Raw genomic sequence first — 56,375 nt, 5'->3', positions numbered from 1 at the left:
GGAGCGCCGATCTCCTCGTCGCCGGTCAGCAGCACCGAGACCCCGTCCAGGTCGTCCAGGACCGACAGTGCGTGGAACAGCTGCGCCACACCGGCCTTCATGTCGAAGCAGCCGGGGCCGGTGAGCCGTCCCCCGGCGACCTCGAAGGGATGGCCGGCCAGGGAACCCACCGGCCACACCGTGTCGAAGTGGCCGAGCAGCAGCACCCGGTCGCCGGAGCCGAAGCGCCAGCGCAGGGCGGGCCGTCCCGAGCCGTCGATCCACTCGGGCGCCGCTCCGGTCAGCCGGGTGCCGATCCCGGCGGCGACACGGGCGCAGTCGGTGACCGCGGCCGGGTCCTCGCTGGGCGACTCGGTGCGGACCAGCTCCTCGATGTCGGCCAGCAGGCCCGGCAGTCCGGCCTCCAGTGCGGAAACGATCGCGGGCACGTCAGCCCACCTTGGGAGTGGCGCGGCCGCCGTGGTGGATGTACGGAGTGCCGTCGTCGAGTGTGTAGAAGACGACCGGGATCCAGAGCGCGAGCCCCGGCCGCTGCACGACGAACAGGCCGGGCTCGACGGGGTGCAGCTCGTACTCCTTCTCCGTGTCGGGGGTCAGTTCGGCCAGGGGGCCGGTGATCCGGTCCAGCATCACCAGGCCGCCGTCCCGCTCCACGATCTCCATCCGGCTGGAGAGCCGCTGGTACACGCCGACGTAGTCGGCGGGGTCCACCGCCACGGGCCCGGTCGCGGGCTCGATGGTGGTGCGCATCGTCACCCCGGCCAGCTCCCGGACGATCTCCGCGTACACCTCCCGGTAGAGGCTCGCTGTGTCGCCGCCATTGGTGAGCAGGCAGATCGCCAGCTCGGCCTCGGGCAGGATGCGCAGGAAGGCGCTCTGGCCGATCGTGCCGCCGTCGTGTCCGTAGACCCGCTGCCCGTCCCAATTGTCCAGGAACCAGCCGAGCCCCCAGGCGTCGCCGAGGATGTGCGGGTCGGGGATCTCGACCTGCGGGGTCTGCATGGCGGCGACGGACTCCTCGGAGAGGAGCTTGGTGCCGTCGCCGGTGACACCCCTGTTGAGGTGCAGCCGGGCGAACTCCAGTACCTCGCGCGGTGTGGAGCAGATCAGTCCGGCCGGCCCGGCCGAGCGCATCAGCCCCCAGATCGGTGCCTGTGCCGGCGGGGTCCCCAGGTGCCCGATGGCGGCGCGGAAGCGCAGCACCTCCTCCGGCAGGGTCGCGGTGTGCGTCAGGCCGAGCGGCCGGTACAGGCGCTCGCGCATCAGCTCGTCCCACTGGACGCCGGTGACGACCTCCAGCACCCGGCCGAGCAGGGTGAAGCCCGCGTTGCAGTACGACATGGTGGCGCCGAGCGGGTGGTTGGGGGTGACGTCGCCGAGCAGGGCGGCGTACTTCTCCAGGCAGTCGTCGCCCCGGCCGGTGTCGGTGAAGAGGTCTCCGTCGATGCCGCTGGTGTGCGTCAGGAGGTGACGGAGCGTCACACCCTGGGTCAGCTCCTCGCTCGCGAACCGCAGTTCGGGGAGTACGGAGACGATGGGGGCGTCCAGTTCGAGCACACCCTCGTCGACCAGGGCCATGGCCACCGTGGTGGTCCAGACCTTGGAGATCGAGCCGATCTGGAAGAGGGTGTCGGTGGTCGCCTCGATCCCGGCCTCGGTGTTGGCCAGGCCGACGGCGGCCTCGGCGACGATCTCGCCGCGGTGCAGGATCGCGAGAGAGGCGCCGGGGACGGAGTGGCGGGCGGCGAGTTCGGTGAGCCGGGTGGTCCAGCGGGCCGACAGCTCGGTGGTATCGGTCATGTCGTTCTCCGTTTCGTTTCGTTTCGTTTCAGCGGTTGGTGTGCGTGGTGACCCATTCGACCAGCCTGCGGGAGTAGTCCTCCCGGTGCGAGGGCCGGCCGTCCAGAAGGAACAGGTGGGAACTGCCGGGGTACACGACCAGCCGGGCCGGGACGTCCCGGGTACGCAGCGCGTGGAACCACTGCTCGGCCTGGCCCACCGGGCAGGTGTCGTCCGCGCCGCCGTGCAGGATCAGGGTGGGGGCGCGTACCGCGTCGGCATGGCTGAGCGGCGAGAGCTGCGCCAGCCGTGCCGGGTCGCCGATCTCGTGGCCGGCGATCAGATGGCCCTCCTCGGAGGTGCCGGCCATGCTCTTCAGGTCGACCAGGACACCGCCCGGTACGACGGCGGCGAACAGGCCGGTGCGGGCGGAGAGCCAGCAGGTCAGGTAGCCGCCGTAGCTGTAGCCGGTGAGGGCGATCCGTTCCGGGTCGACGAGTCCTTCGCCGACGAGGGCGGCGACCGGTTGCAGGACGTCCTGTTCGTCCGTCTCGCCCCAGGCGCCCACGGCGGCCGTGTAGAACGCCTCGCCGTAGCCGTCGCTGGCGCGGACGTTCAGGGTGAGGACCGTCCAGCCGCGCGAGGCCAGTTCCTGGTGGTAGAGGTGGACCGGGTCGGAGTGCGGGGCCCAGGCGTTGTGCGGGCCGCCGTGCACGTCGACCAGGAGCGGGCCGCCCGGGGGTGTGTCCGCGGCACGGGTGATCATGCCGTGCACGACCGTGCCGTCCGCGATGGTGAACTCGCGTTCGGTGACCGGGTGGAGGGCGATATCGGGCAGCGACCCGGCCATGTGGTCGGTGAGCCGCGCGGGCTGCCGCCCGGACGTCCAGTCGTCCAGGTCGAGCAGCACGATCTCGGCGAAACGCGTCGCGTCACAGACAACGACCGCCGCCCGCCCGGCCTTGGTGACGACCGAGCATCCGCTGACGCCGGTGCCGGCGGGCAGTGGGGAGGCGCTGATCCCGTCCGCGCCCACCCGGTACAGCCGGGTGGCGCCCCGGTCCCGGGCGCAGAACACGATGTCGTCGCCGTGGAACTGCGGGAGCGCGCCCGGGTATCCGGGGCCGCCGCCCATGACGTTGCGGTCCAGGGCGGCGCTGAGGGAAGTAGGCGCGGAGCCGTCCAGCGGCTGGCGCAGCAGCTCCGAGTGGCCGACGCCGAACGAGGCCCGGCCGACGACGAGCAGCGCGGACCCGTCGGGGAACCAGCTCACCGGACCGGCGAGACCGTCGGCGGGCCCGACCCGGCGGGGCCCGGGCGCGTTCTCCCCGACCCCTACCACATGGGCGGCCGAGGTACCGAAGACGGCGGCGTCCGGGGTGGTCTGCGCAGGGTAGGCGAGCCGTGTGCCGTCGGGCGACCAACTGGGCGGGCCGACGCGCCGGTCGCCCTTTGTGAGCTGTACGACCTCGCCCGAGTCCGCCTCCACCACGAACAGCTGTGTCCGGAGCGAGCCGATCAGGCCCGCCCCGTCCGCCTTCCAGCCGAGGGCGTCGATGACCACCGGTGCGCTGTCCGCGCGGTACGCCTCGGGAGCGGCGAAGGCGATGCGTGAGCCGTCCGGGCTCCAGACCGGTGTGCCGGCCCCGGCCGGGCAGCCGGCGGGCGTGGTGAGCGGCACGGCCTCTCCCCCGTCGGCGGGCAGCAGATGGAGCTGCCCCGCGCGCAGGAAGGCCAGCCGTGTCCCGTCCGGGGACCAGCGCGGCGCGGTGTCCGCCGGGCCGTGGGTGAGGCGCCGGGCCGGACCGCCCGCGCCCCGTACCTCCCAGATCGAGCGGATCACACGGTCGTTCGCGGCGTCCTGGGTGGTCAGGGTGTACGCGACGCGTTCGCCGTCGGGCGACAGTGCGGGGTCGCCCGGGATCTCGAACCGGTACAAGTCGTCGATCCTCAGCGGTCGGGTCATGACGCCTCCTCGGCGTGGGCAAGGTCGGGCACGCAGGAGATGAGTTCGCGGGTCGTCGGGTGCTCCGGGTGCTCCAGCACCCGTTCGGCCGGGCCGCATTCGACGAGATGTCCGCCGTCCATCACGGCGACCTGGTCGCAGAGATAGCGGACGACCGCAAGGTTGTGGGAGATGAAGAGCATCGCGAAGCCCAGTTCGCGCTGGAGGCGGCGCAGCAGGTTGAGGACCGCGCCCTGTACGGAGACGTCCAGGGCCGAGGTGATCTCGTCCGCGATCAGCACGGCGGGCCGGGCGGCCAGGGCCCTGGCCAGGGCCACCCGTTGACGCTGGCCGCCGGAGAGGGCGTCCGGGGTGAGCGCGGCACGGGCGGGGTCGATGCCGACCAGTTCGAGGAGGCGTGCCACCTCCGCGTCGCGTGCGACGCGGCGTTCGCGGGCCGGTGCCCGGCGCCCGGCCGCCTCCCCGGACAGCGCCTCGGCCACGGACGCGCCGACGGTCATGCGTGGGTCGAGCGAGGCGTACGGGTTCTGGAACACCAGCTGTACGGGGCTGCGCCCGCGCCGGCGCGTGACTTCGGTCCCGTCGACCAGTACCCGGCCCGACTGCGTCGGCGCCAGTCCCACGACGGCCTTGCCGAGGGTGGATTTTCCCGACCCGGACCCGCCCACCAGACCGGTCACCGTTCCCTCCGGCACCAGCAGGCCGACGTTCTCCACGGCGGTGAACCGGCCGTAGCGGACCGTGATCCCGCACAGTTCGAGTGAGCTCATGACGTTGCCTCCGCTGCGTACGACGTGGCCGCGGCGGCCCCACCGGCCGCCGCCGTCCCGACCGGGTACCAGCAGGCGACCTGTCGGCCCGGTCCGAAGCCGGTCAGTCCGGGGGCGGCTTCGTGACAGTGCTCCCGGGCGCGTTCGCAGCGCGGCGCGAACGGGCATCCCCCGCCGGTCTCCCCCGGCTCCGGCGGCCGGCCGGGGATGGTGGCCAGTTCCTTTCCGGGGTCGGTGGCCATGGTCGGGACCGCCCCGACCAGGGCCCGGGTGTACGGGTGGGCGGCGCCGCCGAGCAGTTCGGTGACCGGAAGGTCCTCGACGATCAGACCCGCGTACATCACCAGGACCCGTTCGCAGACCTGGGCGACGACGGCGAGGTCGTGGGAGATCAGCAGCAGCGCGGCTCCGGAGTCCTCACGCACCTCGGCGAGCAGGTCGAGGACCTGTTGCTGGACCGCCACGTCGAGCGCGGTGGTGGGCTCGTCCGCGATGATCAGTTTCGGTTTCCCCATCAGTCCCATCGCGATGACGGCCCGCTGCCGCATTCCGCCGGAGTACTCGTGCGGCCGCTGCCGGGCACGGCGCTCCGGCGTGGGGATACGGACGGCGCCGAGCCGGTCGACCGCGCGCGCCGCCGCCTGTGAGCGGCCCGCTCCCAGGTGGACCTCGGCCACCTCGGCGAGCTGCCTGCCCACGCGCAGGGCGGGGTTCAGCGAGGCCATCGGGTCCTGGAAGACCATGGCCAGTTCGGTGCCGAGTTGCGGGTCGGCCCGCAGGTCGTGCCCGTCGAAGCGGAGGATGCCGGCCGAGACGCTGCCCGGATGCGGAACGAGGTCCGCGAGTGCCAGCGCGCTCAGGCTCTTGCCTGATCCCGATTCGCCGACCAGTCCGACGGCCTCGCCCGCGCCGATGTCCAGCGAGATCCCGCGTACGGCCTGCCGTCCGCCGGGGAAGGTCACCCGCAGATCGCGCGCCCGGACCAGGGCCCCGCCGTCGTCGGCACCGGCGGCGCTCTCGCCGGGTGCGCTCGTCGGCTGCCGCGGTGCCGGTTCCGGTTTCCGCGGCGCCCGCCGGCCACCGGCCTGCGCCAGCACCTCGCCGACCAGACCGAACATCAGCCCGGTCAGGACGACCGCCGCACCGGGCGCCAGGGCGGCCGCCGGGTTCACGAAGACGCGGTTCAGCTGTTCGTTGAGCAGCCGCCCCCAGTCGTACTGCGGAGGCTGTACGCCGAGTCCGAGGAACGAGAGGCCGGAGAAGGCGACCAGGATGCCGCCGGTCGCCTGGGTGGCGAACAGCACCGAGGGTTCGGCGATGTTGGGCAGCAGATGACGTACCACCAGCCTGAACCGGCCCACGCCGAGGATCCGGGCCGCCGCCACGTAGTCGGAGCCCGCGACCGACGCCGTCAGGTTCTGCACCAGCCGTGCCATGGGCGGGACCATGGCCAGCCCCACGGCGAACACCGCCCCGGTGGTGCCGACCCCGAAGATCGTGGCGAGGAAGAGCAGGAACAGCAGCCCGGGAAAGGCCACCAGTACGCCGACGGTCGCGGTGATCAGCCGGCCCGGGCGCCGGCCCACGACGGCCGGGGCGACACCGAGGAGCAGCCCGCCGCCGACGCCGATCAGGGCGGCCAGCAGGGTGAGCCGCAGGGTCAGGCGGGTCGCCACCACGACACGGGCGGCGATGTCCCGGCCGAGCTGGTCCGTACCGAGCAGATGGGCGGCGCTGCTGCCCTGGTTGATCGCGTCCGTGTCGACCTGCGCGGCGCGGTCGCCGAGCAGCACGGGGCCGAGGACGGCGACGAGTGCGACCAGCAGGCAGGCGGTGACCGCGGTGACGCCGATCGGTGTGCGCAGGGTGCGCCCGAGCCGGTGCCGCAGCGAACTGTCATGGTCCTGGTGAGGCATCGTCAACTCCCGCGGACGGTGGACTGGGGGTCGGCGACGGCCACGGCCACGTCGACGGCGAAGGTGATCAGCAGTGCGGCGGCCCCGTAGACCAGCACGACGCCCTGGACCAGCGGATAGTCCTTCTCGGTGATCGCCTGCACGATCGTGGTGCCGAGGCCGGGCCAGGCGAAGACGTTCTCGACCAGCACGGTGCCGGCGAGCAGCGAGGTGAACAGCAGGCCGCCCAGGGTGAGCGAGGAGGTCAGCAGATTGGGCAGCGCGTGCCGCAGATAGCGCAGCCGGGCCGGGAGCCGCTTCGCCCGTGCGGTGCGCATGTAGTCCTCGCCGAGCACCCGCAGCGTCTCCACCCGGACGATGCGCGACAGCGTCGCCGCCGGTACGACGGTCAGGGCCAGCACCGGCAGTACGTAGGAGTCGACGCCGCCCCGCGAGGCGACCGGGAAGAGCGGCCACGCCACGGCGAACGCCGCGATCAGGCCCACCGCCAGCAGGAATTCGGGCACCGCGCCCAGGAATCCGGTGACCCCGGTGAAGGCGAGTTCACCGCGCCGCCTGCGGCCGTCCTTGGTCAGCACCGCGGCCGTCATCCCGACGGGGACGGCGATCAGCAGGATCAGTACGAACGCGGGGACGGCGATCTGCAGGGTGGCCGGGAGCCGGCCGGAGATGATGTCGGACACCGGCATCTGCGTGCCGATCGACTCGCCGAGCCTGCCCTGGAGGAGGTGTCCGACGAAGTCGCCGTACTGCTTCAGCAGTGACTGGTCCAGGCCGAGCGACTCTCTGCGGGCGGCGACCAGGGCCGGGGCGGCATTGGTGCCGAGCGCCGACCGGACCGGGTCGCCGGGGATCAGGTGGATCATCGCGAAGGCGGCCGTGACCAGTGCCGCGAGCGAGACCAGCAGCCGCCAGGTGCGGCGCAGGACGAATCCGGTCCAGGGACTGCGGGCCTTCGTCCCCAGGGAGTTCAGGGTGATCGTCGCCATCAGCCGGCACTCCGGCGCAGGGTGCTGGGGACGATGCCGCCGCCGTCCACCTCGAAGGTGACGCCCTTGCCGTAGTACCGGTTGGCCTTGCTGACGACCGGCACGATGTCGACGTTCTTGACCAGGGCTGCGTCGGCGGCGTCCCACAGGTCGCAGCCGGAGGCGCCGTCCTTGGCCGAGGCCCGGGCGGCGAGCCGGTGATACTCGGGGTTGGCGACGGAGCCGAAGTTGTTGCCCTTCGGCGGTGGCGGCCCGTCGTAGAACTGGGTCAGCTGGTCGGGGAGCGTGACGCCGATGGGCGCCCACGCGATGTCCCAGTCGCCGCCGGCCAGGGTGCCGACGATGCTGCTGGAGCCCTTGGGCTTCGCCGTCGCCTTCACGCCGAAGGCGGTCCACTGCTGGACGGCCAGTTCGACCGCCGAGGCGACCTGCGGGCCCTGGTTGGTCGCGTAGCTGAGCCCGAGGGCGAGGGGCCTGCCGTCCTTGGTCCAGGTGCCGCCGCTCTTCGTCCAGCCGGCCTCGGTGAGTGCGGTGGCTGCCTTCGCCGTGTCATGGGCGGGGAGGTTGCCCTTGACCGTGTCGCCGGAGCAGGGGGTGGGGGCGATCTCGCCGATGCTGGTGGCCGGCTTGCCCTTCCCGCCGGTGGCGACGTTCCCCAGTTGCCCGAGATCGAGTACGGAGACCAGGGCCTTGCGTACCGCGAGGTCGGCGGTCGGGCGGCCGGCGGCCTGATTGAACAGCAACTGTCCGAACAGCGCCTCCATGCTCCGGTACTTCACCTTGGCCGCGTCGAGCCGGTCCTGGTCGGCACCGTTGATGAGGGCGATGTTGATCTGCCCGGCCATGAGGAGGTTGGCCGCGGTCGACTCGTTGGCGACGACCTTGAACACCACCTTGCCGGGAAGCCCGGCGCCGGTGGATCCGCGGGGCCCCCAGCTGTAGCCGTCCCGCTTGACGTAGGTGTAGTGGTCGCCGGGGACCGCTTCGGTCAGCCGGTAGGGGCCGCTCGCGTCGGTGGTCCTGGCCAGTGCGGTGGGTGCCGCCAGGCTCTTCTCGCACAGCAGGGGCAGCAGCCGCGACATCTGCACGATGAACGGGGCGGGCTTCTTCGTGGTGATGGTGACCGTGCGGGCCGCCTCGTCGGCCTTCGCCACGGCGGTGACGGGAACGGAGAGGCCGAGCATCGGTGACTGGTTCTTCGGGTCGGCGATGTGGTTGTACTCGGCGGCCACATCCTCGGCGGTGAGCGCCGAGCCGTCCTCGCAGGTGACGCCGGGGCGGATGGTGAAGGTCGCCGTGGTGGTCGTGGCGGACCATTTCTCGGCCACTCCGGGAACCGGCGAACCGTCGGCGTCGAAGTGCACGAGGGTGTCGTACGCGAAGGAGTTCATCGCCAGTGCGGTGCTGACCAGTGTCGTGGTGGGGCTGAGGCTGCCGGGATCACCGGCGACGGCGACCACCACCGTCGAATCGCCGGCACCGCCCCCGGAGGTGCCGGCGCCGCACGCGGTCGCGGTGCCGACCAGGCCGAGCGCCGTGACCACCGCGGCCGCCGCCCGGCGGGTCCTGCGGGCGCTTCTGTTCCTGGTCTCCGTGCCTGCGGTGCTGGCCATGGTCACCTCCGAGGGAGCGGCACTCCGCCGCCGAGTGAGGGAACACTAGGCAGCGCCGGACCGGCTCCGAGTGGTGGCGCCGCACGAAAAACGAGGCCTCCGACGGTGCGCCGCACCGAAGACGGGCACGAGGGCCCGGTGGTCGCGGACGGAGGGGTTCCGGCGGCGGGAAAACCGATCGCGGCGACGATCCGTCACATGAAAATCTGTGGCGCATGACTGCGCAGCACCAGATCCGGGCCGACCACGACGCCCGGACGATCGTCGTCTACCAGGCGTACTCCGCGGCGGTCGCCGGACCGGCCCTGCGGGCGAACAGGTTCGTGCCGCCGTTCTCGTTCAACCGGATGACCTGGATCAAGCCGTCGTTCCTCTGGCTCATGCACCGCAGCAACTGGGCGCAGAAGTCGGGCCAGGAGCGGATTCTCGCGGTACGGATCACCCGGGCCGGATGGGAGGAGGCGCTCTCGCAGGCCGTGCTGACGACGGCCGATCCGTCAGCTGTCGCCACGTCTCCCGTGCACGTCCAGTGGGATCCCGAGCGCTCGCTGCGGGGAGCCGCGCTCAACCACTACAGCATCCAGGTCGGGGTGGGACGCGGTCTGATCCGTACGTTCGCCGAGGAGTGGGTCGTCGGCCTCACCGATGTGACACCCCGGGTCCGGAGGATCGCGGCGCTCAGGCAGGGCGGCCGGTCCGCGCAGGCCCAGCGGCTGCTTCCGCCGGAGCGGATCTACCCGGTGCCCCCGGCCGTGGCGAAGAACCTTCGTATCGACGTCTGAGACCACGACGCCCCGGTACGGGCATCCGCAGGAGCTCATCGGCCTCCCTCCGGATGCCCCTACAGCGGCGGCTCGGCGAAGAGTTCGAGCAGCCGGCGCGCGCCCTGCGCGTCGCCCGTCCCGCGGGCACCGCCGGACGCGCCGGGGAAGAGCCGTCCCCAGGAGCGGGCCCGGCCGATCGCCCCGAGCCGCCAGGCCGGACCCAGCGCACGCCGCAGCCCGGCCGCGGTGCGGCCGTCGCCCGTCCACGGTTCGAGGTAGGCGTCGCGCAGCCGGGGCAGCGCCTCGGGCCCGAACCGCTCGCGGGCCGCGAGGGCGGGGACGAGGAAGCTGCAGAAGGGGTGGGTCACGGCCGCGTCGCCCCAGTCGAAGAACGTGAAACGGCCCGGCTCCGGTGCGAAGAGCTGGCCGTCGTGCAGGTCGCAGTGGTCGAGCGTGTCCGCGACGCCCGCTTCCGCGAGCTCCTCGCACCACTCGACGAACCGGGGACGCAGCTCGCCCAGGGCCCGGCGGTCGGCGGGCTCCAGTGCGGTGTTCCCGGCCACGATCCCGTCGAAGGTCTCCGGGAGTACGGCGGTGCGCGCGCCGGGGACACCGAGCCGTTCGATCTCATCGGCGTAGGGGATGAGGGCGCGTTGCATCCCTGCGTACTGCCGCAGCGGTTCCTCCCAGGCACGCGGATCGGCCGCGGTACGGGCCGCCGCCGAGTCGAGTGCGTCCCGGAAGAGCGTGCCGCCGTCCGGAAGCAACGACCAGCCCCGGTCCGTGTCGACGGCGAGCGGCCGCAGTACGTACCCGGGCACCCAGCGGGCCAGCGCCTCGGTCAGCCCGGCCTCGAAGGCGCTGGCGGGCGGGTTGGCCTTGAACCACACGGCTTCGCCGCCCGCGACGGACATCCGCACCAGCACGGACCACGGCCGCAGCCTCACCCTCCGTGGACCGGTTTCGCTCAGCCCCCGCGCCGCGAGACCGCGCTCCGCCCATCCGAGGGCGTCCGCCCGCCAGTCCTCACGCTCCCAGGGCGTCACCGCGTCCGGGTACTTCCCTCGGTCCACCACCGCCGTGTCGCTTCGCATCGCGCCATCCCACCACCGGGCCGGTCCGGCCGTCATCCGGGTTTCCGGCGGTGGTGCGCGGCGGGGCGGTGGGCGGCCTGCCCGCCGCCGTACCCACTACCGCGTCTCTTGCGCGCCGATCATCGCGAGACCGTCGATCGCCGCCGGGGACAGCAGTGACTCCTCCAGGCCCGACAGCGCCGTCCAGCTGACGGCGGAGGTGGAGTCGTCGGACTTGGTGACCGCGAGCGGTCCCGGTTTGAGGTCGACCAGGTAGAAGAGCCCCACGAGGTGCCAGTTCACTGCGAGCCGGTGCGCGCTGTACGAACGGGCGTCCACCAGCCGGGCGTCAAGGAGTTCGAGGCCGGTCTCCTCGTACAGTTCACGTGCCAGCGTCTGGCGCGGCTGCTCACCGGGATCGATGCCTCCGCCGGGCAGGTGCCACAGCCCGGGCGTGAAGACCGGTGAGCTGTCCGAGAGCCGGGTGAGCAGCAGTTGATGCTCCACGACGGCGATCGCATACGCCGATATGCGTGAACGTACGTCACTTCCCATGTGTGCCCTCCGGTCATCGCGGTCCGCGGCTCCGGCCGAGCCGTACGGATCAACCTATCGATGACGCGGCGGAGCCCGGAGGGGGCGTCCGTCGGCTCGGCCGGCCGGGGTCCATCGTTCGGATCGAGCCGGATCAGGGAGCGGGGTCCGGTGCGTGCGAGCGCGAGGCGGAGGAGGGAGCCGATGGGTCTCCCCCGCCCGAGCGGGACCGAATGCTCGGGGAAGGAGCCCTGGCGACCGACGACGAGGCGGCGGGCGTGCGTGCCGGATCCCGCGAGCCCGGCACGGTCCGGACGAGAGGCCCTGAGGGCTGTCCCATAGTCCCTGGTGGATCAGCGTGCGGCGTCGGACGCGGTGCATCGCAAGGCGGAGGGGCGCCCGAATACTGGGCGTATTCGGGCGTTCCGACAACGCGGCGAGGTGCCGTGGCTGTCGTCGCACGCCCGCCAGGGATTACGGGACAGCCCTTAGCGGCGCTCCAGCGCTCCCCGGATGTAGGCGGCCTGGCCGGCGTGCTGGAGATCGTCCGAGATGACGCTGACCAGCCGCACCCCGAGACTGACCGGCGGCGACCACGCCTCGTCGACGATACGGTCCAGGGCCTCGTCGCCGAGCCCCCGCACGAACTCGACGGTCCGGTCGTGTACCGCGTCGTGGTATCCGAGCAGCAGCTCCGCCGAGCGCACCTGCACCGCCGCGACGTCGGCGCTGCTGTGTCCGTACCCGGTGGCCACCTTCGCGAAGGGCAGATCGAAGCGGGAGGCCCAGTCCTCGGAGAACCAGACCTGCTCGACACCGGCCGCGTCCGAGACATGGTCGTCCTGGATCCGGGTGAGATGCCATACGAGCCAGCCGATCGAGTTCGCACCGTCGTCGAGGCGGGCATGGAGGTCGGCGCGTGAAAGGCCCTCGACCGCCGAGTGCACCGTCTCGCGGACACGGGTGAAGGCGTCGGTCAAAAGGTCAGCACTGTTCATGCCCTCACCATCACCGCTGCGGGGCCTCTCCCCCGCCATCGACACGCAGCGCGCGCCGCCGTCCGCGTAGGGTGGCCGCATGCTTTGACACCTGCCCGCAAGCCGGGCGCCGCCGTGGCCTCCCTCGTACCCGAACCATTCCGGAACCGACGAAGGAGAGACCCGTGAACACCTCCCGCCCCATCGAAGTCCCCGCCGCGTTCGCGGCGTCCTACGGCGAGAACGGCGGTGCGTCGGCGCGTGCCTGGATCGCCGCGCTGCCCGGACTGGCCGCGGACTTCCTGGACCACTGGAGCCTGCGGCCGGACGGCGCCCCGGCGCACGGCATGGCTTCGCTGGTACTGCCGGTGACCCGCGCGGACGGGACGCCCGCGGTGCTGAAGCTCCAGCAGGTCACCGAGGACAACATCGACGCCGCGCCGGGCCTGCGGGTGTGGAACGGCGACGGCGTGGTGCACCTGCTCGACCACGACCCGGACACCGGCACCATGCTGCTCGAACGGCTGGACGAGGCGCGGCCGCTGTCGGTGGTGGCCGACGACACGGCCGCCGTGCAGATCCTCGCCGAGCTGCTGGCCCGCCTGGTCGCGGTGCCCGCGCCGCCGGGCTTCCGGCAGCTGGCCGACATCGCCGCGGCCATGCTCGACGAGGTCCCGCGCGCCGTGCCGATGCTCCACGACCCGGCCGAACGGCGACTGGTGCGCAGCTGCGCGTCCGCGGTGACCGAACTCGTCGGCGAACCGGGCGACCGCCTGCTGCACTGGGACCTGCACTACGACAACGTCCTCGCCGGACAACGGGAACCGTGGCTGGCCATCGATCCCGAACCCCTGGCCGGTGACCCCGGGTTCGAGCTGTTGCCCGCGATGCACAACCGCTGGGCCGAGGTGGTGGCGACCGGCGATGTGACGGGCACGGTGCTCCGCCGCTTCGACCAGCTGACCGAGGTGCTCGGCCTGGACCGGCAGCGGGCGACCGGGTGGACCCTGGGCCGTGTCCTGCAGAACGCGCTCTGGGACGTCGAGGACGGGAAAACCGTTTTGGACCCCGTTCAAGTCGTCATCGCCACAGCCCTGTTGAACCGGCAGGCACAGGGGTGAGTCCCGCGATCCGGGCCAGTCGGCGCAGCGAGTCGACCAGCGCCGCACGGTCGTACGTACTGGTCGTGACGAGCACCTCGTCGGCGCCGGTCTCCTTGATGGCCGTTTCGAGTTCCGTGACGACTTCGTCCTCGGTGCCGTGGAGGTGGCCGCTCAGCCCGTTCCCGTAGAAGCGGCGTTCCTTCTCCGTCATGGTCCGTGCCTCGATCCGCTCGGCGGGGGCGAGCGGCGGGAAGACGCCGTGGGTCCGGGAGTGGGCCATGGACCACGCTTCCGGGACCAGGATCCGGCGGGCCTCCTCGGTGCTCCCGGCGAGCGCGATCGTGCCGGCCACGACGACGTAGGGTTCCGCGGCCCAGGCCGACGGCCGGAATCCTTGGCGGTAGCGCTCGACGGCGCGCAGCAGTCTCTCCCGGCCGCGGAGGTCTCCGACCACCAGCGGCAGGCCCGCTGCGGCGGCGATGCCCGCGCCCTCGCCGGTGGCGAGCAGGAACGGGGGTATCCGGAGCCCTTCGGCCGGCAGGGCGTGGACCTGGGGGTGGGCCCGCTGTGTGCCGTCCAGCCAGCCGAGCAGTTCGCTGAGCTGTCCGGCGAAGTCCTCGGCGGCCGACTTGTCCCGGCCGAGCGCCCTGCGGATGCCGTCGGTGAAGCCCACCGAACGGCCCAGGCCCATGTCGATCCGGCCGGGGAAGAGGGACTCCAGCACTCCGAACTGCTCGGCCACCAGCAGTGGTCGGTGATTGGGCAGCATCACACCGCCGGTCCCGACCCTGATGGTGGATGTGGCGGCCGCGACGGCCGCGGCCAGCACGGTCGGTGCCGAACCGGCGACGCCCGGCACGCCGTGGTGCTCGGAGACCCAGAACCGGTGGTACCCCAGCGCCTCCGCCTCCTGGGCGAGGCGCACCGAGTCGCGCAGCGCCTCCGGGCCGTCGTGTCCCTCGCGGATGCGGGAACGGTCGAGTACGGAGAACCGGGTGGATGCGATCACTGAGCTCACACCCTTGTTCAACGCCCGGAGCACGTCAGGATTCCCCCGGCTCCCGTACCGCGTCCTGCCGGTACGGGAGCCGGAGGAGTCCGATCGGGCCTTCGCGGGCTCACTTCAAGGGGTAGATGTCCCCACTCGCCATGCCGCTGACCTGCTCACTCTCCGATTCGATCCGGCGGGCCTTCTCCTTCAGACGCCGGCGCTCCTCGGGGTCGGTGGCGCGCTCGGCTTCGTCCTTGAGGTCCTTCGCCTTGGCCCGCATCTGCTGGACCCGACTGCTGAGTTCGTCCGAATCACTCATGATCACTCCTTGTGTGTGCGGGACCCCGCACGGGTCCGGGCCCCGCCCGTCCGGTCCCGGGCCGGTGGGTCAGCCCCGGCACCGGTGCCATGGACACCTGGACGCCTCCGCGCGTGACCAGCGGGTCCTGGCGCTCAGAAAGCCGAGACCGATGCCCATCATCCAGAAGTCCTTGGCCAGCGGGGTGCCGGCCTCGGTGGGCCGGAGGCTTCCGGGCTGCCGCATTCCGGGAACCCTCAGATACAGACCGATCAGCCCCCCGGAGAACCCGGTCAGCGCCAGCCCGGCCAGTCGGGTCGGCACAAAAGGCGCGAGCAGCGTTCCGCCGACCGCGATCTCCGACCAGGCGAGCAGCCGGGTGAACCGCTCGGGCTCGATTCTCTTCAGGAAGGGGTAGGCGACACAGGCCATGCCGTGCAGGCCCTCGGCCGTCTCCGCGTCGGCCTTCAGTTTGCCCAGGCCGGAGTTCAGGATGAACGCCCCGATCGCGAGGCGAGGGGGCACATCACGCGGTTCGAGAGTCGTCATGGGAGCCTCCGTCCCGTACTGGGCCCCTCGTCGAGCTTAGCCAGTAGGTGCCGGTGGCGCTTCACAGGAGATGGCGTCCGGCGTCGCCCCGGCCCAGGGGCGCGGCGTCGCCCCGTCCGCCGGACATGCCCTGGATCAGGCGCTCGGGCCCGGTCCAGGGCGTCCGACGAGCAAGGGTTGCGGATTGAATGGCTCAGTCCGAGGTGGACCCCTCCGCCGCGGCCGCGTCGCCCGCCACCGTGACCTGCTGTCCCCTGCTCGTGGTCTGTGAGGTGGTGCTCAGGCAGCTTCCGGACGCCGGGTCGGTGACCGTGGGCAGGCTCCCCGTATGGGCCACGCCCGCCTCGGTGCCGACCGGTTTGCCGTACGTCACCGTGATCCGCTGGCCACAGCCCGCCGAGAGGTAGGGCTCGATGAATCCCTGGTCTGCGTTCTTGAACCGGCCGGAGGCGGACGGGAGCCCGAAACTGCCGATGTGGGCCACCGGCGCTCCGGTCGCCGTCTCGACGACGTCCCCGGTCATCAGCTGCGTCGCCCCGCTGACGGAGGCCCGCTCGAGCACCAGGGAGTACATGGTCCCCGGGGTGTAGCGGAACCGGACCGCGCAGCTCACTCCGGCGCCGCCGTCGGCTCCGTAGCCGCAGTGGTCGTCCGTTGTCGTGGCGTCGGCGTTGAAGGAGCTGAAGATCGCCTGGAGCACGCGGCCGCCGTCCGCGTCGGCGGGCTTCGGCTGGAAGCCGGCATAGGGGCGTGTGCCGCTCTCCAGGGTGGTGTAGTAGGCGAAGTAGACACCGGACGCGTCGGGCGCCGAGTCCACGGACATCGGGAGTGTCAGCGTGGTCACGGGTGTGGGTGCGTTCGTGGTCCAGCGGAGGATCGGCGTGGACGCCCACGACTGCCCGGCCGCGCCGACGGCGAGCAGTGCGGTGGCGGCGAGGACCGTACCCGACCGCACGAAGCGGCGCAGCCGCCTGCGGACGGGGGTCCCGGGATGGATGCGGCTTGCAGTGCTCATGACATCTCCTTCTCGCGGGTCTGCTCCTGCTTCGGTCCGCACCGATCAGTCGGTGAGCGTGCTGGGATCGACGGGCGGCTTCGGCAGCCCCAGCGCGGCCAGTGCGGCGACGCCCGCGGAGTCGATCGGCAGCGCCCACTTGTGGACGAAGAAGTCGGTGAGGTCGTATCCGGCGGTACGGCCGGCATAGGACGCCAGGGCCAGGTACTGGCGGGCGTTGACGACCGGGTCGTGCGTGTAGTCGTCGACCGGGGCGTCGTGCTGGTGCTCGCTGCGCACGAGCCGGTGCAGCCTCGGCCAGAAGTCCTCGCCGAACGCCAGCTCCAGCTGCCGGAGCGGGATGAGTTTCTCGTACGCCCCGAAGGTCTTCTCGTAACCGATTCCGCTGGTGCCCAGCTTCGGCAGCGCGCTCTGGTAGTGGTTCAGCCCCGTCTTCGGGTCGACCGTCAGCAGATTGGAGGTCTGGCCGAGGGTGCGCTGCGCGGCCAGCGAGTAGATGTTGACGGTGACTTCGGTCAACTGGTCCGCCTGGTAGGCGCCTTGCTGGTGGAGGTGGCCCAGCTCGTGGTACAGCCCCCAGCCCCGCATGCCGAGACCGGACACGGTGCACAGCCGGTCCATGTAGGCGCGCGGGAAGCCGTTGTATCCGTGCCAGGCGTAGGCGCCCACCCCACTGGGCACGACGCCGACCTCGTTGAAGTGGTACCGGCCCGCCTTGGGGCGGTTGGCCCGTCCCCTGCCGTCCAGACCGCTGATGCGGGCGTGGCTGTCGATGACGGTGTCGAACAGCTCCATCAGCCTGGTGTGGTCCTCGCCGCGATAGAGCAGCGCGCCCTCCCGGGTGAGGGTGAGGATCGCCTGATCGGTGATCAACTCGACCCAGGGGATGCCGGTCTTCTCGTCGAGCTGCCTCTGGAAGTCGGCTTCGTCGGTGCGGCCGAGTTCGAAGACCGCCATGCGCGGAGTGCCGGGGCCGAACGTGACGGCGGCGCGCTCCCCTTCGCCCGCGAAGCTCAGGTAGACCGGCCCCCCGTGGACGTCGCCGACGGTGTTGCGCCCCGGGCGCAGCGGGGTGGCGCGCGGCTCCTGGAGTGCGGTCTGCGTGTTGTAGTAGTCGAAGGTGCCGATGTGCAGCGTCGGGACGCGGCCGCCCGCCGGACGGACCGTCACGGAGACAGGCTCGCCCGCCGGAGCGTATCGGCCGGTGGGAATGAAGTCGCTGGACCGAAGGGCGCGGGCCAGTCGCATGCGCTCCTTCTCGGCATCCGGAAACGCCTTGATCAGGAGCGTGTCCCCGGAGCCGTGCCCGGCCCGGGTTCCGGCTTCGTTCCCCGACTGCCGAGCGGCGGCGGAACCCGCGCCCAGCAGGGTCGCCGCACTCGCCCCGGCCAGGGCGCCGAGGATCGTTCGGCGGTTCACGGCGCGGAACGCGGAGCCGTCCGACGCGTCGGAGGCCGGGCCGGCGCCGTATCGGGGCAGCGGCGGGACGGCGGGACGGGCCGCCGGTGCGGTGGACGGTGTTCGGGCAGGGCGCATCCGGAAACTCCTGTGAGGATCAAAGGAATCGGGGGGTCGCCATGGGTGGCGTGGGGCTGCGCGCCAGCATGTAAGCGATTGCCATAGGGTGCAAGAGGAGCTCAAATGTTTCTGTCTTTTACTATGGCCAGGGCATGCGATGGTGACAGTAACCGCTCACACTCCCTGGTATTTCGGGTGGAGTTGGCGACGCCGGAGCGGTTTTGGCCGGATGGCGACGGATTGGTCACCGGACCGCAGTGTCGCCGTACCGGCAATGTCGACTTCCGTTGATCGCGGAGCAACCTCGGACGCGCGATCGTCGTCTTGATCCACAGCAAAGCGGTTCACCGCGAGCGACCAGCCGTCCACCCCCCTCACGAGCAACCCGGGTCCGTCCACCAGGTAACTATGCACCGCATGTATACATTGAGCGCATAGTTGTTCCCGTACCGGTCGATCCGATCCGGCCGCGCACGAAAGGCCCCCATGCACAGCAAGGCACTGGCGCCCGAGTACCAAGGCGCCCTCAACAAGATGTCGGTGAACTCCTCCCTCACCGACGTACTGGCGGAAGGGGTACGCCACTTGAGGGAGGCCGAGCTCTCCGGTTCACCCCAGGAGGTGGCCCGGTGCGGACTCGCCGTCGCCGAGGCGCACCGCCGGCTCGGCAACGTGGCGGAAGCCGATCGGGCCTGGAAGGCCAGCTACCGGTCCGCCCGCTCGGCAGGCGACCTCGGGGCGATGGCCTGGGCACTGTGGAGCGGCGGGACACTGGCCAGGCAACGCGGGGAACTCAGGCTCGCCTTCAGGCTGTTGGGGCTCGCGGCCGACATGGGCAAGCGCGGCGGGGACATCGTCGCACGCGGGTACTCTCTGGCCGGCCTTGCCGAGACCGGCCGAATACAGGGCGACTACGAGACCGTCGCCACGCTCCACGAACAGCTCCTCGCCGAAGCACGCGCACGTGGCGAGGCACGTCACACCGTGTGGGCGCTGGAGGGCATCGCGCAGATCCACCGCAACACCGGCTCGCTCGACACGGCCCTGGCCATGTTCGAGGAGGCGGCCGAGCTGGCCGGCAACGCGGACGACCGGCGCGGCCGGGCGTGGGCCCTGCGCGGCATGGCCGACATCATCTCCCTGCGGGACGGCGATCCGGAGCGCGCACTCGCCCTGCTCGCGGAGGCCGAACTCACCTGCCGCGAGATGAACTTGTCCAGCGCACTCGCCTACAACCACAAGATGCGTGCCAATGTCTTCTTCCGCGCCCGCCGGTACGAGGAGGCGCGCGAGATGTACGAGGAAGCACTCGCGGAGTTCCGTGCCATGACCGAGCCCCGGGGTGAGGCCCTGGCCCGGCTCGGCCTCGTCAAGTCGCTCGCCCGGCTTGGCCGCGACCGGGGCGAAACCGCGGCCGATCTGCACGAGTTGCGCCGCACCCTCGACCGGATCGGCCTGCTCAACGCCCGGGACATGGTGGACAAGGCGTACGCCGAACTCGGTGTGACGCCGCTCGACGGCGACGCGGGCGGGGAGAGCTGACGACGATGACACCACCGACCGCAACCCACCGGGCTTCGGCGCCGGACGTGCTCGCCCGCTGCCGAGACCTCGTGCGCCCGGCGCTCGCACAGGCCGTGGGACGCCTGCATCCGTGGCACGCGGAGATGGCCGCCTTCTCCCTCGGGTGGGGTGCGGCGGACGGCAGCCCCGCCCCGGGCTCACAGGGCAAGGGGATCCGCCAGGCCCTCACCCTGCTCAGCGCCGAGGCCGCCGGCGCACCGGCGCAGGACGCGGTGGTGGGAGCGGTCGCCGTGGAACTGATCCATGTCTTCTCCCTCCTCCATGACGACATCATGGACGGCGACGAGACCCGCAGGCAGCGCGCCACCGTGTGGAAGGCGTACGGCACCGGCCCGGCGATCCTCGCGGGCGACGCGCTGTTCGCGCTGGCCGTGCAGACCCTGGCCGACTCGCCCGGGAAGTACAGCGCGACAGCGGTCCGGCATCTCGCCGGGACACTCTCCGACCTGGTCCGCGGTCAGGCCGACGACCTGCTCTTCGAGTCCCGGCCGTGGAACGGGCCCGAAGCGGTGCAGCCGCACGAGTACCGCTGGATGGCCGAACACAAGACCGGCGCGCTGCTCGGCTGTGCGGCGGGCCTGGGCGCGGTGCTCGCGGGCGCCCCGGCCCCCACCGTCGACGCGCTCACCCGGGCGGGCCGGCACCTCGGGGTGGCGTTCCAGGCGGTGGACGATCTCCTGGGGATCTGGGGCGACCCCGAAGTCACGGGCAAGCCTGTGCACAGCGATCTGCGCCGGCTGAAGAAGACGTATCCCGTCCTCTCGGCCCTGGCCACGGACGGTCCCGCCGCACAGCGGCTCGCCACACTGCTCGGCACCGGGAACCCGCTCGACGGCACCGACGCGCAACGAGCGGCCGAGCTCGTCGAGGAGGCCGGCGGGCGATCCGCCACCCTGGCCGAGGCCCACCTGCAGCTGGACAGCGCCCGGCGCAGCCTGGAGAGCGTTCCGCTCGCCCCGGCCGCGCTCGGCGAAATCCTCGCGCTGCTCCCGTTCCTCGTCGACCGCACCCGCTGACCCCTCCGCCGCGGTTGCCCCGGGCCCGGCCGCCGGTTCCGTCGCCTGCTCGTGGTCAGCCCGTGAGCCCGGCGATGAAGTCCCGCGCGACGGCCGCGGGGGCCCGGGGATGGAGCACCTCGGTGCGGTGGACCAGGCGTGGCGCGGAGAGCCGGATTCCGGCCGTGCCCGGCAGCTCGGCGGCGAGGGAGAGGGGCAGGGCCGCCAGGCCGTGACCTGCGGCAACGAGCCTCCCGAGGCCGTACACATCGGTTCCGCCGTATGTGAGGTGCGGGCGGAATCCGTCGGTGTTGGCGGCGGCGCGCAGCCGGCCGAGGGGTACGGCGGTGTCGGGGGCGTCGATCCAGTGGGCGTCGGCGAGATCGAAGAGGCGCAGGGAGCCCCGGTGCGCCAGCGGGTGGGCGGCGGGCAGGAGGACGGCGAGGGGCTGCTCGGCCACGGCCAGGCCGGTCATCGGCCCCGCGTCGGGCACCGGCAGCGGGTCGCTGGGGGCTGCCGCGCCGTCGATCAGGCCCAGGTCCGCGGCGCCGGTGAGCACCGCCCGCACCACCGCTGCCCGCCCGAGCACCTGGACGTCCACCGCGAGGCCCGGTGTGCCGGCGCGCAGGCGGGCCAGGTCCCCGGCGACGGAGGGCGTGAGGGCCGCGGGAGAGCAGACGAGGGTCAGCCCGGTGGGGTGCGTCCGCCCGACCCGGGCGACATCGGCACGGGCCGCGTCGATGCGGAGCAGCAGCGGTGCGGCGTGTTCGATGAGCCGTTCGCCCGCCGCCGTCGGCTCCACGGGGCGGCGCTCCACCAGCCGGGTGCCGAGATCGCTCTCCAGGGCGGCGATGTGCTGGGACACCGCGGACTGGGTGTAGCCCAGTGCCTGGGCGGCGGCGGAGAAGGAGCGGTGTTCGACGACGGTGACGAAGGTACGCAGCAGATGCGGATCCATGTGCATCAGTATTCCTGATGCACAATGCACTGATCATCGTTGGACGTGATGCCGAAGCTGCGTTTCGATGGCGTCATGACCCACACCGCACGTATCGCCCTGGTCGGCGACCGGGATCCGGCCGTCCGCTCCCACACCCGCGTCCCTGTTCTGCTGGACTCCCTGCGCAACCGCGACGGCCTGGACCTCGACGCCTACTGGATCCCCACGGAGGAAGCGACGGAAGGTGTCGCGGGGTTCGACGCGGTCTGGATGCTGCCCGGCAGCCCCTACCGCAGCGAGGCGGGGGCGCTCGCGGCGATCCGTACCGCCCGCGAGGACGGCATTCCCTTTCTGGGCACCTGCGGGGGCTTCCAGCACGCCCTGCTCGAGTACGCCCGCAATGTGTGCGGCCTGGCGGACGCCGGTCATGCCGAGAACGCGCCGCTGACGGCCACCGAGGACGCGGTGGTCGTTCCGCTCGCCTGCTCGCTGGTCGGCCACGAGGGTGCGATCGAGCTCACCGGGGGCTCGCGGGCCGCCCGCCTCCTGGGCGCCGGGCGCACCATGGAGCGCTACTACTGCGATTACGGCCCCAATCCGCACCATCTCGACCTGCTGCGCTCGCACGGGCTGCGCTTCACCGGCATCGACGACGCGGGCGAGGTGCGGATCGCCGAGCTGCCGGCGCACCCCTTCTTCCTCGCCACCCTCTTCCAGCCCGAACTGCACGGCGACGGCACCCGGCCGCACCCCCTGATCGCAGGACTGGCCGAGGCCGCTGTCCGGCATGCGGAGGGCTCGCTCTGATGTGGAGCACGGAAGGCACCTCACACGGCTGGAGAACGCGTGCCACGGCCGTGGTCGCCGCCTATCTGCGGGCCTGCACGGTCCACGACGCCTACGCCACGAGCCCGCTCGCACCGGCTCCGGACGCCGCGCTGACCGCCGCCCGCACCGACGCGCCGCTCGCCGGGCGTCGTCCATGAGCGTCCTTCACCGGGCATCGTGGAAGACGAGACCGAGGGTGCGGCGCCGCCCGGAGCGGATGGTGCTCACGCCGTGCCGCATGGGCGCCTTCGACCAGCCGCGCTTGGACGTGACCGGCCGGTCACGGGTGGTGAAGACCAGTCCGTGGCCCTGGAGCAGTGTGGTGGCCGATCCACGTGTCTGTGCGCGGGGGCGCTGTTCGGTCATCAGGAACTCGCCCCCGGTGTAGTCGGTGCCGGGGACGTCGAGGCCGATGACGACCTGGAGCGGGAAGAGCATGTCACCGAATACGTCGCGGTGCAGGGCGTTCCAGTCGCCGGTACCGTAACTCAGGAGGATCTGGGCGGACTTGGACTGCCCCTCCGCGTGGCACATGGCGAGCCACTCGGCCAGCTCGTCGGGCCACGGCGCGGATGTGCCGAGCTTCGCGGACCAGTCACGGGCGATGTGCAGCAGGTGCGGGTAGAAGGCCGCACGCAACTCCCTCACCACTTCGGGCAGATCGTGGGTGAAATAGCGGTACTGGCCGGAGCCGAACCGGTGGCGGGCCATGTCGACGGTGGAGCGGAAGCGCTCGGTCTCGTCGTACAGAGCGGCGGTCTCCCGGCACTGGGCGGGGGTGAGCAGCCGCCCCGTGGACGCGCTGCCGTATGCCGCGAGCTCGTCCGTCAGTGCGGTCCAGTCGGCGGCATCGACCAGGTCGCGCACGCTTCCGGCCGGGGGCATTGTGTCGCTCATGGGGCTGGTTCCTGATTCCTGGTTCCGGGTCCTGGCTCTTGTGATCGATGCTGGCCGTTCCCGGGCATCGAATCCGGCGCTATTCGGACATTGCGCTGTGCGGAGGCGTATTCTGCTGCCCATTCGGCCGTACGGGAGACCCACCCGCCCCTGCGACCGGATCAGTCCCTCCCGGCCCTGCCGGACGTGAGACCGTGGAAGGACACCGTGCGTTCCGATGCGGGAGGTGCCGGATGCCTGTACGGCCGCTCGACGGAACGACGCTGGAGGAACTGGTCGCCGATGCCACCGCCGCCCCGTCCATGCACAACGCCCAGCCCTGGCGGTTCCGGTACCGGACCGCCGACCGCACTCTCACGCTCCGGGCGGAGTTCAACCGTGAGATGCCCGAGGCCGACCCCTCCACTCGTGCCCTGCATCTGGGGTGCGGTGCGGCACTGCTGAATCTGCGGGTGTCGGCCGCACACCGGGGCCTCGATGCGGTGACCGCGCTGATTCCGGTTCCGGTCGACCCCGGCGGCGTGGCGACGGTCCGCCTGGAGGAGTGCTCCGGGGACCCCGCGCGGTCCGCGGATGCCGCCCTCGCCGCTCTGTACCCCGCGATCCGGCGCCGTCACACCAGCCGGTATCCGTTCGACGACCGGCTGATCCCGGAAGACGTCCGCGCGCTCCTCGCCGGGGCGGCCGGTGCCGAGGGGGCCGACTTCGCGTTTCTGCCGCCGAAGCACCTGGAGCGTGTGCTCGTACTGATCCGGAACGCCGAGGATTTCGACCTGCACGACCCGGCGCGGGAGGCGGAGCAGCGCTACTGGACCCGGAACACGCGGGAGGAAGCACCGGTCGACGGCGTCCCCGACTACGCCTTCGGCCCCACCGACGCGTCGGACAGAGCACTCAACCGGGACTTCGCGGGCACGGACATCATCCCGGACCGGCCTCGCGTCCGGTTCGAGGAGCGGCCGCAACTCGCCCTGCTCCGTACCGCGCGCGACCGCCCGGCCGACTGGCTGCGTGCCGGTCAGGCCCTGGAACGGGTCCTGCTCACCGCCGTACTGCACGGGCTCGTCGCCTCCTTCGCGACCCAGCCCCTCGAATGGCCGGAGCTCCGGCACCTCCTGCGCGACCCGGCCCTCGGTACGGGGCACCCGCAGATGATCGTGCGCCTCGGATACGGACCCGACGGGCCGGGCACCCCGCGCCGCCCCGTGGCCGAGGTGCTGACGATCGAGCCCTGACCGGCGCCGGTGCGCGCAGGCCGCACGGAAGGCCCGCAGGGTCGGGGGTTTCTGCACCGCCGAGGTGGTGGACGCCGGCCCGCCGCTGCCGGCACCGGCCTGCGTCCCCGGTCGTTCCCTGGATGAGGCGGTACGCACATCGGATCACCCGGGCTCCCAAGCATTGCTCCTGCCCGGCAAGTTGAAGCTCTCGGCCGCCCCGGACCGGCCGAGAGCGGTGGCGTCGGCCGATCGGCGGCGGGCCGGTGCCCCGGCCCGCCGCGAAATCACCTCACCGTGACGGCGTCACCCGTCGAGACGACCTTCATGGTCGTGTTCGTACCGAGGAACGCCCAGCGCCAACTGCCCGAAGCGACGGCCTTCACCGTCGTGCGCAGGTGGCCCTTGCTGTCCGTGGTCGCGGTCTTCACCGTGCTGTACCTGCCGCCCGGCTTCTTGTACTGGAGCTTCACCACCTGCTTGGTGAACGCGTGGTACTTCAGGTCCGTCCAGTTGGCCCGCGACAGCTTTCCGGTGACGGTGAGCGTGCCGCCCTTCCGCACGGGCTCGGGCGAGGCGTCGGTGGTCAGGGTCGCGGCGCGCTTCACCTTGAACGAGGCGATGTTGTCCGAGATCCAGTAGTCCCCGTCATTGGCGCTGACCGTGGCGTTGACCGTCCAGTCACCCGCGACCGAATTGGCGTCCCAGCCCTCGTTGCCGCTTCCGTAGTAGTCGATCCACGCAGGGTCGATCTGCATGGTCGCGGTGCACACGGAGGTCGTCGTGCTGACCTTCCTGCATGTCGTGCCGAGACGGTCCACCGGTCCGTAGGCATTGGACCAGTTGAACGCAGACACCGAACTGACTTTCTTCACCCCCGAGTTGTCCTTGATCGTCATGGTGATCGGGAACTGCTTGACGTTCTTGATCCCGACGATCACATTGCCGCCGCCATTCACGACGGTCTTGGTGACCCGGATGTCACCGCGCCCCTCCGCGTGTGCGGCCGGCGCCACCATGACCGCTGCGGCGACCGCCCCCACCGCGGCGAGCGCGGCGATTCTTCTTCCCATGTCCCACCCCTGTTCCATCCCGCCTGGTGGCGAGGTGGAACAGGTTAACGATCGCCGCCGTCCAAGCCGGCCGCCCAGTCCGTCGGGGCGGCTTCCACCGTCGGGGTCCGACCGCCGGAGGGCAGCAGTTGCGGCACCGGAGGGATGCCTCCGTCGAGTCCGGGGCCTGTCCCCGGGAGCGGACGCACTCTGCGCCGCCTGAGGCCACTGATTCGTATGAGCGGGCTCCCAGCTCTACGTGGGCCCGTCGGCCCGTGCGGCGGGCGGAACCGATCTCGTACTCCCCCTCGGTATGGCGGTCGCCGCCGTCCACGCGGTGTTCATGCGCCGCGGCCGCCTCCCGGGCCACCGACCGGAAGTAAGCGATACGCTCGTTCTGTAGGGCACGCGTTCCGATCACGGAGGCTGCCATGAGGGAGAACATCGAGTACCCGACCCCGTCCCAGGCCGAGGGCGAGAGGCTGGACGAGGACCGGGATCCTGCCGAGGAGCGACACCCCGCCACCATGCGCACCCAGCCGTCCCAGGCGGAGGGTGAGCGCAGCACGGAGGACGAGGAGTCCTGACCCGGCCGGGTTCCGCACGCCGTCCCTTCCGGCCGGCCCACCGCACCGGTCGGCCGGCCGGACTTCGGGGTCCTGGCGCTCTGCGGCAGGCGCGGCGTCTGTCCGGCCACGGCGAGTCACCACATCGAGGAAGGACAGAAGGATGTCCTCTTCCTCGGCCGCGGCCCCGATCGGGCGGAGCCGCGTGAAGGTGTCCCGGCGGGGGCGGACGGGCCGGGCGGCGCTCGATCGTGCCAGGGCGCCCGGCCGCTGGGTCCGTTGGTTCGGATCAGGCCGCATCGGGGAGCTGGGTCCGGTGCGTGCCATCGCGAGGCGGAGGAGGGAGCCGGTCGGGGTCTCCCCGGCCCGGGCGGTGCCGAGAGCCGAGGAGGTTTCCCCTGCCCGGGCGGAGCCGAGAGCTCGGGGAAGGAGCCCCGGCGAGGGACGACTACGCGGCGAGCATGCGTGCCGGGCCCCGCGAGCCCTGCATGATCCGAACGAAAGACCCTAAGGCGCCTCGCCCGCGCGGTCGACGGCGGCTGCGGTGAGGACCGCGGAGGTGCCGACGACCGTTCCGGCCGGGCCGGCGTAACCGGCTTCGGCGAGGACCGTGCGTTCGCCGAGGAACGCGTACGTGGTCCGGTCGAAGATCCACTGCGTCTGCCGGCCCTGTGCCGTACGGGCGACGGCGACGCCTTCGCGTCCCGTGGCGTCGTCGGCCGCGCGGATCACCGTGACCCCGGGGATCTTCGCGGCGGCCCGGTAGAGCGCGGCGGCGGCCTTCGGTGGTGCCCAGGTCTCGGCCAGCAGGTCACCGATCGCGGTGAACGCCCGCTGGTCCGGGTCCTGGCCCTGTCCCCGGGTCTCGGCCCGGATCAGTTCCAGCAGGGCGTCGGGGTCGGTGGGCAGCGTCGCGACGTAGGTGTGGGTGGGGTTGCCGACCGACGGGCCCGAAGCGTGCAGGGTGCCGGGACGGGGCGTCGCCCCCGGGCCGTCGAGCGTGTCGACCGGTCCGTCGACGCCGAGCGGGGTGTCGGACTCGCCCTCCTCGCGCAGCAGGCCGGGGCGGCTGCCGTCGGCGGAGAGCCACACCTGCCGAGTGTGTGCGGGAGGCATCGTCACGGGGCCTCCCCCGGCGCTCTGCGCGGCGTAGGCGACCTTGCTCTCGATGTACACGAACCGGTCGGCGCGGACCACCGTCCGCTGCTCGGTGGCGGCGGCGAGTGCGATGTGGTCGAGGAGGCGTGTCGCTGCGGTCGCGCGGGGGGTGCCGCCGCGCGCGACCGTGGCGGGGCCTCGTCGGGGCGCGTCCGGGAGGTTCACCACCACGACGCCGCCGCCCACCAGGGTGCAGACGACGGCCGGTGCCAGGACCCGGAACAGTTTCCGGCGCGGGCGCGCGGGGCGGCGGGCCGGGCCGGCGGACGGTCCGGTGCCGGCGGCCTCGGCCAGCAGTGCCCGCCTCAGCAGCAGTTCACGGTCCGGGGTCAGACCGGGGACCGGCGGCGGGGGCAGCAGACCGGTGAGGTCGAGGCGTTCGCTCTCTTCGGACGGGTGTTCCGTGGGGTTCCGCGGGGTGGCGTTCATCCGTGGTTCTCCTGGCGGGACGAGCGGGCCGCGGGGATGCGGCCCGGTACGGGCTTGTCGGGGGTGGCACCGGGTTCGCAGCCCGTCTCCGTGGCCGGGCGGCCGGGTTCGGGCCGCCGGGAGCGCGAGCGTGCGGATCGGGCCTCGGCACCGGCGAGTTCGCGCAGTCGGGTGCGGGCGCGGGAGAGACGTGACCGGACCGTGCCGACCGGTACGCCGAGCGCCTCGGCGGCAGCCGCGTACTCCAGGCCCTCCCACACCACAAGGGTGAAGACCTCCCGGTCGTGGCGGCGCAGCCGGGCAAGTGCGGTGCGGGCCGCGAGCAGTTGCTCGGAATCGGCGAGGTGCGTGACGAGGTCGTCGACGAAGTCCGGCACGGAGCCTCGTTCCGGGACGCGGGCGAGTGCGATGTCCCGGAGACGGCGTGAGCGTGCACTGCGGCGCATGATGTTGGTGGCGATGCCCAGCAGCCAGGGGCGCAGACTGTCCCCCTCGGGGTGCAGCTTCTCCCGGCTGCGCCATGCCTCCAGAAAGGTCGCCGAGACGACGTCCTCGGCCTCCGCCCAGTCGCCGGTCACGCGAAGGGCATAGCGGTACAGCACCTGGGAGTGCTCGTCGTACAGCTCTCCCAAGGCGCCGCGGTCCCCGCGGCGGAAGCGATTCCTCATGAGTGATTCCACTCTCTGCTCTGCCACGTCCGTTGCGCCGGTTCCCGTGACGTGCGCCACACGCGCTGCCCCGCATCCGCGACCTCTCACCCGATGTGACGCGGCTCACGGGAACTCCGGCTCCCGGCGGAGCAGTGCAGGTCATGAACAATTCCTCCCTGCCCCGCCGCAGCGTGCTGCGGACCATGGCTGTCGCCGTGGCCGTGGCCGGCGGCGCGACGCCCGCCCTGGACACCGCCGCCTTCGCCGCGGAGCCGCAGACGTACGCCCTCACGATCAAGCACCTCGACCGCACCGGCCGGCCGACGGGTGCGTACGAGACCACCGTGACGGGGATCTCCGGCGCGGGCGCCGACGAGGCCGTCCAGCCCTACGACGCCTCCGGCACGGTCACCGTTCACCTGCCCAAGGGCCGTTATCTGCTGAACAGTTCGCTGACCTCCGACGACGGCTCGGGCGGCACGGACTGGATCGTGCAGCCGCGTCTCGATCTGGACCGCGACACCACCGTCACCTTCGACGCGCGGACCACGGCCCCCGTCGACGTACGGCCGCCCGACCCCTCGGCGCGCTTCCTGCACAGCGCGATGGTCGTCGAGGTCGGGCACGAGGGTGCCGAACGGCTCGTCAACCTGATCTCCTCCACGGCGAGTCTGCGCGTGGCCCACCTGGGGCCCGACGCCGAGGCCGGATCGGTGAAGCAGTGGTTCGACGCGTACTGGACGTCCGCGGGTGCCGACTACGGGCTCGGCTACATCTTCACCGGCGCCCGCGCCCTCACCGGGCTCACCCGCCACCCCTCCGCGAAGGACCTCGCCACCGTGAAGGTCCTCGCCGCGGCCAGGCCGGGCACCGCGGGGACCGGCTCCGTCGACCTCCAGCCGAGTACCGGACTGACCGTCGGCGTCTCCCGGGCCCTGGCCGCTCCCGGCACCGCCATCTGTCTCGTGACCCCTGAACGCGGCGCCTGGGACATCACCTACATGGCTCCCCGCACCCCCGGCGCGGCGACGAACCGCTACTCCGCGGAGGGTCTCGTCGTAAGGGCCGGAAGCACCCTCACCCATGTCTTCGACAACGCCGTCTTCGGCCCGGGCCTCACCGACCGCCCCGCCGTCGTGCGCGACGGCGACAGGCTGACCCTGGACGTACCGCTGCTCATGGACGGTGGTGGCCATGTGCCGTCGTCGCCGCCGTACGCCTCCACCTCGACCACACTGCACCGCGACGGCGTGCTCGTGGGTACGCAGGCCGATGCGCCCGGGCGGGCCGGGTTCACCGTGCCACCGGGGCAGGCGACGTACCGGCTCACCAGCACGGTGAAGCGCACCGGTGCGCCCGGCACCGCCACCCGTGTGACCGCTTCCTGGACCTTCGCCTCGGCAACGACCACCGGTCCGGCCCCGGTCCCGGTGAGCGCCGTTCGGTTCTCCCCCGCGCTCAGCCCCACCGGCACCGCAGCGGCCGGCACGGCGCTCCGTGTCCCGGTCGCCGTGCAGGGCGCCGCCGCGAACGGGAACGTCCGCTCGCTGGCCGTGTCGGTCTCCGTGGACGGTGGCTCCTCGTGGACCCGGGTGCCGGTCGAGCGTGGTGTCGTCACCATCCACAACCCCGGCGCGGGCACCGGCGTCTCGCTGCGCGCGGAACTGACCGACACCGGCGGACGCACCCTCACCCAGACCGTCGTCGACGCGTACCGCACGGAGTGACTCCGTCGCCGGAGCATCTTGACTGAGGCCCGTCAAGGGCTGACCATCGCCGGGCCGGACCGTTCAGGCCACGGCCATCCGCGGTATCCCATCGGGCCATCCTGAGCGGCGAAACTCCCCCCGTCCCATTCGCACGGGGGCGCACAGACGAAGGAAGTACCGATGGATCGCAGATCGTTCATGGCCACCACAGGCACCGCGTCGCTGGTGGGCGGTGCGCTCGCCGCCGGCGCGGGGCTCACGGCGCCGGCGGCCGAGGCCGCCGAGCACCGGCCCGACAAGGGCCGGACGGTCCGGTTCAACATCATCAGTGACATCCAGGGCGATCTCGCCGACTTCGGCAAGGCCCTGGACGATCTGCACCGCATCAACCCCGGCAGCGCCGGCCTCGGCATAGCCGGCGACATCACACCGCGCGGCTACGACTTCGAGTACGCGGCGGTCCGTCAGACCCTCGGCCGGCACCCGCACCCCAAAAACATCGCGTGGGCCATCGGCAACCACGAGTTCTACGTGCCGAAGTACAGCGACCCGAACACGCTCGCCCAGGCGACCTGGCCCAACGGCACCACCGAGGACTCCCTCTTCCGCAGCTTCTACAACTTCGCGGAACGCAACAAGGTGTACACGGAGACGTCGTTCGGCGGTGTCCCCGTGCTCAGCCTGGGCACCGAGCGCTACTCCCACTACCACGACGCGAAGCTGTGGGACGAGGTGTGGATCAGCGACGAGCAGTTCGCCTGGCTGGAGGACCGGCTCGCGTACTGGGCGCGGCGCCGCAGGCCCGTCATGGTGCTGACCCACCACCCGCTGCCCAACACGGTGTCGGGCACGCACAACAAGCTCTATCTCAACGACTACCTCCAGCCCGACCGGCTGCTGTCGATCCTGGGCCGTCACAAGGACGTGTTCCTCTTCTCCGGGCACACCCACTGGGACCTCAACCTGTCCGACTGGGTGGTGCGCCGGGTCGTCCCTGGCACCGGCAACCTCGAAGGGTTCACCGTGGTGAACACCTCGGCCGTCCAGGTGGGCTGGATGGACGACGGCAAGGGCGGCGAGGTCTCCCTCGGCGATGCCTTCAACCAGGGACTCCAGGTCGAGGTCGGTCCCCACTCCGTCGTCATCAAGGCCCGTGACTTCACCACCGGCACCTGGCTCAAGCAGCTGACGGTGCCGCTGCACACCAGCGCCTGATCCGGCTACCGGGCCCGACGCACCGTCGGGCGGATGCCGGGCCGACGACCGGCCCGGCATCCGCCCGGGTGCCCGGACCCGGTGCTCAGCCGGGCAGCCACGACCGCCAGACGGACTCGTTCTTCCTCACCCACCGTTCCGCGGCCTCCTCGGGCGACAGCTTCTGATCGGCGATCATCAGCGCCACCTCGTTCTGTGCCCGTGTCGTCCAGCGGAACTTCTTCAGGAACTCGGCGGCCCCGCCGCCCCCGTCCGCGAACCGGGCGTTGAGGAACTTCCGCAGCGGAGTGTGCGGGTACGCGCACGCCACCTTCTCCGGGTCGGCGTCGCAGCCCTCCGTGTACGCGGGCAGCTTCACCTCGGTCATCGGGACCTGCTCGAACAGCCACTGCGGCTTGTACCAGTAGGTGAGGAACGGCTTCCTCTCCTTGGCGAACTGCTTGATCTGCGTGATCTGCGCCGCCTCGGAGCCGGAGAACACCACCTGGTAGTCCAGGTCCAGATTCCGCACCAGTGCCTTGTCGTTGGTGACGTAGGAGGGCGATCCGTCCAGGAGCTGGCCCTTGCCCCCGCTCTCCGCGGTGCGGAGCCGGCCGGCGTACCTGTCGAGGTTCTTCCAGTCCGTCACGTCCGGTTCGGCATCGGCGAAGTACTTCGGCACGAACCAGCCGATGTGGCCGGTCACCCCGAGTTCGCCGCCCGGCGCGATGGTCTTCTTGTCGGCAACGTACCGTTCCTCCTGCTCCGGGTGGCCCCAGTCCTCCAGGATCGCGTCGACGCGGCCCTGGCTGAGCGCGTCCCAGGCCGGGACCTCGTCGATCTGGACGGTGTCGACGCGGTATCCCAACTCGTGCTCGAGCAGGTATCCGGCGACGGCTGTGTTGGCCTGTGCGCCCACCCACGACTGGACGGAGAGGGTCACGGTCCTGGCACCGTGCGCGTCGGCGTACGGGGACGACTGCTTGGTCATGTCCGCGGCACCACAGCCCGTCAGGGCCAGCAGCCCGAACGCGGTGGCGGCGGCGACGGTGCGTCTACGCATTCCGGCTCTCCCTCCCGGCAGGCTGTGTGACCCGGTCCAGCATCAGCCCGAGGCATACGATCGCCGCGCCCGCGACGAGACCGGTCGCCAGGTCGCCCTGGGCCAGCCCGAACACCACCTCGTAGCCGAGCGCACCGCCGCCGACCAGGCCGCCGATGATGACGACGGCGAGGACGAGGACCACGCCCTGATTGACGGCCAACAGCAACGCGGGCCGTGCCAGGGGCAGTTGGACCTGGCGCAGCTGCTGCCATCCCGTCGCCCCGAACGAGCGGGACGACTCCAGCGCGACCGGGTCCACGGCGCGCATGCCCTGTGTGGTGATGCGGACGACGGCGGGCAGTGCGTACACCACGGCCGCGGCGGTGGCGGGTGCCCGGCCGACGCCGAACAGCGCGACCACCGGGATGAGGTACACGAACTGCGGCATCGTCTGGAAGACGTCGAGCACGGGCCGCAACAGCCGCTCCAGGCGGGGGATGCGGGCCGCGGCGACGCCGGTGGCGACACCGGCGAGGAGGGTGACGGCGACCGCGGCCAGCACCTGCGAGAGCGTGTCCAGCGCCGGGTCCCACACCCCGAGCACGCCGATCGCGGCCATCGCCAGCACGGCGGTCAGCGCGGCACGCCAGGTGCCGATGAGCTGCGCGACGACCCCCACCAGGAGCAGTACGGCCCACCACGGCAGCCATTGCAGGCCGTCGCGCACCGGGTCGAGGACCCAGGTGGTGAAGCGGGCGGCCCAGTCGGCGGTGCCGCCGATCACCGGGATCCCGGAGTACAGGTGCGCGGTCATCCAGTCGACGGCGCGGTTGACCGAACCCGCGATGTCCACCGTCCAGGCGTCCGGCCAGGACAGCCGGCCGCCGAGGCGGCCGACGAGCGCCGCGGTGACCGTACCGGCCACGGCGACGGCCCGGCCGAGGCCGGTACCCCGGGCGGGCCCGGCACCGATCCGCTCCCCCGCAGCGCCGGTGACACGGTCGAGGACGACGGCGAGCAGGACGACCGGCACACCGGCGGCGAGCGCCGCACCCACATCGACGGAGGCGAGGGCCTGGTACACCCGGTCACCGAGACCGCCCGCGCCGATCACGGACGCGATCACGGCCATCGAGAGCGCCATCATGATCGACTGGTTGACGCCGAGCAGGAGTTCCTTGCGGGCCAGCGGGAGCCGGGCGGTCAGCAGCCGCTGCCGACCGGTCGCGCCGAGCGAGGCTGCGGCCTCCATCACCCCGTCGTCCGCGCCGCGCAGGCCGAGCGCGGTCAGCCGGGCCATGGGCGGAGCCGCGTAGACGACGGTGGCGAGCACCGCGGCCGGCACGCCGATACCGAAGACCAGCACGACCGGAAGCAGATACGCGAAGGCGGGGAGCACCTGCATGGTGTCGAGCACCGGGCGCAGTGACCGATGCACACGGTCGGAGAGTCCGGCGACGAGACCGAGCGCTGCGCCGAGCAGCACGGACGCGGTGACGGCGACGGCCATCAGCGCGAGGGTCTGCATGGTGGGGACCCACATGCCGAGCAGCCCGCACACGGCGAACGCGGCGACGGCGGTGAGCGCCGGGCGGAGGCCCGCGAGGCGCCAGGCGACGAGGCCGGCCGCGGCCGTGACCCCCGCCCAGCCGGCGGCGAGGAGCACCAGGTAGACGGCGCGCACGGACAGCACGACGGCGTTGCTGATGTGACCGAAGAAGTACAGGAAGAGCGGGTGGCTGTCGCGGTTGTCGATGATCCAGTCGCTGGCGTCGCCCAGCGGCCGGGACAGGTCGACGGTGAAGCGTGCGGGCCAGCTGCCGCCGCCCAGGAGTGCGGCGCCCAGGAGGAGCGCGACGAGGGCCGTGCCCGCGACGAGTGCGCTGCGGTGCCGGGCGACGGCAGCGGTCAGCGGTGCGCCGGCGTCGGGGGTGGCGGTGGTGCTCATCGGGTCCGCCTCCCCCTCGCGTCCGCCGCACGGGCGGTCGCTGCCGCCCGTGCGGGGTGCGGGTCCGGCGGGCCCCAGGTGGTGTGCTCGGGCATCAGGCCGCCTCCTTCCGCGGGGCGAGCCCCGCGACCACGCCGAGCAGGTCCGCGTGGCCGACCACGCCCAGGCAGCGGCCGTCCTCGACGACGCGGGCGGTCCCGCCGCTGCGGACGACGGCCTCGATGGCCTCGTGGACCGTCGCGTCGGGGGCCAGTGCCGGGCCGTTGTCCGTCTCGGCGGTCCTGGCCGGGCGCATCGCCGAACGCACGGTCATGACCTGTCCGCGCGGCACGTCGCGGACGAAGTCGCGTACGTAGTCGTCCGCGGGGGCGCCCACGATCTCCTCGGGGGTGCCGAGCTGCACGATCCGGCCGTCCCGCATCAGCGCGATCCGGTCGCCGAGTTTCAGTGCCTCGCCGAGGTCGTGCGTGATGAAGACCATCGTGCGGCCCTCCTCGCCGTGCAGCCGTACGACTTCCTCCTGCATGTCGCGCCTGATCAACGGGTCCAGTGCGCTGAACGGCTCGTCGAACAACAGCACTTCGGGGTCCACGGCCAGGGCCCGGGCCAGCCCGACCCGTTGTTGCTGGCCTCCGGAGAGCTGGGCGGGGCGGCGGTGTTCCATGCCTTCGAGGCCGACCTTGGTGACGAACTCCGCTGCCCGTCTGCGCCGTTCGGCGCGCGCGACTCCCTGGATCTCCAGTCCGTACGCGATGTTGTCCAGGACCGTCCGGTGCGGCAGCAGCCCGAAGTGCTGGAAGACCATCGCGGCCCGGTGGCGGCGCAGCCGGCGCAGTCGGGAGGCGTCCATCGACAGCACGTCCTCGCCGTCGATCGCGATCGAGCCGGAGGTGGGCTCGATCAGCCGGGTCAGGCAGCGCACCAGCGTCGACTTCCCGGATCCGGACAGGCCCATGACAACAAAGACCTCGCCCCTGCGGACGTCGAACGACACATCGCGCACGGCGGCGGTACAGCCGGTTCGTTCCCGCAGGGCGGCCGTGCCGAGTGCGGCGAGTTCCGGATCCGCCGGGACGCGGCCGGCCTTCGGGCCGAAGACCTTCCACAGCTCGCGTACGGAGAACACCGGCGGCCCGGAAGGAACGGACTGCCCGGCAAGGACGGGCGGCTCGGTGGTCATCAGGCATTGCCTCCCAGCAGGTCCGCGCATTTCTCCCCGATCATCAGCACGCCGATCATCGGGTTGACGGTCGTCATCGTCGGGAAGACGGAAGCGTCGGCGATCCGGATGCCGTCCAGGCCACGGATCCTCAGTTCGGGTGACACCACGGCGAGTTCGTCGTCCGCGCCGCCCATCCGGCACGTCCCGGCCGGGTGGTAGACGGTGTGCGCGACCTTGCGCGCGTACTCGCCGAGCTCCTCGTCGGAGGTGAGTTCCGGCCCCGGGCAGACCTCGCGCCTGAGCCAGCCGGCGAGCGGTTCCTGAGCCGCGATGCGGCGGGCGATGCGGATACCGTCCACGAGGGTGCGGCCGTCGTAGTCGTCCTCGTCGGTGAAGTACCGGAAGTCGAGGGCGGGCTTGACCTCGGGGTCGGCACTGGTCAGATACAAGCGCCCGCGACTGCGCGGCTTGGGGATGTTGGGGGTCATCGACACCCCGTGCGCCGGCCGCCGGTAGCCCAGCCGTTCGGGATTGTCGGTGAACGGGATCTGGTAGAAGTGGAACATCAGGTCCGGCCCGTCGGCCGCCGGGTCCCTGCGTACGAACAGACCCGCGTCGCTGTCCATCGCGGAGTTCTCCGGTATCGGCCCGTCGGTCTCCCAGACGACGACCGACTCGGGGTGGTCGAGGAGGTTCTCGCCGACGCCCGGCAGGTCGTGCACGACGGGGATGCCCAGCTTCTCCAGATCGGCGCGGGGCCCGATGCCGGAGTGCAGCAGCAGCCGGGGCGTGTCCACGGCACCCGCGCACACCAGCACCTCGCGCCCGGCCCGTACGAGGTGTTCCGCGCCGTCCTTGGTGCGCACCCGCACACCGGTGGCCCTGGTCCCCTCCAGCTCAAGACCGAACGCCCAGGTCTCCAGGGCGATATGGAGATTGGGCCGGTCCAGGAACGGATGCAGATACGCCACGGAGGCCGAGGAACGCTTGTTGTTCTCCGGGTGGTAGGCGAGGTCGAAGAAGCCGACGCCCTCGTGGAACGGCTCCTTGTTGAAACCCTCGACGCGCGGCACGCCCAGCGCGGCCTGTGCGGCGTCGACGAAGTCGCGGGCGATGGCGTTCCGGTCGGCCTCGCCGACAGGAACGATGTTGTTGCGGAGCCGGGCGAAGTAGGGGTCCATCGACGCCGCGTCCCATCCCTCGGCTCCCGCGTCGGCCCACTCGTCCCAGTCGGCCGGCAGGGGCTTGAAGGCGATGAGGGTGTTGTGGGACGAGCAGCCGCCGAGCACCCGGGCGCGGCTGTGGCGGATGTGCGAGTTGCCGCGGGGCTGCTCGGTCGTCGGGTAGTCGTAGTCCAGTTCACCGCCGAGGAGGCCCATCCAGCGGCGCAGGGTGAGGACGTCGTCCCGTCCGACGTCGGTGGGGCCGCCCTCGATGACGGCGACGGTGGTGTCCGGGTTCTCGGTGAGCCGGGAGGCGATCACCGATCCGGCGGTACCGCCACCGATGACGACGTAGTCGTAGACATGGTTCTCGGTCATGTGCTCGTTTCCCTCTGCTCCGTTGGGCGCGGTTGCTTCGGTTGCGTGCGTTGCTTCGATTGCGCGGGGTGCACCTGTTCGCCGCGTTGCGCCGGCTGCCCGCGTCGTGGTCGTCATGTCCGTCGCGTCTGTCGCGTCCCATGCCCGTGCGCCTCGCGTCACGTGCGGCATGTGCGTGGCGTCCTGCGTCTCAGCCCGCGAACCAGCGCACGGGGCGCGGAGCGAGGTTCTGGTAGATGTGCTTGGCCTCGCGGTACTCGGCCAGTCCGGTCGGGCCCAGTTCGCGGCCGATGCCGGACTTCCCGAAGCCGCCCCATTCGGCCTGCGGGAGGTAGGGGTGGAAGTCGTTGATCCAGACGGTGCCGTGGCGCAGCCGGCCCGCGACGCGCCGGGCGCGGCCCGCGTCGGCGGTCCACACGGCGCCCGCGAGCCCGTACTCGGTGTCGTTGGCGAGGGCGACGGCCTCATCCTCGGTGCGGAAGGTCTCGACGGTCAGTACGGGGCCGAAGACCTCCTCGCGCACGACGCGCATCCGGCGGTCGCACCGGTCGAGGACGGTGGGGCGGTAGAAGTAACCGGGGCCGTCGGGCCGTGAGCCACCTGCCCGGAGTACGGCGCCCTCCGCGAGGGCGGACGCGACGAAGTCCTCGGTCCTCGCGAGCTGCTGCGCGGAGACGAGCGGCCCGCACTCGACGCCCGGGTCGGTGCCCCGGCCGAGGCGGATCCGACCGGCGCGGCGGGCGAGTTCGGCGACGAAGCGCTCGCGCAGCGACTCCTCGACGATGAGGCGGGAACCGGCGGAACAGACCTGGCCGCTGTGGATGAAGGCGGCGTTGAGCGCCTGGTCGACGGCGGTGTCGAAGCCCTCGTCGGTGGCGCAGGCGTCGGCGAAGACGACGTTGGGGTTCTTGCCGCCGAGTTCGAGGGCGACCTTCTTGACGGTGTCGGCGGCGGCCCGGGCGACCTTCGTACCACTGGCCAGACCGCCGGTGAACGACACGAGGTCGACGTCCGGGTGTTCGGCGAGACGGGCGCCGACAGTGCCACCGGCACCGGTGACGAGGTTGGCGACGCCCTGGGGCAGTCCGGCCTCCATGAGGAGACCGATCAGCGCCACGGTGGTGAGCGGGGTGATCTCACTGGGCTTGATCACGAAGGTGTTGCCGGCGGCGAGCGCCGGGGCGATCTTCCAACTGGCCTGAAGCAGTGGATAGTTCCATGGCGTGATGAGGGCGCACACGCCCACGGGCTCGTGGACGACGACGCTGTGGATCTCGTCGGACCCGGCGTCGACGACGCGCCCGCCGCTCTCGTTCATGACGAGGTCGGCGAAGTGGACGAAGGCGTCGCGCACACAGTCCACGTCGACGCGGCCCTCTTCGAGGGTCTTGCCCGCGTCCTGGCTCTCCAGGGCGCCGATCCTCTCCCGGTCCCGCTCCAGCAGTGCCGCGACGCGGCGCAGCAGGGCGGCCCGCTCCGCAACGGGTGTACGCGGCCAGGTGCCGTCGTCGAAGGCGGCTCGCGCCGAGGCGACGGCGTCATCGGTGTCGGTGACGTCGCCCTCCGACACAACGGCAAAGACGTCTGCGTCGACGGGGTCGATGATCTCGCGCGTGGCACCGGAGACGGCCGAACGCCACTCCCCGCCCACGTGGATGGTCCGTTGTGCTGCCGACACGTCGTGTTTGGCCCTTCGGTTCCGGTTCGCTCTGCGCGCCGGTCACACCCCGGCGAGCTGGCCGCCTGCCCCGGGGCCGAAGAACCATGCCCTGATCACGACGGAAAGTGACCCGTCTCACCTCGCGCCCCACGACCCTGTCCGCCGGCCGGTCCGAGTGCGCGCAACCGCAGGTGAGCCGGACGAGCGGGCACCGGGGACGGTCCTCGGCCGCCCCTGGAACCGGGCACCGCGGCTCGGCCGATTCCCCACGTCATCCCTGCCGCGTCCCCGCCAGCCGCCCCCGTGCGGCGGCCTGGATCTGGGAGGGCCCGAGCCCCCACTCAAGGGTGCGTCCGACGGCCGTCGCCAGGGGCCGGTCCCAGCCGGTGCGGACGGGGGCCGGGCGGTGGATGCCGAGTTCGGTGCGGGCCCAGTCGGGGAGGAGCCCGACCGAGGCGTTCGTGAGCAGGCCCACGATCAGCCGCTCCCGTCGTGTGCGCCCGAAGCGGCGGAGGAACAGTACCGAGTCCGACGCGGCCGCAGTGGCGTGGAGTTGGGGGCGCAGGCGGACCAGGTAACGCTCGACCTCCAGGGAGGTGCGCGGTACGTTCCGTGCACCCAACGCCTCTGCCACGGGGGCGACTTGACGGTAGTAGGCGTCGCACTCGGCGGGGGTCAGCCGGAGCGGCCGGGGTGCGTAGGTCTGGTGGCCGGCAAGGAAGCTGCGTACCTCGGCGGTGTGCACCCAGGTGAGCAGGTCGGGGTCGTCCGCGCGGTACGGCCGGCCGTCGGGGGCGGTGCCGTGCACCCGGGTGTGGATCCGCCGGACGAGGTCGATCACCTCGCGGGCGGCGGGCGAGGAGCCGAAGGTGGTCGTGGTGATGAACCGTACGGTTCCGTTCAGCCGTCCGACCGGATCGGCGCGGAAGTCGGAGTGCTGGTCGACCCCCGCCATGGCCAGCGGATGCAGCGACTGGAGCATCAGCGCGGCGAACCCGCCGGTGAGCATGCCGGTGGCCTGCCCGTGCACCCGCCACACCGGATCCCCCGGCGCGATCCCGAACAGCCCGGGATCACCGGGCGGCTCCGCGTACCGCTCCAGCTTGAGGTCCCCGCCGTGCATGGTCGCCGTGAGTTCCGCAGCGATCCGTTCCCGCAGTCCCACCGGCACCTCCAGGATCCGTGTTCCTCAGCCGAGGGTACCGACCCGCCCGGCGAGCACGGCCACGAGGATGAGCAGTCCGCACAGAGGATTGGTGCCGAACGCCCGCCCGCAGGCTCCGGCATCCGCGGGGTCGGCCCGCCACACCTGCCATCCCAACTGCCCCGCGACCACGCACAGCCCGGGCCAGTACAGCGGCCCGAGTCCGGCCACGGCCCCGAACCAGGCGAGCAGCACCACACACCCCGCGTACACGCCGCCCACCAGCACCCGGCTGCGCCGCCCCAGCAGCACGGCGGCCGACCGCACCCCGGCCCGCACATCGGCCTCCCGGTCCTGGCAGGCGTAGATCACGTCCGTCCCCACGGCCCACGAGATCAGCGCACCGTACAGCACTGCGCCCCCGAGCCCGAGCCCTCCGGTGAGCAGGCCGTACACCAGCGGCACCGTCCAGTTCATGGTGATCCCCAGCCACACGTGCGGCCAGTGGGTGACCCGCTTCATATACGGATACACCGCCGCGAGGGGCGCCCCGGCCGCAGCCCACACCACGGCCTCCACACTCCAGAACCACATCACCAGCGGTGCGACGGCCCCCACCACGACACACAGCACCAGTGCCCGCCCGGCCGCCAGCCGCCCGGAGGCGACGGGCCGCCCCGCCGTACGCGGCACCTGTGCGTCGAACCGCGCGTCCAGCACATCGTTGAGCCCGCAGGCGGCCCCTCTCGACAGCACCGCGTACACCAGAAGCAGCAGCCCGAGCAGCCCCCCGTCCCGGGGCCCGGCGATCGCTCCCAGGGCTATCCATCCGGGCACCACCAGCAGCCAGGCTCCCACCGGCCGGTCCAGCCGCAGCAACTCCAGATACGGCCGCACCCCGGCGGGGGCCCGCCCCACCAACCGGGCGGCACGGCCCTGGGCCGGAACTTGAGTCGGGACTCGGGCCGGGGCTCGTGAGGCGACGGTCATACCGATTCATGTCCCTTTCCAGGGCGATTGCATGACGATCGGTCCAACCTAGCCCCGGCTGGGCGGTACCTTCAAATGATCTCGGGCGTGGATCGCGATCGAGTGATACGGCACATGAACTGGCGGATGCCGAGGGGAAGTCAGCCCGGTCGCAATACGGGCTCCCTGCCCCGGTCCGGGTACTAGCGTGGTGTGTTCGGGGCAACGGCGGCGGAGTCGACCTCGGCGAGCCAGGCATCGGCGATGATCCGGTGGCCGAGAGGGGTCGGGTGGACCCCGTCCCGGGCCAGCTCCGCGGCTTGGTGCGTCTTTGCGGCGTGGCGCAGCGCGAGGTCCGCGCGGACCACCGTGGCTCCGTGGGCCGCCGCGGCGCGAAGGACGGCGTCGGTACGGGGCGTCAGGTCCTCGAACCAGCCTTCCTGATCCGGGGTGACCGGAAGCAGGAAGGGGGTGATGACGACCAGTCGAGCGGACAGTTTCCGCCCGGTGTCCGCGAGGAGGCCGTCCAGGCATGCCTCGAACTCTGCTACGGGGCTGGCGAGTCGGCTGTCGTAGAGCCGCCAGGTGTCGTTGATGCCGATCTTGACGGTGACCACGTCGGGCCGGTGGTCGATGACGTCGGTGGTCCAGCGGGCTTCGAGGTCGTACACGCGGTTGCCGCTGATGCCCCGGTTGATGACAGCGGGGGCGGGTCCGTCGCCCGCCCTGGCGCGCAGGGTCCGGGCGATCTCGTTGACGTAGCCGTCGCCGAGCGATGCGGAGTCATTGCGGTCGCGGCCCGCGTCGGTGATGGAGTCACCGACGAAGAGAAGTGTGCCGGTTTCCTCGATGTGCATGTGTGCCGTCCTGATGTCGGGTGTCGGTAGGGGCGCCGCTCAGCGGTGAGCCGCGACGCGCCGCAGCGTACCGGCCTCGCGGGAGAGCACGGCCGGGTCGTCTCCGGGTACGAACTCCACGAGCGCGTCCATGGGGACGCGCCGTTCGTTCAGCAGGCCGAAGACCCCGGTCCACAGGTCCTCGCGATCCGCCAGCCGGAGTCGGTGGTTGCCCGGCCACCAGGAGAAGACGTGCACCGCGCTGACCCGGTCGACGAGCGCGGCGAGCCCCGCCAGTGCTTCCTCGTCGGGAGCGTCCTGCGGCGGCTGCCAGTAGGTACGCAGGTTGTCCGCGCCCACCTCGTCCAGCAGCCGGACGGTGGACTCGACAGTGTCGGTGAGGGTCTTCGAGTGGAACTCCAGCGCGAGCTCCAGCCCGTGGTCCGCGGCGGTCCGGGCCGCGTCCCGCAGGCGGGCCACGGTCCCGCTCCGCTCCTCGGAGGTGGCGTCCCGCGAGCCGGCTGCGCCCGCCCAGACCCGCACCCGCGGCGCCCCGAGAAGCACCGCGGCGCGGGCGATCGCGGGGAAGCCGGCCGCCTCGTCGGGTGCGGCACAGAAGTAGGAGCCGTACGAGCAGCAGGTGAGCCCGTATCCGTCCGAGGCCTCGCGGGCCGCGCGGACGGCGTCGGGGTCTCCCGGTGGCGCGTGCACGTCCGCTCCCCACTCGACCGCTTCCAGACCCGCGTCGGCGGCGCGGCGTGCGAGCTCGGGCGCGGGCAGCCGCCGGAAGGTGACCGAGCACAGCCCCGGCCTGATCACGGGCGTGCCCGGCCCGGCCGGTGGACCGCCCGGAGCACCGTCCACCGTGCCCCGCCCCCGTTCCTCGCCGTCATGGCTCTCCCTGCCTGTCACGACGTTTCCTTCCTTCGGCCGTCCTGCGGCGGCTCTTCTTCCGCTCGTGCCGGGTGGTTCCGGTCCGTCCGCCCGGGGCGGGCGGACGGACCGGATCACCGGTGGGTTCTCACGATGCGTTCGGACCCACGTCCGCGGTCGTGAGGGGGTGACGGAGCGCGGCCGCGGTCGAGTACTCGTCGGCGCCGATGTCCCGCGTGCTCCCCCGGGAGTCGCCGTCGATGTCGTCGGCCACGGCCGGGCTCGCCAGCGTGGCGGCGCCGATCGCCGGGCTGCCCGCCGACAGCCGGGCCACACCGTCCTGGCCCGTCGCGAGCTTCGGGTCGGCGCGGGTGTAACCCCCGGACGGGATGTTGCCGTTGGCCGCCGCACCCCACAACATGTTGGTCTGCCAGGTGAAGTTGGTGGTCGTCCCCATCGCGACGAGGTTGCCGGAGTCGCCGACCAGCAGGTTGTCGGCGATGACCACGTCCCGGGGCTCGTACGTCCGGGTCTCGCCCGAGAGTGTGCTGGAGTTGCCGATCAGGGTGTTGTGCACGATCACCGCGCGGTCGCAGGCGTCGTTGCCGCGCCGCTCGTCCTGCGTCTCGCCCGAGTTGTGGTCGCGGGTGGTGCCGCTGCCGACGACCAGGGCCCGGCCCGAGAGCCCGCTGAGGTAGTTGTTGACGATCAGGTGGTCGTTCCCGTAAAGCCGCACACCCTCACTGCCGCCGATCAGGTAATTGCCCTCCACCCTGGAGCGGTTTCCGTGGCGGAGCACGATTCCGCCGCGGCTGTCGCGGATGGTGTTGTAACGGATGGTGTTGTCCGAAGACTTGACCGAGATGGCCTCCGGGTCACCGTTGGCACGCTCGAACAGGTTGTACTCCACGACCGCGTGGGCGCCGGACAACGCCCGCCCGCTGACGCCGAGCCGGATCGACTCGCCGCCGTTGTCCCCGGCGAAGGTGTGGTCGGAGAAGTGGTTCCGGAAGATGTGGATGTTCTGGGCCATGTCGGTCGAGCCCGGACCGTCGACGACGAGGAAGATGCCGGCGGTGGTCTTGTCGTGGAAGTGGTTCCGGTCGATCTTCGTGTCGTTGGCCCGCACGACGAGCCAGTACGGGTCGCCGGAGTCGGCGTGCTGGAAGTCGTTGCGGGTCAGCCGGATCGACGAGCAGTCCGCCGGGATCTCCGTCGTGGTGCTCTGCCGGAAGGCGAAGCCGCTGACGGTGATGTTGCTCGAATTGGCGAAGACGAAGCCGCGTTCGCCCCGGAGTACCGCGCCGCCGCGGGTCTTCGAGACGATGGTGATCGGCGCGGCGCTGGTGCCGTTCTTGCCGGAGACGTTGATCGCACCCCCGGCCGGAACGGTGTAGGTGCCGTCGGCCACGATGATCCGGTCACCGGGCGCTGCGCCGTTGATGGCGCTCTGGAGCTCGGCCAGGGTGCTGACGGGCTTGTCGGCCGCCGAAGCGTCGACCGCCATCGAGGTGCTGAGGGGCACGGCGGCGAGTGCTGCCACCGCGGTGCCCCTGAGGAACGTGCGTCGTTGCATGATGCCTCCTGTGGCGACAAGTACGTGACGGGCCGGTCCGTACAGCCCCCGCGCTGGACGTGGCCGGATGAACGGTGACGGGGACAGCCGGACCCGGTCCGGACCGGCTGTCCCTTCCTGGCGTGTGCTCAGCGGACGAGGGGGCCCACGTCGGCCGGGGTCAGCGGCCGGATCCTGGGGGCCCGCTTCGCGTACTGGTCCGCGCCCACGTCCCGGGACCGGCCGCGCGGGTCCCCGTCGATGTCGTGGGTGACCGGTGCCCGCCTGAGTGTGCCCGCGCCGATCGCCGGGCTGTCCGCGGCCAGCCGGGCCACCCCGTCCGGGCCCGTGACCAGCTTCGGGTCGACACGGGTGCAGCCGTCGGCGGGAATGTTGCCGTCGGCCGCGGCACCCCACAGGATGTTGCCGGACCAGGTGAACCGTACGGTGTTCGCCATCGCGACCAGCTCGCCCGAGTCCCCGACGAACAGATTGTCCGCGACGGTCACATCGCGCGGCTCGTGGGGGCGCTGGCTCTCGCCGGAGAGTGTGCCCTGGTTGTTCACCAGGGTGTTGTACGCGATGAGGACCCGGTCGGGTGCGTCGTTGCCGCGGCGCGCGTCGGGTGTCTCACCGGGCAGGTGGTCGCGCTCCGAACCGCTGCCGATCACCAGGGCCCGGCCGGACAGACCGGCGAGGTGGTTGTTGACGATCACATGGTCGTTGCCGTAGATCCGCACGCCTTCCGTGCCGGCGACGAGGTGGTTGGCCTCCACCCGGTTGCGGTTGCCGTGCCGCAGGACGATCCCGCCGAGGCTGTCACGGATGGTGTTGTGCCGGATGACGTTGTCCGAGCTCTTGACGGAGATGGCCTCGGGGTCGCCGTTGGCGCGCTCGAACAGGTTGTACTCCACGACCGCGTGGGCGCTGGACAGCGCCCGGGGGCTGACGCCGAGCCGGATCGGTTCCCCTCCGTTGGACCCGGCGAAGGTGTGGTCGGAGAAGTAGTTCCTGAACACATGGACGCGCTGTGCCATCTCCTCCGTACCCGCGCCCTCGATGCCGAGGTAGATGCCCAGCGTGGACTTGCCGTGGAAGTGGTTGTGGTCGACCTTGCTGTCGTCCGCGCGCACCATCACCCAGTGCAGGCCCTCGATGTCGGCGAGCTGGAAGTCGTTGCGGGTCAGCCTGATGTGCGAGCAGTTCGGCGGGATGTCCAGGGTGCTGCTCTGGCGGAAGGAGAAGCCGCTGATGGTGATGTGGCTGGACGCGTCGAGGACGAAGCTCTGTTCGCCGTCGAGGACGACGCCGCCGGGGGTCCGGGCGACGACGGTGATCGGCGCGCGCTCGGTTCCCTGCTTGTAGCGGATGGTCAGGGGACGGCCCTGCGGGACGGTGTATGCGCCGTCGGCCACGACGATGCGGTCGCCCGGTCGTGCCCGGTCGATCGCGGCCTGGAGCTCGTCCAGCGAGCCGACGGCGGCCGGGGCCGCCGTCGCGCTCGCGGTCACGAGGCCGCCGGTGGGAACGGCGGTCAGCGCCGCCCCTGCTGCGGTGGCCATGAGGAACGTGCGGCGTTGCATGATGCCTCCGTGCGTGTGGTGGTGGATCGGGGCCGGGCCCGCCCGGGCGGTGGGCCGCATCGGCCGTCGGCCGGGTCGGCGGTGGGACGCAATGGCGGTCCGTGGTCGGTGGTCGGTGGTCGGTGGTCGGTGGGCTCAGCCGTCGGCCGGGTCGGCCGGGGTGTCCAGGAACAGCTCGATGACGGGCACGGCGGTGTCGGGGCGCTGGACGGGGATCTCCAGGGTGAGCGTTCCGGCGGGCTGCCCTCCCATTTCGGTGTTGTGCGCGGCCCGGTCCGGGTCGATGTGGACCTGGGTGATCTCGGAGGCGTCGTTCAGCAACTGGGCGTAGCGCACCCGGCCGGCGAGTCCCGGCAGGTGCAGATGGCGCAGCGGCCAGGCGAACAGGTGCACGTAGAGCCGGTCTCCGCGCTGGGTGTACCGGCATTCGGCGGGTGCGGTGTAGGGGGACGGGCCGCAGCCGCGGACCGCGCGCTCGTGCAGGTCCATCCACCGGCCGATCTCCCCGAGGACGGCGACGGCACGCGGTTCGAGGTCGCCGCGGCCCGTCGGGCCGACATTGAGCAGCAGATTGCCGCCCTTGGACACCCCGTCGACCAGCATGCGGATCAGCAGGTCGGCGCTCTTGTGGTCCAGGTTGTCGCGGTCGTAGCCCCAGCTCCCGTTGAGCGTCTGGCAGGCCTCCCAGAGCACGGGCCGGCCGTCCTTGGTCATGGGGCCCGAGGGCTGGTACTGCTCGGGGGTGATGAAATCGCCGGGCAGGCCGGTCCGGTCGTTGACGAGGATGTGGGGCTGGAGTTCGCGGACCATCGACAGCAGCTTCGGGGAGTCCCAGTCGTCCGGCCCCTTGCCGCCCCACCAGATCCGGCCCGCGTACGAGAAGTCGAAGAACAGGTAGTCCACGCGGCCGAAGGACGTCAGCAGCTCGCGGACCTGGCCGTGCAGATAGCGCTGGTACTCGCGGATGTCCCGGCCGGCGGCCGCGGCCTTGAACTCCTCGTCGTCGCGCTGCGGATGGACTCCGTCCACCGGGAACGACGGGTGGTGCCAGTCGATGAGGGAGTAGTAGAGGCCGACCTTGAGCCCTTCGGCGCGGCATGCCTCGACGAACGGCCCGACGAGGTCGCGGCCGTGCGGGGTGTTGGTGACCTTGTACTCGGTGAGGGCGCTGTCCCACAGGCAGAAGCCGTCGTGGTGCTTGGTGGTCAGGACGACGTACCGCATGCCCGCCGCCTTCGCCGCCCTGGCCCACTGGACCGGGTCGTAGCGGTCGGGGTCGAAGTGGTCGAAGTAGACCTGGTACTGCTCGTCGGTCAGCTTCTCTCGGTTCTTGACCCACTCGTGCCGTGCGGGAAGCGAGTACAGGCCCCAGTGGACGAACATGCCGAACCGGTCGGTGGTGAACCAGGTGGTGTCCGGGGCGGGCGCGGGAGCCGGGGTCTCGGCGCTCTGGGTCATGGGGCATCGTTCCTTGTCGTCGGCGTCCGGGGGCGTGTGCGATGTGCCGCCGGAGGGCTGGTGGTACGGGGGGCGTGTGTGCGGTGCGCCGCCGGAGAGCTGGTGGTACGGGGGCGTGTTCGGGCGGCCTGCCGGTCAGCCCTTCAGGGCGCCGGAGGACAGGCCGTGCACGAAGGAACGCTGGAAGAACAGGAAGACGATCACCGAGGGGAGCAGGGCCAGCAGGGAGGCCGCCATCACCACTCCGGGAGTGACGGCGGGGTCGATCCGCAGGGTCCTCAGCGCCAGCGGGAGCGTGTACGAGGAGGAGTCCGTGGAGACCAGGAGGGGCAGCAGGTACTGGTCCCAGATCATGGTGAAACCGAAGACCCCTATGACCCCGAGTGCGGGCTTGCACATCGGCAGGATGATCTGGGCGAAGATGCGCAGGTCCCCGGCGCCGTCGATGCGGGCGGCCTCTTCGAGTTCCCGGGGCACGTCCTTCATGAACTCGGTCATCACGAGGATGGAGAATCCCCAGGCCCCCAGCGGGACGATCATTCCGGCCAGGGTGCCGATGAGGTTGAAGTGGACGACCGGCAGATCGGAGAGGATCACGGACAGCGGGAGGGCGAGGATCTCCTCGGGCAGCATCAGCGTCGCCAGGATGGCGACGAGCACCAGCGTCATCCCCGGGAAGACCTTCCTGGCCAGGGCGTATCCGGCCAGCACGGAGACGGCCACCTGGAGCAGCAGGCCGAAGCCGACCACGAAGAAGGAGTTCAGCAGGTACGCGAGCACGCCCTGGTCGAAGGCGATCCTGAAGTTGTCCAGGGTGGCGCCCGAGGGGATGACGCTCAGCTGAGTCGGGTCCTTGACCTGGCTGAAGGCGCTGACCAGCAGGGCCAGCAGGGGCCCGGCGAAGACGGTCAGGACCAGCAGGTAGGTGACGGCCTTCAGGATCCGCCCGCCCGTACTCCTGCTCTCCGTCAGACCCAGCGCGGTCTCGGTCGGCGCGTTCATTTGCTCTCTCTCCGTCGCAGCAGGTGGACGACGACTGTGAGGATCAGCGTCGCGATGAACAGCAGGACGGCTCCCGCCGCGCCGACGCCGAGTCTGTTCTGCTCCAGCCCGAGCTTGTAGATCAGGGTCATCACGACCTCGGTGGAGCCGTCGGGCCCACCGTTGGTGAGCAGGAACACCTCGGTGAACACGCGCAGTCCGCGGATCGCGGCGAGGATGAACAGGATCGAGAACACCGACCTCAGTCCTGGCACCGTCACGTGCCAGACCCGTTGCCGTCTGGAGGCGCCGTCGACCTTCGCGGCCTCGTACAGACCTCGGTCCACACTGGTGAGGCCGGCGAGGAAGATCATCATGTCGTAGGGGGCGCCCCGCCAGATGCCGGTGAGCATGATGGAGGCCATCGATGTGTCCGGGTCGTTGATGAATCCCGAGGGGCCCAGCCCCACCAGGCCGAGGATGGAGTTGAGCATGCCGTCCGAGGTCGGGTGGTACATGATCCGCCACAGTTCGGCGACGACCGCGATCGGCACCACGACCGGCAGGAACGCAGCGGAGCGCACGAATCCCAGCCGGCGTCCCTGGCCCTCCATCAGCAGCGCGAGCGCGAGGCCGAGGGCCATCGAGCCGGCCGTCTGCCCGGCGGCGAGGACCACGGTGTGCCAGGCGGCCTCGCGGAAGCCGTCGGACTGGAGGACCGTGACGTAGTTCTCGGTGCCGACCCACTTGTTGCCCAGGTAGGGCTGGACGTCCTGGAAGGACATGGTCAGCGCGCTGACCATGGGGATGAACTTGAAGTACAGGAAGAGGAGCAGTGCCGGGGCGAGGAACAGCCACGGCGTCCACCACCGGCCCGACCGGCGGTCGTGCCCCCGGCGGCCGACGGGGCCGCCGGCCGCGCGGCCCGTTTTCCGGGTGGCGGGCCCGGCCGCCGGGAGGGCGGCCGGATCCGCCTGGTCAAGACTCATGACGCGGCGATTCCCTGTTCCTTGAGGATGTCGGCGAGCTGCTTGTCGAGCTCCTTCAGCTTGGACCCGGTGTCCAGGCCGCAGTCGGCCATCAGCGCGTTGACGGTCTCGGCGGTCGTCTGCCGCACCGGGGTCCAGTTCGGGATGGACGGCGCGTAACGGCCGGATTCCTGGTAGATCTCGGCGTAGGTCTTCCAGCGGGGGTCGGGGCGGACCTTGGTGATGTCCACCGTCTTGTTGACGGGCAGCTGCACGGTGAAGCCGGTGTCACCCGCCATCCCGGTCTTCTGGCCCTCGGCGGAGATGGCGAAGTCGGCGAAGGCATCCTGGCCGGCCATGTTCTCGGAGCCGGCCATCAGGTAGACGGACCCGCCCTCGGCGAGCACGGTGGCGTCCTTCGGCCCCTTGGGCATCGGCACCACCTCGTACTTGTCCTTGCCGAGCGTCTCGTCGAAGCGGGGCAGCAGGTACGGGCCCACGACGAACATGCCGGTCCGGCCGGCCTCGAAGGTCTCGTTGGTGGGCGGGGTCTCCATGGTGACGGCGCCCGGCTGGATGACCTTGGACTTGCAGCCGAGGTCACGGAACCACTGCACGGCCCGGACCGATTCCTCCGTGGCCATCGCGGGCTCGTACTTGCCGTCCTTGGTCTCGGTGATGAAATCTCCGCCCGCGGCCCAGAGGAAGTTGGAGAAGTACCAGGAGGCGTATCCGCGCTTGGTGGACAGCGGGGCGGCGAGGCCGTACGTGTTCTTCTTGCCGTCACCGTCCGGGTCCTTGGTGGTGAACGCCTCGGCCATCGCGGCGAAGTCGTCCCAGCTGCTGGGGACTTCGAGCTTCAGCTTCTCCCGCCAGTCCTTGCGGATGAGCAGCGCGGACGCCTGCGCCGAGTACGGCAGGCCGAACTGCTTCCCGTCCACGCTCCTGCCGGAGTCCAGCCCCTGGCCGACGGCCTGCGCAGCGTTCTTGATCTTGCCCAGGTCGATCTCCCGGAGCAGTCCCTGGCTGTGCATGGCCCCGAGCTGCGTCACATCGTTCATGACGATGTCGGGCAGGTTCTTCTGCGCGGCGCGCTGCTGCAGCTTGGTCTCGAAGTCGTCGAAGATCGCAGTGACCTTGACCTTGTATCCCGTGGCCTTCTCGAAGGCGGCAGCGAGCTTGATCGCCCCCTGCTCCCCCGGTCCGCCCGGTGTCGTCCGGGTCCACAGTTCGAGCGGTGCCTTCGAGTTCTGCTTGGCATCCACTCCCGCAGGCCCCGATGTACAGCTGGTGAGGACCAGTGCGGAAGCGAGAACACCCGCACCGATCCACCGCGATCTCTGCATGACAACTCCTGTTTTCGCCGCATCACAGCTGGCCTGGAAAGCGCTTGCTGGGACGCTAACCGCGTCCGAATCCTTCGGTCAATAGTCCGATGAATGCAAAAGTCTCGCACTGACTCACAAGAACCTCGCCGGACACGGCCCCACCCTCGACCCCCACCGCCCGACACCTCCACAACGGGGGCGAACAGCATCGATCACCCCACGAAACTACCTGGTGAACCGGTAGTTCAGCCGCTCGGAGACGCGATTGACCGCCCGGACCCCGAGCACACCCGGACGCGAGGGCGACCGGGGCGACAGACACCAGACGGCCGGGTTCCACCCGATGCCTTTTCAATCATCCGATGTATCGTGCTGCAAGCACGTCGGCCTAGGCAATGAACAAGCCACGCCAATCTTCAACATCCGGTCAGACATTTCCCCACGCGCCCGATCAGGGCTCACGGGTCGATTCGCTGATGGTCCGTCAGCGAGGAGCTGAGGAGCGTTACGTCATGAACGAGCCGGCACGCAGGCCGACAGCCCTGTTGGTCATGGAGGAAGAACGCAGGGCGGACGTCTACCCCCCTGAGGTCCTGGCCGAGGTCGAACGTCTCGTACAACTGCAGGCCCCGCCCCTCACGCGGGAGCAACTCGACGCGGATCCCCAGGTGTTGGGGCAGGTGGATGTCCTGCTCACGGGCTGGGGCGCGCCCGTCCTCGATGCCGCCCTCCTCTCGCACGCCCCCCGGTTGCGGGCGGTCCTCGTCGCCGCGGGTTCCGTGCGGCACCTGACCACACCCGCGTTCTGGGCGCGTGGCATCCCGATCGTCTCCGCCGCCCCGGCCAACGCGATCCCGGTGGCGGAGTTCACCCTCGCCCAGGTCCTCCTCGGGCTGAAGCAGGTACACCGCATCACCCGCGAGGTGGCGAGCAGTCGCCGCTTCCCCCACAACCCCCAGGTGCCGGGGGCCTACCGGTCACGTGTGGGCCTGCTGGGGCTCGGGCACATCGGCCGTCTCGTCGCGTCCCACCTCGGCCGTTTCGACATCGAGGTCCTCGCCACGGATCCCCTCGCCTCCCCGGACACCGCCCGGCGGGCGGGAGTACGGCTCGTCGGCATCGAGGAACTGTTCGCCACCAGCCAGGTCGTCAGTCTCCACGCCCCGCTCCTGCCCGAGACCCGCGGCACGATCGGAACGCGGCTGCTGAACTCCATGGGGCCGGGCGCGACGCTGATCAACACCGCCCGTGGCGCGCTCGTCGACGAGACCGCCGCGGCGGAGGTCCTGCGCGCCAGACCCGACCTCACCGCCGTACTCGATGTCACGCACCCGGAGCCTCCCGCCCATGACTCGCCACTCTTCACCCTTCCCAACGTGGTCCTGACACCCCATCTCGGTGGTGCCCTCGGGGCCGAACGTCATCGTCTCGGAGAGCTTGTGCTCGACGAACTCCGACGCTTTATACATGACGAGCCTCTTCAGTACGCCATAGACCCCGCCCGCGCGGCATCACTGGCCTGAGGCCGCGGAGGCCGTCGTCGCAGGTGCGGCCCCGGCGCGGTGGGGCCGCACACGCGACGTCAGCGAAACGTCAGCGAAACGTGGGTGGAACGTCAGCGTGGGGCAGGAGAGTTCGGGGCCTGCCAGGCCGTCGGCGCCGGCTCGTGACCGCGCACCGGGGTTCATGTACCGGTGTGTTCGCCTGTCGGTGTGTTCGCCTGTCGGTGTGTTCACGTGTCGATGTGTTCGTGTGCGGTGGTGTCGTACGTCGATGTGTTCGCGTGGTGACGGTGTCGCACGTCGGTGTGTTGGCACGTCCCGGCGGGCCGGCCGCAGACAGGACGCCGAAGGAATCGTTCATCAGCGTTCGGAAGCCCAGGGCCACCGTCGTCGCGGCCGCTGCCGTGGCGGGAATCGCCATGGCGGCCGTACCGGTCCACGCGAGCGTGTGCGAGCCGGGCGGCGGTGCCCGGTCGGACAGCTGCGAGCTGCACCGGGGCTGACCAGTGGCCCGGCTCGACGGTGTCCGGGCCACATCCGGCCGTGTCGCGCACGGTCGGCCACGGAAGAACTGTCAGTGCGGCCTCCAGACGTACTTGCCGCCGCCCACCCACCGCACCACGTCGGGGTCGTCGAGGTCGTGGACCTTGATTCCTGCGGCCGAGGCAGCGCTGAGTACATCCATCATCGATGTCGCGGCGCTGACAACCTCCCCGTCGATCTCCACCAGACGGAAGGGCGGATCACCGGGCTGCACTCCCAGCACGGTGATCCTGGGCATCGAGATATGAGGACTGCCACTTTCGGTCATGCGTAGATCGCTTCCACGTCACCGGCGACACTATGCCCGGCGGCGGTGTCCTCGGCGCCATGTCACTCGTACACACGCTTTCCCGAGCAGCGGCGGGCAACAGCCGAGTGCGGCGATCACCGCCATCCGGGGCACAGGGACGCGGGCGCCGGTACGAGGAGCAGCCTGACGGCGGACCGGGCCCCGGCCGGTGCTGCGGGCGGGGCCCGGTCGTATGCCTCTGTCGGGGCCCGGTCGTATGCCGCTGTCGGCCGGCCGGGCCCCGAGGGGGGTCAGTCCTCGCCCTCCAGGTTGCCCTCCGTCTCCAGGTATGCCTGGCGCAGCGCTTCGAGGACCGCCGGGTCCGGCTTGGCCCACATGCCACGGGACTCCGCCTCCAGGAGGCGCTCCGCGATGCCGTGCAGGGCCCAGGGGTTGGCCTGCTGGAGGAACTCACGGTTGACCGGGTCCAGGACGTACGTCTCGGTGAGCTTGTCGTACATCCAGTCGGCGACCACGCCCGTCGTCGCGTCGTAGCCGAAGAGGTAGTCGACGGTGGCGGCCAGCTCGAAGGCGCCCTTGTAGCCGTGCCGCCGCATCGCCTCGATCCACTTGGGGTTCACGACCCGGGCACGGAAGACCCGTGAGGTCTCCTCCACCAGGGTGCGGGTGCGGACCGTCTCGGGGCGGGTGGAGTCGCCGATGTACGCCTCCGGGGCGGTGCCGCGCAGGGCGCGGACGGTGGCCACCATGCCGCCGTGGTACTGGAAGTAGTCGTCCGAGTCGGCGATGTCGTGTTCACGGGTGTCGGTGTTCTTGGCCGCGACCGCGATCCGCTTGTACGCCGTCTCCATTTCCTCGCGGGCCGGGCGGCCGTCGAGTTCACGTCCGTAGGCGTAGCCGCCCCACACCGTGTAGACCTCGGCGAGGTCCGCGTCGGTGCGCCAGTCCCGCGAGTCGATGAGCTGGAGCAGACCGGCGCCGTACGTACCGGGGCGGGAGCCGAAGATGCGCGTGGTGGCGCGGCGTTCGTCGCCGTGGGCGGCCAGGTCGGCCTGGGTGTGGGCGCGTACGTGGTTCTGCTCGGCGGGCTCGTCCAGGGAGGCGACGAGGCGGACCGCGTCGTCGAGCAGGCCGATGGTGTGCGGGAAGGCGTCGCGGAAGAAACCGCTGATGCGCAGGGTGACGTCGATGCGCGGGCGGCCGAGCTCGGCCGGCGGGATCGCCTCCAGGCCGGTGACGCGGCGCGAGGCGTCGTCCCAGACCGGGCGGACGCCGAGCAGCGCGAAGGCTTCGGCGACGTCGTCACCGGCGGTGCGCATCGCGCTGGTGCCCCACAGGGACAGGCCGACCGAGGTCGGCCAGTCGCCGTTGTCGGTGCGGTAGCGCTCCAGGAGCGAGTCGGCCAGGGCCTGGCCCGTCTCCCAGGCGAGACGTGAGGGTACGGCCTTGGGGTCGACGGAGTAGAAGTTGCGGCCGGTCGGCAGGACGTTGACCAGGCCGCGGAGCGGGGAGCCGGAGGGTCCGGCGGGGACGAATCCGCCGTCCAGCGCGTGCAGGGTGTGGTCGAGTTCGTCGGTCGTGGCGGCCAGCCTCGGCACCACCTCGCGGGCCGCGAAGTCCAGGATGTCGGCGACCGCCCGCGGGTGGCCGGCGGCCACCTCGGCGACGGCGTCCGGGGACCAGCCCGCGTCCTCCATCGCCTGGACCAGGGCGCGGGCCCGCTCCTCGGTCTCGTCGGCGGTGACGCGGGTCGCGGCGGACTCGTCGAGCCCCAGGGCCTCGCGCAGGCCCGGCAGGGAGGCCGTGCCGCCCCAGATCTGGCGGGCGCGCAGGATCGCGAGGACGAGGTTGACCCGGTCGGCACCTGCCGGGGCGCCGCCCAGGACGTGCAGGCCGTCGCGGATCTGGGCGTCCTTGATCTCACAGAGCCAACCGTCGAGGTGCATGATGAACTCGTCGAAGCCCTCGTCCTCCGGACGGTCCTCGAGTCCCAGGTCGTGATCGAGCTTGGCGGCCTGGATCAGGGTCCAGATCTGGGCGCGGATCGCCGGGAGCTTCGCCGGGTCCATCGCCGCGATCTGGGCGTGCTCGTCCAGGAGTTGTTCGAGGCGGGCGATGTCCCCGTAGCTTTCGGCACGTGCCATCGGCGGCACCAGGTGGTCCACGAGGGTGGCGTGGACGCGCCGCTTGGCCTGTGTCCCCTCGCCCGGGTCGTTGACCAGGAACGGGTAGACCAGCGGGAGGTCGCCGAGGGCCGCGTCGGGGCCGCAGGATGCGGAGAGGCCGGCGTTCTTGCCGGGCAGCCACTCCAGGTTGCCGTGCTTGCCGAGGTGGATCATCGCGTCGGCGCCGAAGCCGTTGTCGTCGGCCCGGGCCGCGATCCAGCGGTAGGCGGCCAGGTAGTGGTGCGAGGGCGGCAGATCGGGGTCGTGATAGATCGCGATCGGGTTCTCGCCGAAGCCGCGCGGCGGCTGGATGAGGATGAGCAGATTGCCGTGGCGCAGGGCAGCGAGCACGATGTCGCCGTCCGGGTTGCCCGACCGGTCCACGAACATCTCGCCCGGGGCGGGGCCCCAGTGCCGCTCGACGGCTTCGCGGAGCTCGGCCGGGAGGGTCGCGTACCAGCGCCGGTAGTCGGCGGCCGGGATGCGGACCGGGTTGCGGGCCAGCTGCTCCTCGGTGAGCCACTCCTGGTCGTGGCCGCCCGCCTCGATCAGCGCGCGGATCAGCTCGTCGCCGTCGCCCGACGCGAGGCCGGGGACTTCCCGCGTACCGAAGTCGTATCCCTCGGCGCGGAGTCGGCGCAGCAGGGCGACGGCGCTGGCCGGGGTGTCGAGGCCGACCGCGTTGCCGATCCGGGAGTGCTTGGTCGGGTACGCGGACAGGACGAGCGCGATCCGCTTCTCGGCGGCCGGGATGTGGCGCAGCCGGGCGTGACGCACGGCGATCCCGGCGACACGGGCGGCGCGCTCGGTGTCGGCGACGTACGCGGGCAGGCCGTCCTCGTCGATCTCCTTGAACGAGAACGGCACGGTGATCAGGCGGCCGTCGAACTCGGGGACCGCGATCTGGCTGGCGGCGTCCAGCGGGGAGACGCCCTCGTCGTTGTCCTCCCAGTCGGTGCGTGAACCGGTGAGGCAGAGGGCCTGGAGGATGGGTACGTCGAGGCCGCTGAGGACGCCCGCGTCCCAGGATTCGTCGTCGCCGCCGGCCGAGGCCTCGGCGGGCCGGGTGCCGCCCGCGGCGAGGACCGTGGTCACGATCGCGTCGGCGGCGCGCAGCTCTTCGATGAGTTCGGCCTCGGGGGTGCGCAGCGAGGCGACGTACAGCGGCAGCGCGCGGGCGCCCGCGTCCTCGACGGCGCGGCAGAGCGCCTCGACGAACGCGGTGTTGCCGCTCATGTGGTGGGCGCGGTAGTAGAGCACGGCGACGACCGGGCCGTCGGTGCGCCGGGGGGTGCGCTCCAGCGGGCCCCAGGAGGGTGCCGGGGCGGGCGGTGCGAAGCCGTGGCCGGTGAGCAGCACGGTGTCGGAGAGGAAGCGGGCGAGCTGGTCCAGGTTGGCGGGACCGCCGTGGGCCAGATAGGCGTGGGCCTCCGCGGCGATGCCGATGGGAACGGTCGAGGCGGCCATCAGCTGGGCGTCGGGGGCCTGTTCGCCGGTGAGGACGACGACGGGGCGTCCGGTGGCGAGCACTTGGTCGAGACCGTCCTGCCAGGCGCGTACGCCGCCGAGGAGGCGTACGACGACCAGGTCGACGCCGTCGAGCAGCTGGGACAGGTCCTGGAGCGGGAGCCGGGAGGGGTTGGCGTAGCGGTAGGGGACCGGGCCGTCCGAGGCGCGGGCACTGAGCAGGTCGGTGTCGGACGTCGACAGGAGCAGGATCATGCGGCGTCGGGCCTTCCTCGGGGTGTCCACGCCCCGGGCGGTGTCGGAATGAGGCTCCCCTGCTCGAACGG

Annotated in this window: 48 protein-coding genes (1 of these 48 cut by a window edge); 11 read left to right on the top strand and 37 right to left on the bottom strand. The window is 71.5% G+C overall.

The genetic code is table 11. The features are described from left to right. The 7 genes in view from AB0D53_RS23675 to AB0D53_RS23645 are tightly spaced (at most 28 nt apart) and all read right to left on the bottom strand, a layout consistent with a single transcriptional unit that may run on beyond the window. Positions 1-428, bottom strand: partial view of a M20 family metallopeptidase gene (locus tag AB0D53_RS23675; RefSeq protein WP_362449717.1) — the 5' end (the start) only. Its footprint begins 718 nt before the window's first position; only the first 428 of its 1,146 coding nucleotides appear in the window; it begins with the start codon at positions 426-428; its stop codon lies beyond the left edge, outside the window. 1 nt (position 429) lies between these two features. Continuing rightward, entirely contained in the window at positions 430-1,800 is a 1,371-nt protein-coding gene (locus tag AB0D53_RS23670) for a serine hydrolase domain-containing protein (RefSeq protein WP_362449715.1), read from the bottom strand. 28 nt (positions 1,801-1,828) lie between these two features. After that, the gene (locus tag AB0D53_RS23665; protein WP_362449713.1) at positions 1,829-3,745 is read right to left on the bottom strand and encodes a S9 family peptidase; all 1,917 of its coding nucleotides are present in this window, start codon (positions 3,743-3,745) and stop codon (positions 1,829-1,831) included. Further along, positions 3,742-4,515, bottom strand: a complete 774-nt coding sequence (locus AB0D53_RS23660; protein WP_362449711.1) for an ATP-binding cassette domain-containing protein — start codon at positions 4,513-4,515, stop codon at positions 3,742-3,744. Before AB0D53_RS23660 ends, AB0D53_RS23665 begins: the two co-directional genes overlap by 4 nt. Then, on the bottom strand, positions 4,512-6,431 hold the full coding sequence (locus tag AB0D53_RS23655) for a dipeptide/oligopeptide/nickel ABC transporter permease/ATP-binding protein (protein WP_362449709.1): 1,920 nt from the start codon (positions 6,429-6,431) through the stop codon (positions 4,512-4,514). The genes AB0D53_RS23660 and AB0D53_RS23655 overlap by 4 nt, the downstream gene beginning before the upstream one ends. A gap of 2 nt (positions 6,432-6,433) precedes the next feature. Further along, a complete protein-coding gene (locus AB0D53_RS23650) occupies positions 6,434-7,420 on the bottom strand; it encodes an ABC transporter permease (RefSeq protein ID WP_362449707.1) in 987 nt (328 codons plus the stop codon). Further along, a complete protein-coding gene (locus tag AB0D53_RS23645) occupies positions 7,420-9,033 on the bottom strand; it encodes an ABC transporter substrate-binding protein (RefSeq protein WP_362449705.1) in 1,614 nt (537 codons plus the stop codon). The genes AB0D53_RS23650 and AB0D53_RS23645 overlap by 1 nt, the downstream gene beginning before the upstream one ends. Positions 9,034-9,248: 215 nt before the next feature. On the opposite strand from AB0D53_RS23645, the gene AB0D53_RS23640 reads away from it, so the two are divergent. Beyond that, positions 9,249-9,815: a DUF4291 domain-containing protein gene (locus AB0D53_RS23640; RefSeq protein WP_362449703.1), complete on the top strand. Its 567-nt coding sequence runs from the start codon at positions 9,249-9,251 to the stop codon at positions 9,813-9,815. Positions 9,816-9,874: 59 nt separating this feature from the next. Here AB0D53_RS23640 and AB0D53_RS23635 read toward each other — a convergent pair whose 3' ends face one another. From AB0D53_RS23635 to AB0D53_RS23625, 3 genes are all read right to left on the bottom strand, one after another. Continuing rightward, on the bottom strand, positions 9,875-10,891 hold the full coding sequence (locus AB0D53_RS23635; RefSeq protein ID WP_362449701.1) for a phosphotransferase: 1,017 nt from the start codon (positions 10,889-10,891) through the stop codon (positions 9,875-9,877). A gap of 96 nt (positions 10,892-10,987) precedes the next feature. Then, entirely contained in the window at positions 10,988-11,377 is a 390-nt protein-coding gene (locus AB0D53_RS23630) for an NUDIX domain-containing protein (RefSeq protein WP_362449699.1), read from the bottom strand. Positions 11,378-11,892: 515 nt separating this feature from the next. Further along, positions 11,893-12,402, bottom strand: a complete 510-nt coding sequence (locus tag AB0D53_RS23625) for a DUF664 domain-containing protein (protein WP_362449697.1) — start codon at positions 12,400-12,402, stop codon at positions 11,893-11,895. Positions 12,403-12,566: 164 nt separating this feature from the next. Between AB0D53_RS23625 and AB0D53_RS23620 the strand changes: the two genes are divergently transcribed. Next, positions 12,567-13,502, top strand: coding sequence for an aminoglycoside phosphotransferase family protein (locus AB0D53_RS23620; protein WP_362449695.1), 936 nt, complete (start codon positions 12,567-12,569; stop codon positions 13,500-13,502). On the opposite strand, the gene AB0D53_RS23615 is transcribed toward AB0D53_RS23620, so the two are convergent. From AB0D53_RS23615 to AB0D53_RS23595, 5 genes are all read right to left on the bottom strand, one after another. Further along, entirely contained in the window at positions 13,462-14,502 is a 1,041-nt protein-coding gene (locus AB0D53_RS23615; RefSeq protein WP_362449693.1) for an MsnO8 family LLM class oxidoreductase, read from the bottom strand. The two genes, AB0D53_RS23620 and AB0D53_RS23615, sit on opposite strands and share 41 nt — an antisense overlap. Positions 14,503-14,602: 100 nt before the next feature. Next, the gene (locus AB0D53_RS23610; RefSeq protein ID WP_329818872.1) at positions 14,603-14,794 is read right to left on the bottom strand and encodes a DUF6381 family protein; all 192 of its coding nucleotides are present in this window, start codon (positions 14,792-14,794) and stop codon (positions 14,603-14,605) included. 69 nt (positions 14,795-14,863) lie between these two features. Continuing rightward, positions 14,864-15,322 (bottom strand): hypothetical protein, encoded by a 459-nt coding sequence (locus AB0D53_RS23605; RefSeq protein ID WP_362449691.1) that lies wholly within the window; start codon positions 15,320-15,322, stop codon positions 14,864-14,866. Positions 15,323-15,515: 193 nt separating this feature from the next. Continuing rightward, the gene (locus AB0D53_RS23600; RefSeq protein WP_362449689.1) at positions 15,516-16,337 is read right to left on the bottom strand and encodes a hypothetical protein; all 822 of its coding nucleotides are present in this window, start codon (positions 16,335-16,337) and stop codon (positions 15,516-15,518) included. Positions 16,338-16,382: 45 nt separating this feature from the next. Continuing rightward, positions 16,383-17,873, bottom strand: a complete 1,491-nt coding sequence (locus tag AB0D53_RS23595) for a M60 family metallopeptidase (RefSeq protein ID WP_362449687.1) — start codon at positions 17,871-17,873, stop codon at positions 16,383-16,385. Between the two features lie 468 nt (positions 17,874-18,341). Between AB0D53_RS23595 and AB0D53_RS23590 the strand changes: the two genes are divergently transcribed. Next, the gene (locus tag AB0D53_RS23590; RefSeq protein WP_362449685.1) at positions 18,342-19,397 is read left to right on the top strand and encodes a tetratricopeptide repeat protein; all 1,056 of its coding nucleotides are present in this window, start codon (positions 18,342-18,344) and stop codon (positions 19,395-19,397) included. 5 nt (positions 19,398-19,402) lie between these two features. After that, the gene (locus tag AB0D53_RS23585) at positions 19,403-20,455 is read left to right on the top strand and encodes a polyprenyl synthetase family protein (RefSeq protein ID WP_362449683.1); all 1,053 of its coding nucleotides are present in this window, start codon (positions 19,403-19,405) and stop codon (positions 20,453-20,455) included. A 55-nt stretch (positions 20,456-20,510) separates the two neighbouring features. On the opposite strand, the gene AB0D53_RS23580 is transcribed toward AB0D53_RS23585, so the two are convergent. Beyond that, on the bottom strand, positions 20,511-21,392 hold the full coding sequence (locus tag AB0D53_RS23580) for a LysR family transcriptional regulator (RefSeq protein WP_362449681.1): 882 nt from the start codon (positions 21,390-21,392) through the stop codon (positions 20,511-20,513). 75 nt (positions 21,393-21,467) lie between these two features. On the opposite strand from AB0D53_RS23580, the gene AB0D53_RS23575 reads away from it, so the two are divergent. Both AB0D53_RS23575 and AB0D53_RS23570 read left to right on the top strand, forming a co-directional pair. Beyond that, a complete protein-coding gene (locus AB0D53_RS23575; RefSeq protein WP_362449679.1) occupies positions 21,468-22,181 on the top strand; it encodes a hypothetical protein in 714 nt (237 codons plus the stop codon). Then, positions 22,181-22,360, top strand: coding sequence for a hypothetical protein (locus tag AB0D53_RS23570; protein ID WP_362449677.1), 180 nt, complete (start codon positions 22,181-22,183; stop codon positions 22,358-22,360). The genes AB0D53_RS23575 and AB0D53_RS23570 overlap by 1 nt, the downstream gene beginning before the upstream one ends. Before the next feature lie 7 nt (positions 22,361-22,367). Here AB0D53_RS23570 and AB0D53_RS23565 read toward each other — a convergent pair whose 3' ends face one another. Then, entirely contained in the window at positions 22,368-23,099 is a 732-nt protein-coding gene (locus tag AB0D53_RS23565; protein ID WP_362449675.1) for a 2OG-Fe(II) oxygenase, read from the bottom strand. 233 nt (positions 23,100-23,332) lie between these two features. On the opposite strand from AB0D53_RS23565, the gene AB0D53_RS23560 reads away from it, so the two are divergent. Beyond that, positions 23,333-24,334: a nitroreductase gene (locus tag AB0D53_RS23560; protein ID WP_362449673.1), complete on the top strand. Its 1,002-nt coding sequence runs from the start codon at positions 23,333-23,335 to the stop codon at positions 24,332-24,334. 266 nt (positions 24,335-24,600) lie between these two features. Here AB0D53_RS23560 and AB0D53_RS23555 read toward each other — a convergent pair whose 3' ends face one another. Continuing rightward, entirely contained in the window at positions 24,601-25,386 is a 786-nt protein-coding gene (locus AB0D53_RS23555; RefSeq protein WP_362449671.1) for a hypothetical protein, read from the bottom strand. A 410-nt stretch (positions 25,387-25,796) separates the two neighbouring features. On the opposite strand from AB0D53_RS23555, the gene AB0D53_RS23550 reads away from it, so the two are divergent. After that, entirely contained in the window at positions 25,797-25,952 is a 156-nt protein-coding gene (locus AB0D53_RS23550) for a hypothetical protein (protein ID WP_362449669.1), read from the top strand. A gap of 486 nt (positions 25,953-26,438) precedes the next feature. On the opposite strand, the gene AB0D53_RS23545 is transcribed toward AB0D53_RS23550, so the two are convergent. Both AB0D53_RS23545 and AB0D53_RS23540 read right to left on the bottom strand, forming a co-directional pair. Beyond that, positions 26,439-27,518: a CU044_5270 family protein gene (locus tag AB0D53_RS23545; protein WP_362449667.1), complete on the bottom strand. Its 1,080-nt coding sequence runs from the start codon at positions 27,516-27,518 to the stop codon at positions 26,439-26,441. Continuing rightward, entirely contained in the window at positions 27,515-28,186 is a 672-nt protein-coding gene (locus tag AB0D53_RS23540) for a sigma-70 family RNA polymerase sigma factor (RefSeq protein ID WP_362449665.1), read from the bottom strand. Before AB0D53_RS23540 ends, AB0D53_RS23545 begins: the two co-directional genes overlap by 4 nt. A 143-nt stretch (positions 28,187-28,329) precedes the next feature. Here AB0D53_RS23540 and AB0D53_RS23535 point away from each other — a divergent pair, with 143 nt between their 5' ends. Together AB0D53_RS23535 and AB0D53_RS23530 are read left to right on the top strand one after the other, a co-directional pair. After that, positions 28,330-29,895, top strand: coding sequence for a serine protease (locus AB0D53_RS23535; protein ID WP_362449663.1), 1,566 nt, complete (start codon positions 28,330-28,332; stop codon positions 29,893-29,895). 162 nt (positions 29,896-30,057) lie between these two features. Beyond that, positions 30,058-31,092: a DUF4073 domain-containing protein gene (locus AB0D53_RS23530; RefSeq protein WP_362449661.1), complete on the top strand. Its 1,035-nt coding sequence runs from the start codon at positions 30,058-30,060 to the stop codon at positions 31,090-31,092. 85 nt (positions 31,093-31,177) lie between these two features. Here AB0D53_RS23530 and AB0D53_RS23525 read toward each other — a convergent pair whose 3' ends face one another. From AB0D53_RS23525 to AB0D53_RS23455, 15 genes are all read right to left on the bottom strand, one after another. Next, a complete protein-coding gene (locus AB0D53_RS23525) occupies positions 31,178-32,134 on the bottom strand; it encodes an ABC transporter substrate-binding protein (RefSeq protein ID WP_362449658.1) in 957 nt (318 codons plus the stop codon). Then, complete coding sequence (locus AB0D53_RS23520) at positions 32,127-34,064, bottom strand: ABC transporter permease subunit (RefSeq protein ID WP_362449656.1); 1,938 nt, start codon at positions 34,062-34,064, stop codon at positions 32,127-32,129. The genes AB0D53_RS23525 and AB0D53_RS23520 overlap by 8 nt, the downstream gene beginning before the upstream one ends. Before the next feature lie 94 nt (positions 34,065-34,158). Continuing rightward, positions 34,159-35,244, bottom strand: a complete 1,086-nt coding sequence (locus AB0D53_RS23515; RefSeq protein ID WP_362449654.1) for a betaine/proline/choline family ABC transporter ATP-binding protein — start codon at positions 35,242-35,244, stop codon at positions 34,159-34,161. Next, positions 35,244-36,767, bottom strand: a complete 1,524-nt coding sequence (locus AB0D53_RS23510) for a GMC oxidoreductase (protein ID WP_362449652.1) — start codon at positions 36,765-36,767, stop codon at positions 35,244-35,246. The genes AB0D53_RS23515 and AB0D53_RS23510 overlap by 1 nt, the downstream gene beginning before the upstream one ends. A gap of 190 nt (positions 36,768-36,957) precedes the next feature. After that, positions 36,958-38,445, bottom strand: a complete 1,488-nt coding sequence (locus AB0D53_RS23505; RefSeq protein WP_362449650.1) for an aldehyde dehydrogenase family protein — start codon at positions 38,443-38,445, stop codon at positions 36,958-36,960. A gap of 253 nt (positions 38,446-38,698) precedes the next feature. Next, positions 38,699-39,550, bottom strand: coding sequence for an oxygenase MpaB family protein (locus tag AB0D53_RS23500; RefSeq protein WP_362449858.1), 852 nt, complete (start codon positions 39,548-39,550; stop codon positions 38,699-38,701). 66 nt (positions 39,551-39,616) lie between these two features. Beyond that, a complete protein-coding gene (locus AB0D53_RS23495; RefSeq protein ID WP_362449648.1) occupies positions 39,617-40,561 on the bottom strand; it encodes a 4-hydroxybenzoate octaprenyltransferase in 945 nt (314 codons plus the stop codon). A gap of 182 nt (positions 40,562-40,743) precedes the next feature. After that, on the bottom strand, positions 40,744-41,397 hold the full coding sequence (locus tag AB0D53_RS23490) for an SGNH/GDSL hydrolase family protein (RefSeq protein WP_362449646.1): 654 nt from the start codon (positions 41,395-41,397) through the stop codon (positions 40,744-40,746). Positions 41,398-41,436: 39 nt separating this feature from the next. Next, positions 41,437-42,288, bottom strand: a complete 852-nt coding sequence (locus AB0D53_RS23485; protein ID WP_362449644.1) for a TIM barrel protein — start codon at positions 42,286-42,288, stop codon at positions 41,437-41,439. A gap of 109 nt (positions 42,289-42,397) precedes the next feature. Continuing rightward, positions 42,398-43,825 (bottom strand): polysaccharide lyase 6 family protein, encoded by a 1,428-nt coding sequence (locus AB0D53_RS23480; protein WP_362449642.1) that lies wholly within the window; start codon positions 43,823-43,825, stop codon positions 42,398-42,400. A gap of 128 nt (positions 43,826-43,953) precedes the next feature. Next, positions 43,954-45,387 (bottom strand): polysaccharide lyase 6 family protein, encoded by a 1,434-nt coding sequence (locus tag AB0D53_RS23475; RefSeq protein WP_362449640.1) that lies wholly within the window; start codon positions 45,385-45,387, stop codon positions 43,954-43,956. A 135-nt stretch (positions 45,388-45,522) separates the two neighbouring features. Beyond that, positions 45,523-46,845, bottom strand: a complete 1,323-nt coding sequence (locus AB0D53_RS23470) for an alpha-L-fucosidase (protein WP_362449638.1) — start codon at positions 46,843-46,845, stop codon at positions 45,523-45,525. Between the two features lie 135 nt (positions 46,846-46,980). Then, positions 46,981-47,847 carry a carbohydrate ABC transporter permease gene (locus AB0D53_RS23465; protein WP_362449636.1) on the bottom strand — a complete coding sequence of 289 codons (867 nt, stop codon included), beginning with the start codon at positions 47,845-47,847 and terminating at the stop codon, positions 46,981-46,983. Next, on the bottom strand, positions 47,844-48,815 hold the full coding sequence (locus AB0D53_RS23460) for a sugar ABC transporter permease (protein ID WP_362449634.1): 972 nt from the start codon (positions 48,813-48,815) through the stop codon (positions 47,844-47,846). Before AB0D53_RS23460 ends, AB0D53_RS23465 begins: the two co-directional genes overlap by 4 nt. Next, positions 48,812-50,140, bottom strand: coding sequence for a sugar ABC transporter substrate-binding protein (locus AB0D53_RS23455; RefSeq protein ID WP_362449632.1), 1,329 nt, complete (start codon positions 50,138-50,140; stop codon positions 48,812-48,814). The genes AB0D53_RS23460 and AB0D53_RS23455 overlap by 4 nt, the downstream gene beginning before the upstream one ends. A gap of 494 nt (positions 50,141-50,634) precedes the next feature. Between AB0D53_RS23455 and AB0D53_RS23450 the strand changes: the two genes are divergently transcribed. Continuing rightward, a complete protein-coding gene (locus tag AB0D53_RS23450; RefSeq protein WP_362449629.1) occupies positions 50,635-51,645 on the top strand; it encodes a hydroxyacid dehydrogenase in 1,011 nt (336 codons plus the stop codon). A 553-nt stretch (positions 51,646-52,198) separates the two neighbouring features. On the opposite strand, the gene AB0D53_RS23445 is transcribed toward AB0D53_RS23450, so the two are convergent. After that, positions 52,199-52,435 (bottom strand): hypothetical protein, encoded by a 237-nt coding sequence (locus AB0D53_RS23445; RefSeq protein ID WP_362449627.1) that lies wholly within the window; start codon positions 52,433-52,435, stop codon positions 52,199-52,201. Positions 52,436-52,707: 272 nt separating this feature from the next. Further along, complete coding sequence (gene cobN / locus AB0D53_RS23440) at positions 52,708-56,304, bottom strand: cobaltochelatase subunit CobN (RefSeq protein WP_362449625.1); 3,597 nt, start codon at positions 56,302-56,304, stop codon at positions 52,708-52,710. Positions 56,305-56,375: the final 71 nt, after the last annotated feature.

It is taken from the genome of Streptomyces sp. NPDC048295 (assembly GCF_040652135.1).
In the GTDB taxonomy this organism is placed as follows: Bacteria; Actinomycetota; Actinomycetes; order Streptomycetales; family Streptomycetaceae; genus Streptomyces.
Note: the sequence above shows the minus strand (reverse complement) of the source record. Positions and strands in the feature narration are given on the sequence as shown.

Excerpts from the sequence above, each read along its gene's own strand:
- AB0D53_RS23525 (WP_362449658.1), bottom strand. The coding sequence starts at position 32,134 with ATGCGTAGACGCACCGTCGCCGCCGCCACCGCGTTCGGGCTGCTGGCC.
- AB0D53_RS23605 (WP_362449691.1), bottom strand. The coding sequence starts at position 15,322 with ATGACGACTCTCGAACCGCGTGATGTGCCCCCTCGCCTCGCGATCGGG.
- AB0D53_RS23670 (WP_362449715.1), bottom strand. The coding sequence starts at position 1,800 with ATGACCGATACCACCGAGCTGTCGGCCCGCTGGACCACCCGGCTCACC.
- AB0D53_RS23475 (WP_362449640.1), bottom strand. The coding sequence starts at position 45,387 with ATGCAACGCCGCACGTTCCTCATGGCCACCGCAGCAGGGGCGGCGCTG.
- AB0D53_RS23510 (WP_362449652.1), bottom strand. The coding sequence starts at position 36,767 with ATGACCGAGAACCATGTCTACGACTACGTCGTCATCGGTGGCGGTACC.
- AB0D53_RS23565 (WP_362449675.1), bottom strand. The coding sequence starts at position 23,099 with ATGAGCGACACAATGCCCCCGGCCGGAAGCGTGCGCGACCTGGTCGAT.
- AB0D53_RS23665 (WP_362449713.1), bottom strand. The coding sequence starts at position 3,745 with ATGACCCGACCGCTGAGGATCGACGACTTGTACCGGTTCGAGATCCCG.
- AB0D53_RS23570 (WP_362449677.1), top strand. The coding sequence starts at position 22,181 with ATGTGGAGCACGGAAGGCACCTCACACGGCTGGAGAACGCGTGCCACG.
- AB0D53_RS23520 (WP_362449656.1), bottom strand. The coding sequence starts at position 34,064 with ATGAGCACCACCGCCACCCCCGACGCCGGCGCACCGCTGACCGCTGCC.
- AB0D53_RS23515 (WP_362449654.1), bottom strand. The coding sequence starts at position 35,244 with ATGACCACCGAGCCGCCCGTCCTTGCCGGGCAGTCCGTTCCTTCCGGG.
- AB0D53_RS23640 (WP_362449703.1), top strand. The coding sequence starts at position 9,249 with ATGACTGCGCAGCACCAGATCCGGGCCGACCACGACGCCCGGACGATC.
- AB0D53_RS23470 (WP_362449638.1), bottom strand. The coding sequence starts at position 46,845 with ATGACCCAGAGCGCCGAGACCCCGGCTCCCGCGCCCGCCCCGGACACC.
- AB0D53_RS23610 (WP_329818872.1), bottom strand. The coding sequence starts at position 14,794 with ATGAGTGATTCGGACGAACTCAGCAGTCGGGTCCAGCAGATGCGGGCC.
- AB0D53_RS23560 (WP_362449673.1), top strand. The coding sequence starts at position 23,333 with ATGCCTGTACGGCCGCTCGACGGAACGACGCTGGAGGAACTGGTCGCC.
- AB0D53_RS23580 (WP_362449681.1), bottom strand. The coding sequence starts at position 21,392 with ATGGATCCGCATCTGCTGCGTACCTTCGTCACCGTCGTCGAACACCGC.
- AB0D53_RS23540 (WP_362449665.1), bottom strand. The coding sequence starts at position 28,186 with ATGAGGAATCGCTTCCGCCGCGGGGACCGCGGCGCCTTGGGAGAGCTG.
- AB0D53_RS23465 (WP_362449636.1), bottom strand. The coding sequence starts at position 47,847 with ATGAACGCGCCGACCGAGACCGCGCTGGGTCTGACGGAGAGCAGGAGT.
- AB0D53_RS23550 (WP_362449669.1), top strand. The coding sequence starts at position 25,797 with ATGAGGGAGAACATCGAGTACCCGACCCCGTCCCAGGCCGAGGGCGAG.
- AB0D53_RS23660 (WP_362449711.1), bottom strand. The coding sequence starts at position 4,515 with ATGAGCTCACTCGAACTGTGCGGGATCACGGTCCGCTACGGCCGGTTC.
- AB0D53_RS23600 (WP_362449689.1), bottom strand. The coding sequence starts at position 16,337 with ATGAGCACTGCAAGCCGCATCCATCCCGGGACCCCCGTCCGCAGGCGG.
- AB0D53_RS23585 (WP_362449683.1), top strand. The coding sequence starts at position 19,403 with ATGACACCACCGACCGCAACCCACCGGGCTTCGGCGCCGGACGTGCTC.
- AB0D53_RS23650 (WP_362449707.1), bottom strand. The coding sequence starts at position 7,420 with ATGGCGACGATCACCCTGAACTCCCTGGGGACGAAGGCCCGCAGTCCC.
- AB0D53_RS23490 (WP_362449646.1), bottom strand. The coding sequence starts at position 41,397 with ATGCACATCGAGGAAACCGGCACACTTCTCTTCGTCGGTGACTCCATC.
- AB0D53_RS23535 (WP_362449663.1), top strand. The coding sequence starts at position 28,330 with ATGAACAATTCCTCCCTGCCCCGCCGCAGCGTGCTGCGGACCATGGCT.
- AB0D53_RS23455 (WP_362449632.1), bottom strand. The coding sequence starts at position 50,140 with ATGCAGAGATCGCGGTGGATCGGTGCGGGTGTTCTCGCTTCCGCACTG.
- AB0D53_RS23645 (WP_362449705.1), bottom strand. The coding sequence starts at position 9,033 with ATGGCCAGCACCGCAGGCACGGAGACCAGGAACAGAAGCGCCCGCAGG.
- cobN (WP_362449625.1), bottom strand. The coding sequence starts at position 56,304 with ATGATCCTGCTCCTGTCGACGTCCGACACCGACCTGCTCAGTGCCCGC.
- AB0D53_RS23590 (WP_362449685.1), top strand. The coding sequence starts at position 18,342 with ATGCACAGCAAGGCACTGGCGCCCGAGTACCAAGGCGCCCTCAACAAG.
- AB0D53_RS23450 (WP_362449629.1), top strand. The coding sequence starts at position 50,635 with ATGAACGAGCCGGCACGCAGGCCGACAGCCCTGTTGGTCATGGAGGAA.
- AB0D53_RS23530 (WP_362449661.1), top strand. The coding sequence starts at position 30,058 with ATGGATCGCAGATCGTTCATGGCCACCACAGGCACCGCGTCGCTGGTG.
- AB0D53_RS23500 (WP_362449858.1), bottom strand. The coding sequence starts at position 39,550 with ATGCACGGCGGGGACCTCAAGCTGGAGCGGTACGCGGAGCCGCCCGGT.
- AB0D53_RS23445 (WP_362449627.1), bottom strand. The coding sequence starts at position 52,435 with ATGACCGAAAGTGGCAGTCCTCATATCTCGATGCCCAGGATCACCGTG.
- AB0D53_RS23555 (WP_362449671.1), bottom strand. The coding sequence starts at position 25,386 with ATGGGAAGAAGAATCGCCGCGCTCGCCGCGGTGGGGGCGGTCGCCGCA.
- AB0D53_RS23495 (WP_362449648.1), bottom strand. The coding sequence starts at position 40,561 with ATGACCGTCGCCTCACGAGCCCCGGCCCGAGTCCCGACTCAAGTTCCG.
- AB0D53_RS23545 (WP_362449667.1), bottom strand. The coding sequence starts at position 27,518 with ATGAACGCCACCCCGCGGAACCCCACGGAACACCCGTCCGAAGAGAGC.
- AB0D53_RS23655 (WP_362449709.1), bottom strand. The coding sequence starts at position 6,431 with ATGCCTCACCAGGACCATGACAGTTCGCTGCGGCACCGGCTCGGGCGC.
- AB0D53_RS23460 (WP_362449634.1), bottom strand. The coding sequence starts at position 48,815 with ATGAGTCTTGACCAGGCGGATCCGGCCGCCCTCCCGGCGGCCGGGCCC.
- AB0D53_RS23635 (WP_362449701.1), bottom strand. The coding sequence starts at position 10,891 with ATGCGAAGCGACACGGCGGTGGTGGACCGAGGGAAGTACCCGGACGCG.
- AB0D53_RS23595 (WP_362449687.1), bottom strand. The coding sequence starts at position 17,873 with ATGCGCCCTGCCCGAACACCGTCCACCGCACCGGCGGCCCGTCCCGCC.
- AB0D53_RS23575 (WP_362449679.1), top strand. The coding sequence starts at position 21,468 with ATGACCCACACCGCACGTATCGCCCTGGTCGGCGACCGGGATCCGGCC.
- AB0D53_RS23625 (WP_362449697.1), bottom strand. The coding sequence starts at position 12,402 with ATGAACAGTGCTGACCTTTTGACCGACGCCTTCACCCGTGTCCGCGAG.
- AB0D53_RS23480 (WP_362449642.1), bottom strand. The coding sequence starts at position 43,825 with ATGCAACGACGCACGTTCCTCAGGGGCACCGCGGTGGCAGCACTCGCC.